This window comes from Haemophilus sputorum CCUG 13788 (genome assembly GCF_000238795.1).
Classification (GTDB): domain Bacteria; phylum Pseudomonadota; class Gammaproteobacteria; order Enterobacterales; family Pasteurellaceae; genus Haemophilus_A; species Haemophilus_A sputorum.
This window is the reverse complement of sequence record NZ_AFNK01000031.1, coordinates 1-57,671: the sequence shown is the minus strand read 5'-3', so window position 1 is coordinate 57,671 and position 57,671 is coordinate 1. Positions and strand designations below refer to the sequence as shown.

General features: G+C 39.6%; 56 protein-coding genes (1 of these 56 running past the window's edge). 37 read left to right on the top strand and 19 right to left on the bottom strand.

What is annotated here, in order from left to right; genetic code table 11:
- The 6 genes from yiaK to HSP_RS0103670 all read left to right on the top strand — a co-directional run.
- On the top strand, positions 1–257 hold the 3' end of the coding sequence (gene yiaK / locus HSP_RS0103695) for a 3-dehydro-L-gulonate 2-dehydrogenase (protein WP_029495134.1). The gene continues 742 nt to the left of window position 1, outside the view; the window shows 257 of its 999 coding nt (coding positions 743–999); its start codon lies beyond the left edge, outside the window; its stop codon occupies positions 255–257.
- 48 nt (positions 258–305) lie between these two features.
- Entirely contained in the window at positions 306–776 is a 471-nt protein-coding gene (locus HSP_RS0103690; protein ID WP_010128925.1) for a NanQ anomerase/TabA/YiaL family protein, read from the top strand.
- Positions 776–1,258, top strand: coding sequence for a TRAP transporter small permease (locus HSP_RS0103685; RefSeq protein WP_010128924.1), 483 nt, complete (start codon positions 776–778; stop codon positions 1,256–1,258). The genes HSP_RS0103690 and HSP_RS0103685 overlap by 1 nt, the downstream gene beginning before the upstream one ends.
- Complete coding sequence (locus HSP_RS0103680) at positions 1,255–2,532, top strand: TRAP transporter large permease subunit (RefSeq protein WP_010128923.1); 1,278 nt, start codon at positions 1,255–1,257, stop codon at positions 2,530–2,532. The genes HSP_RS0103685 and HSP_RS0103680 overlap by 4 nt, the downstream gene beginning before the upstream one ends.
- Positions 2,533–2,560: 28 nt before the next feature.
- A complete protein-coding gene (locus HSP_RS0103675; RefSeq protein ID WP_007526225.1) occupies positions 2,561–3,547 on the top strand; it encodes a TRAP transporter substrate-binding protein in 987 nt (328 codons plus the stop codon).
- Positions 3,548–3,617: 70 nt separating this feature from the next.
- Positions 3,618–5,081: an FGGY-family carbohydrate kinase gene (locus HSP_RS0103670; RefSeq protein WP_007526221.1), complete on the top strand. Its 1,464-nt coding sequence runs from the start codon at positions 3,618–3,620 to the stop codon at positions 5,079–5,081.
- Positions 5,082–5,131: 50 nt separating this feature from the next.
- Here HSP_RS0103670 and aqpZ read toward each other — a convergent pair whose 3' ends face one another.
- The 3 genes from aqpZ to tsaA all read right to left on the bottom strand — a co-directional run bounded on the left by aqpZ (position 5,132) and on the right by tsaA (position 7,501).
- The gene (aqpZ, locus tag HSP_RS0103665) at positions 5,132–5,818 is read right to left on the bottom strand and encodes an aquaporin Z (RefSeq protein ID WP_010128922.1); all 687 of its coding nucleotides are present in this window, start codon (positions 5,816–5,818) and stop codon (positions 5,132–5,134) included.
- 112 nt (positions 5,819–5,930) lie between these two features.
- Positions 5,931–6,710, bottom strand: coding sequence for an SIMPL domain-containing protein (locus HSP_RS0103660; RefSeq protein WP_010128921.1), 780 nt, complete (start codon positions 6,708–6,710; stop codon positions 5,931–5,933).
- A 53-nt stretch (positions 6,711–6,763) separates the two neighbouring features.
- A complete protein-coding gene (tsaA, locus tag HSP_RS0103655; protein WP_010128918.1) occupies positions 6,764–7,501 on the bottom strand; it encodes a tRNA (N6-threonylcarbamoyladenosine(37)-N6)-methyltransferase TrmO in 738 nt (245 codons plus the stop codon).
- Positions 7,502–7,562: 61 nt separating this feature from the next.
- Here tsaA and HSP_RS0103650 point away from each other — a divergent pair, with 61 nt between their 5' ends.
- From HSP_RS0103650 to ilvA, 3 genes are all read left to right on the top strand, one after another.
- Complete coding sequence (locus tag HSP_RS0103650; protein WP_010128917.1) at positions 7,563–8,471, top strand: 1,4-dihydroxy-2-naphthoate polyprenyltransferase; 909 nt, start codon at positions 7,563–7,565, stop codon at positions 8,469–8,471.
- 99 nt (positions 8,472–8,570) lie between these two features.
- Positions 8,571–9,176: a peptidylprolyl isomerase gene (gene slyD, locus HSP_RS0103645; protein ID WP_010128916.1), complete on the top strand. Its 606-nt coding sequence runs from the start codon at positions 8,571–8,573 to the stop codon at positions 9,174–9,176.
- Positions 9,177–9,279: 103 nt separating this feature from the next.
- The gene (gene ilvA / locus HSP_RS0103640; RefSeq protein ID WP_010128915.1) at positions 9,280–10,803 is read left to right on the top strand and encodes a threonine ammonia-lyase, biosynthetic; all 1,524 of its coding nucleotides are present in this window, start codon (positions 9,280–9,282) and stop codon (positions 10,801–10,803) included.
- A 49-nt stretch (positions 10,804–10,852) separates the two neighbouring features.
- Here the strand turns inward: ilvA and pdxH are convergent, their stop codons facing one another.
- Positions 10,853–11,482 (bottom strand): pyridoxamine 5'-phosphate oxidase, encoded by a 630-nt coding sequence (pdxH, locus tag HSP_RS0103635; RefSeq protein WP_007526198.1) that lies wholly within the window; start codon positions 11,480–11,482, stop codon positions 10,853–10,855.
- Between the two features lie 578 nt (positions 11,483–12,060).
- On the opposite strand from pdxH, the gene HSP_RS0103630 reads away from it, so the two are divergent.
- The 5 genes from HSP_RS0103630 to HSP_RS11495 all read left to right on the top strand — a co-directional run bounded on the left by HSP_RS0103630 (position 12,061) and on the right by HSP_RS11495 (position 17,438).
- Positions 12,061–13,827 (top strand): KAP family P-loop NTPase fold protein, encoded by a 1,767-nt coding sequence (locus HSP_RS0103630; protein ID WP_007526536.1) that lies wholly within the window; start codon positions 12,061–12,063, stop codon positions 13,825–13,827.
- A gap of 3 nt (positions 13,828–13,830) precedes the next feature.
- Positions 13,831–14,571 carry a hypothetical protein gene (locus tag HSP_RS0103625; protein ID WP_007526534.1) on the top strand — a complete coding sequence of 247 codons (741 nt, stop codon included), beginning with the start codon at positions 13,831–13,833 and terminating at the stop codon, positions 14,569–14,571.
- Positions 14,571–15,887: a Qat anti-phage system QueC-like protein QatC gene (gene qatC, locus HSP_RS0103620; RefSeq protein ID WP_010128913.1), complete on the top strand. Its 1,317-nt coding sequence runs from the start codon at positions 14,571–14,573 to the stop codon at positions 15,885–15,887. The genes HSP_RS0103625 and qatC overlap by 1 nt, the downstream gene beginning before the upstream one ends.
- Positions 15,884–16,615, top strand: coding sequence for a Qat anti-phage system TatD family nuclease QatD (gene qatD / locus HSP_RS0103615; protein WP_007526504.1), 732 nt, complete (start codon positions 15,884–15,886; stop codon positions 16,613–16,615). The genes qatC and qatD overlap by 4 nt, the downstream gene beginning before the upstream one ends.
- A gap of 484 nt (positions 16,616–17,099) precedes the next feature.
- A complete protein-coding gene (locus HSP_RS11495) occupies positions 17,100–17,438 on the top strand; it encodes a hypothetical protein (protein WP_231287870.1) in 339 nt (112 codons plus the stop codon).
- A 130-nt stretch (positions 17,439–17,568) separates the two neighbouring features.
- Here the strand turns inward: HSP_RS11495 and srmB are convergent, their stop codons facing one another.
- The 4 genes from srmB to HSP_RS0103590 form a co-directional block, all read right to left on the bottom strand.
- Positions 17,569–18,906 (bottom strand): ATP-dependent RNA helicase SrmB, encoded by a 1,338-nt coding sequence (gene srmB / locus HSP_RS0103605; protein ID WP_007526508.1) that lies wholly within the window; start codon positions 18,904–18,906, stop codon positions 17,569–17,571.
- A 127-nt stretch (positions 18,907–19,033) separates the two neighbouring features.
- On the bottom strand, positions 19,034–19,534 hold the full coding sequence (crr, locus tag HSP_RS0103600) for a PTS glucose transporter subunit IIA (RefSeq protein WP_007526497.1): 501 nt from the start codon (positions 19,532–19,534) through the stop codon (positions 19,034–19,036).
- 79 nt (positions 19,535–19,613) lie between these two features.
- The gene (ptsI, locus tag HSP_RS0103595) at positions 19,614–21,335 is read right to left on the bottom strand and encodes a phosphoenolpyruvate-protein phosphotransferase PtsI (protein ID WP_007526523.1); all 1,722 of its coding nucleotides are present in this window, start codon (positions 21,333–21,335) and stop codon (positions 19,614–19,616) included.
- Positions 21,336–21,401: 66 nt separating this feature from the next.
- Positions 21,402–21,662, bottom strand: coding sequence for an HPr family phosphocarrier protein (locus HSP_RS0103590; RefSeq protein ID WP_007526498.1), 261 nt, complete (start codon positions 21,660–21,662; stop codon positions 21,402–21,404).
- 277 nt (positions 21,663–21,939) lie between these two features.
- On the opposite strand from HSP_RS0103590, the gene thiP reads away from it, so the two are divergent.
- The 4 genes from thiP to map all read left to right on the top strand — a co-directional run bounded on the left by thiP (position 21,940) and on the right by map (position 26,599).
- Positions 21,940–23,520 (top strand): thiamine/thiamine pyrophosphate ABC transporter permease, encoded by a 1,581-nt coding sequence (gene thiP, locus HSP_RS0103585; RefSeq protein ID WP_007526528.1) that lies wholly within the window; start codon positions 21,940–21,942, stop codon positions 23,518–23,520.
- The gene (thiQ, locus tag HSP_RS0103580) at positions 23,517–24,155 is read left to right on the top strand and encodes a thiamine ABC transporter ATP-binding protein (RefSeq protein ID WP_007526555.1); all 639 of its coding nucleotides are present in this window, start codon (positions 23,517–23,519) and stop codon (positions 24,153–24,155) included. Before thiP ends, thiQ begins: the two co-directional genes overlap by 4 nt.
- A 134-nt stretch (positions 24,156–24,289) precedes the next feature.
- The gene (locus tag HSP_RS0103575; protein ID WP_010128912.1) at positions 24,290–25,714 is read left to right on the top strand and encodes a sucrose-specific PTS transporter subunit IIBC; all 1,425 of its coding nucleotides are present in this window, start codon (positions 24,290–24,292) and stop codon (positions 25,712–25,714) included.
- A 78-nt stretch (positions 25,715–25,792) separates the two neighbouring features.
- On the top strand, positions 25,793–26,599 hold the full coding sequence (gene map, locus HSP_RS0103570) for a type I methionyl aminopeptidase (protein ID WP_010128911.1): 807 nt from the start codon (positions 25,793–25,795) through the stop codon (positions 26,597–26,599).
- Between the two features lie 72 nt (positions 26,600–26,671).
- On the opposite strand, the gene HSP_RS0103565 is transcribed toward map, so the two are convergent.
- Positions 26,672–27,424: an MlaA family lipoprotein gene (locus HSP_RS0103565; RefSeq protein WP_010128910.1), complete on the bottom strand. Its 753-nt coding sequence runs from the start codon at positions 27,422–27,424 to the stop codon at positions 26,672–26,674.
- Between the two features lie 141 nt (positions 27,425–27,565).
- Here HSP_RS0103565 and metJ point away from each other — a divergent pair, with 141 nt between their 5' ends.
- From metJ to panF, 3 genes are read left to right on the top strand one after another with little or no spacing between them, the layout of a single operon-like run.
- The gene (gene metJ / locus HSP_RS0103560) at positions 27,566–27,883 is read left to right on the top strand and encodes a met regulon transcriptional regulator MetJ (RefSeq protein WP_010128909.1); all 318 of its coding nucleotides are present in this window, start codon (positions 27,566–27,568) and stop codon (positions 27,881–27,883) included.
- A gap of 35 nt (positions 27,884–27,918) precedes the next feature.
- Positions 27,919–28,152 carry a YhdT family protein gene (locus HSP_RS0103555; RefSeq protein ID WP_007526521.1) on the top strand — a complete coding sequence of 78 codons (234 nt, stop codon included), beginning with the start codon at positions 27,919–27,921 and terminating at the stop codon, positions 28,150–28,152.
- Positions 28,142–29,575 (top strand): sodium/pantothenate symporter, encoded by a 1,434-nt coding sequence (gene panF / locus HSP_RS0103550; protein ID WP_010128908.1) that lies wholly within the window; start codon positions 28,142–28,144, stop codon positions 29,573–29,575. Before HSP_RS0103555 ends, panF begins: the two co-directional genes overlap by 11 nt.
- 46 nt (positions 29,576–29,621) lie before the next feature.
- Here the strand turns inward: panF and arcC are convergent, their stop codons facing one another.
- Complete coding sequence (arcC, locus tag HSP_RS0103545; protein WP_010128906.1) at positions 29,622–30,569, bottom strand: carbamate kinase; 948 nt, start codon at positions 30,567–30,569, stop codon at positions 29,622–29,624.
- 104 nt (positions 30,570–30,673) lie between these two features.
- The gene (locus tag HSP_RS0103540) at positions 30,674–31,678 is read right to left on the bottom strand and encodes an ornithine carbamoyltransferase (protein ID WP_010128904.1); all 1,005 of its coding nucleotides are present in this window, start codon (positions 31,676–31,678) and stop codon (positions 30,674–30,676) included.
- Positions 31,679–32,177: 499 nt separating this feature from the next.
- Here HSP_RS0103540 and ccmE point away from each other — a divergent pair, with 499 nt between their 5' ends.
- Together ccmE and HSP_RS0103530 are read left to right on the top strand one after the other, a co-directional pair.
- Positions 32,178–32,699 (top strand): cytochrome c maturation protein CcmE, encoded by a 522-nt coding sequence (gene ccmE / locus HSP_RS0103535; RefSeq protein ID WP_007526495.1) that lies wholly within the window; start codon positions 32,178–32,180, stop codon positions 32,697–32,699.
- Positions 32,696–34,633, top strand: a complete 1,938-nt coding sequence (locus HSP_RS0103530; protein ID WP_010128903.1) for a heme lyase CcmF/NrfE family subunit — start codon at positions 32,696–32,698, stop codon at positions 34,631–34,633. The genes ccmE and HSP_RS0103530 overlap by 4 nt, the downstream gene beginning before the upstream one ends.
- Before the next feature lie 121 nt (positions 34,634–34,754).
- On the opposite strand, the gene HSP_RS0103525 is transcribed toward HSP_RS0103530, so the two are convergent.
- The 3 genes from HSP_RS0103525 to HSP_RS0103515 form a co-directional block, all read right to left on the bottom strand.
- A complete protein-coding gene (locus HSP_RS0103525; protein WP_007526563.1) occupies positions 34,755–36,413 on the bottom strand; it encodes an ABC transporter ATP-binding protein in 1,659 nt (552 codons plus the stop codon).
- Entirely contained in the window at positions 36,406–38,151 is a 1,746-nt protein-coding gene (locus tag HSP_RS0103520) for an ABC transporter ATP-binding protein/permease (RefSeq protein WP_007526542.1), read from the bottom strand. The genes HSP_RS0103525 and HSP_RS0103520 overlap by 8 nt, the downstream gene beginning before the upstream one ends.
- A 298-nt stretch (positions 38,152–38,449) precedes the next feature.
- Positions 38,450–38,815 (bottom strand): ComEA family DNA-binding protein, encoded by a 366-nt coding sequence (locus HSP_RS0103515; protein WP_007526568.1) that lies wholly within the window; start codon positions 38,813–38,815, stop codon positions 38,450–38,452.
- A gap of 264 nt (positions 38,816–39,079) precedes the next feature.
- On the opposite strand from HSP_RS0103515, the gene HSP_RS0103510 reads away from it, so the two are divergent.
- The 10 genes from HSP_RS0103510 (at position 39,080) to tuf (ending at position 49,249) form a co-directional block, all read left to right on the top strand.
- Positions 39,080–40,435 (top strand): LysM-like peptidoglycan-binding domain-containing protein, encoded by a 1,356-nt coding sequence (locus HSP_RS0103510; protein WP_007526565.1) that lies wholly within the window; start codon positions 39,080–39,082, stop codon positions 40,433–40,435.
- A 57-nt stretch (positions 40,436–40,492) separates the two neighbouring features.
- Positions 40,493–40,927, top strand: a complete 435-nt coding sequence (locus tag HSP_RS0103505) for an MliC family protein (protein WP_007526553.1) — start codon at positions 40,493–40,495, stop codon at positions 40,925–40,927.
- A gap of 9 nt (positions 40,928–40,936) precedes the next feature.
- A complete protein-coding gene (gene waaF / locus HSP_RS0103500; protein WP_007526557.1) occupies positions 40,937–41,977 on the top strand; it encodes a lipopolysaccharide heptosyltransferase II in 1,041 nt (346 codons plus the stop codon).
- An 80-nt stretch (positions 41,978–42,057) separates the two neighbouring features.
- Entirely contained in the window at positions 42,058–42,648 is a 591-nt protein-coding gene (locus tag HSP_RS0103495; RefSeq protein ID WP_007526561.1) for a YcxB family protein, read from the top strand.
- On the top strand, positions 42,629–43,585 hold the full coding sequence (gene rfaC / locus HSP_RS0103490; RefSeq protein WP_029495130.1) for a lipopolysaccharide heptosyltransferase RfaC: 957 nt from the start codon (positions 42,629–42,631) through the stop codon (positions 43,583–43,585). The genes HSP_RS0103495 and rfaC overlap by 20 nt, the downstream gene beginning before the upstream one ends.
- A gap of 96 nt (positions 43,586–43,681) precedes the next feature.
- On the top strand, positions 43,682–44,593 hold the full coding sequence (locus HSP_RS0103485; RefSeq protein WP_010128899.1) for a hypothetical protein: 912 nt from the start codon (positions 43,682–43,684) through the stop codon (positions 44,591–44,593).
- A 222-nt stretch (positions 44,594–44,815) separates the two neighbouring features.
- Positions 44,816–45,190, top strand: coding sequence for a 30S ribosomal protein S12 (gene rpsL, locus HSP_RS0103480; protein WP_005543325.1), 375 nt, complete (start codon positions 44,816–44,818; stop codon positions 45,188–45,190).
- A 127-nt stretch (positions 45,191–45,317) separates the two neighbouring features.
- Positions 45,318–45,788: a 30S ribosomal protein S7 gene (gene rpsG / locus HSP_RS0103475; RefSeq protein WP_007526570.1), complete on the top strand. Its 471-nt coding sequence runs from the start codon at positions 45,318–45,320 to the stop codon at positions 45,786–45,788.
- 100 nt (positions 45,789–45,888) lie between these two features.
- The gene (gene fusA, locus HSP_RS0103470; protein ID WP_010128874.1) at positions 45,889–47,994 is read left to right on the top strand and encodes an elongation factor G; all 2,106 of its coding nucleotides are present in this window, start codon (positions 45,889–45,891) and stop codon (positions 47,992–47,994) included.
- 70 nt (positions 47,995–48,064) lie between these two features.
- Positions 48,065–49,249 carry an elongation factor Tu gene (gene tuf, locus HSP_RS0103465; RefSeq protein ID WP_010128873.1) on the top strand — a complete coding sequence of 395 codons (1,185 nt, stop codon included), beginning with the start codon at positions 48,065–48,067 and terminating at the stop codon, positions 49,247–49,249.
- 183 nt (positions 49,250–49,432) lie between these two features.
- Here tuf and crp read toward each other — a convergent pair whose 3' ends face one another.
- The 5 genes from crp to coaBC form a co-directional block, all read right to left on the bottom strand.
- On the bottom strand, positions 49,433–50,107 hold the full coding sequence (gene crp, locus HSP_RS0103460; RefSeq protein WP_007523820.1) for a cAMP-activated global transcriptional regulator CRP: 675 nt from the start codon (positions 50,105–50,107) through the stop codon (positions 49,433–49,435).
- A gap of 64 nt (positions 50,108–50,171) precedes the next feature.
- Positions 50,172–50,396, bottom strand: a complete 225-nt coding sequence (locus HSP_RS0103455) for a YheU family protein (RefSeq protein WP_007523824.1) — start codon at positions 50,394–50,396, stop codon at positions 50,172–50,174.
- Positions 50,397–50,404: 8 nt separating this feature from the next.
- Positions 50,405–51,013, bottom strand: coding sequence for a nucleoid occlusion factor SlmA (slmA, locus tag HSP_RS0103450; protein ID WP_007523773.1), 609 nt, complete (start codon positions 51,011–51,013; stop codon positions 50,405–50,407).
- 11 nt (positions 51,014–51,024) lie between these two features.
- A complete protein-coding gene (dut, locus tag HSP_RS0103445; RefSeq protein ID WP_007523795.1) occupies positions 51,025–51,480 on the bottom strand; it encodes a dUTP diphosphatase in 456 nt (151 codons plus the stop codon).
- A gap of 70 nt (positions 51,481–51,550) precedes the next feature.
- Positions 51,551–52,750, bottom strand: a complete 1,200-nt coding sequence (gene coaBC, locus HSP_RS0103440) for a bifunctional phosphopantothenoylcysteine decarboxylase/phosphopantothenate--cysteine ligase CoaBC (RefSeq protein WP_007523912.1) — start codon at positions 52,748–52,750, stop codon at positions 51,551–51,553.
- Positions 52,751–52,912: 162 nt separating this feature from the next.
- Here coaBC and radC point away from each other — a divergent pair, with 162 nt between their 5' ends.
- The 4 genes from radC to HSP_RS0103415 form a co-directional block, all read left to right on the top strand.
- Positions 52,913–53,590, top strand: a complete 678-nt coding sequence (gene radC, locus HSP_RS0103435; RefSeq protein WP_007523887.1) for a RadC family protein — start codon at positions 52,913–52,915, stop codon at positions 53,588–53,590.
- A gap of 155 nt (positions 53,591–53,745) precedes the next feature.
- Positions 53,746–53,982 carry a 50S ribosomal protein L28 gene (rpmB, locus tag HSP_RS0103430; RefSeq protein ID WP_005599762.1) on the top strand — a complete coding sequence of 79 codons (237 nt, stop codon included), beginning with the start codon at positions 53,746–53,748 and terminating at the stop codon, positions 53,980–53,982.
- Between the two features lie 11 nt (positions 53,983–53,993).
- Complete coding sequence (rpmG, locus tag HSP_RS0103425; protein ID WP_005613503.1) at positions 53,994–54,164, top strand: 50S ribosomal protein L33; 171 nt, start codon at positions 53,994–53,996, stop codon at positions 54,162–54,164.
- Between the two features lie 344 nt (positions 54,165–54,508).
- Positions 54,509–57,671, top strand: a 3,163-nt coding sequence (locus HSP_RS0103415) for a S6 family peptidase (RefSeq protein WP_010128853.1), incomplete at its 3' end; no start/stop codon positions are given.

The window sequence follows — 57,671 nt, the reverse complement described above, 5'->3', positions numbered from 1 at the left end:
CAATTACTGAAGATAAAAGTGATGAATTTGGTATGTCGCAAATTTTTATTGCCATTAAGGTAAATCGTTTAATTGATGGTAAAACCAAAGAAGAAAAATTAAAACGTATTATGGATTATGTAACGTCTGCAGAGCCATCTAATCCAGCACAGCCAGTACGTTTGCCAGGGCATAAACAGATTGCTGTTGAAGCCGACCATCATGCAAATGGCATTCCAGTCGATGAATCAGTTTGGGCAAAATTAAAAGCGTTATAAGCCTAACAAGCGGTCAAATTTAGAGAAAATAATGCAAAGGGGGCGGTCATGTATTTCGGTCATATCGCAAATTATCAACCAGCACATTATCCAAAGGCGATTCAGTTTGCTTTGGATTATCTCAAACAAACAGATTTTGAGAAGATGGAGGCGGGTGTATATGAACTTAAAGGACGGGCAATTTTTGTCCAAGTATTGGATTTAACCACTCAAGCTAAAGTGGCATTTCAGCCTGAAGTCCACCGTAATTATTTGGATGTGCAATATCTGCATAAAGGTAAAGAAATTATGGCGGTTGCGCCTGATTTTGGAAATAACCCAATTGCTCAAGTTTACTCGCCAGAACGTGATATTCAATATTATGCAGAGGTTTCTGGCGAAAACGAATTTCATTGTTTACCAGGTAATTTTGCCGTGTTTTTTCCTGAAGATGCTCATCGCACCGCTATTTTTGATGGTACGGAAAGTATTCGTAAAATCGTAGTGAAAATCGCATTAAGTGAGTTGGAGGCAGAATAATGAAAGCTTTTGCCCAGTTAATTGGCAAGTTGTTAGAAGGTATTTGTGTTGCCATTTTAGCCATTATGTCTATTTTGGTTTTCTTAAATGTTGTGTTGCGCTATGGCTTTAATAGCAGCATTAGTGTCACTGAAGAAGTGTCTCGATATTTGTTTGTTTGGCTAACTTTTTTAGGTGCGGTGTTGGCATTTAATGAAAGACAACATGTTAGTGTAAATGTGTTCGTAGAAAAATTATCTGCTTGTGGGCAGTCAGTATTACGATTATTGACTGATGGTATGATGCTATTTTGTTGCTATCTCATCGTTTCAGGTAGCTGGATTCAGTTTCAACTTAACTTAAATAACTTAGCGCCAATTTCAGGTTTACCACAAGGCATTACTTATTTAGCGAGCGTGGTTGCAGGTGGGCTAATCGGACTCTTGTTGATTGCCAGAATTTTTAGCGGATGCGTGATACTTGCTAAAGGAGAAACAATATGACAGTGGTTATTTTTCTTTCTGTTTTATTAGGTGCAATTCTCCTTGGTGTTCCAGTCGCTTTTGCGTTATTGATTTGCGGTGTTGCGTTAATGCTGCACTTAGATTTATTTGATGCACAAATTTTAGCGCAACAAATTGTTAGCGGAGCAGATAGTTTTTCACTTATGGCGATTCCATTCTTTATTCTTGCTGGTGAGGTCATGAATGAAGGTGGGCTATCCAAACGGATTATTGACTTACCAATGAAACTAGTTGGCCATAAACGTGGCGGATTAGGTTTTGTAGCCATTTTAGCAGCAATGATTATGGCTAGTCTTTCTGGTTCAGCAGTAGCTGATACCGCAGCTGTAGCAGCAATGCTATTACCGATGATGAAAACGACGGGTTATCCACTTGATCGCTCCGCAGGCTTAATTGGTACAGCTGGTATTATTGCCCCAATTATTCCACCTTCTATCCCATTTATTGTCTTTGGTGTGGCAAGTGGTGTTTCGATTACTAAACTTTTCTTGGCGGGTATTTTCCCTGGAATAATGATGGGGCTTTGCTTGGCACTGTTATGGTGGTGGCAGGCTAAACGCTTAAATTTAATGACATTCTCTAAAGTTACCAAACAAGAGCTTTGCATATCATTTAAAAACAGTATTTGGGCATTGTTATTACCGGTAATTATTATCGGTGGTTTCCGCTCAGGTATCTTTACGCCGACTGAAGCAGGGGCAGTAGCAACGGCATATGCACTTATTGTTTCTCTCTTTGTTTATCGTGAGTTAAAAGTTAAAGATCTTTATAAAGTCTTTTTAGCAGCAGCAAAAACAACAGCAGTAGTTATGTTCTTAGTCGCTGCGGCAAATGTAACAGGTTGGCTTATTACTGTCGCAGAATTACCAATCATGTTAACTGAATTGCTTGAGCCGTTAATCGCGCATCCAACAACCTTATTATTAGTGATTATGCTTGCGGTCTTTATTATCGGAATGGTCATGGATTTAACGCCAACAGTGCTAATTCTGACCCCAGTATTGATGCCACTGATTGAAGAAGCAGGAATTGATCCCGTTTATTTCGGCGTCCTCTTTATCTTAAATACATCAATAGGTTTAATTACACCGCCAGTAGGCAACGTGTTGAATGTGATTACTGGAGTATCCAAACTTCCGTTTGATCAAGCAGCAAAAGGTGTTTTCCCTTATTTAATCATGATGATTATGTTGTTACTTGCCTTTGTGTTTGTACCCGAATTAATTTTGGTGCCATTACAATGGATTAGCTAACGTTTCTTAACCCTATGAGGAAATTACGATGAAATTATTCAATTTAAAAACTTTAAGTGCTCTTGTTGCTGGAATGAGTATGATGATCGCAAATGCGAATGCTGAAGTATCATTACGCTTTGGTTATGAAGCACCGCGTACAGATAGCCAACATTTAGCGGCAAAAAAATTCAACGAATTACTCAATGAAAAAACAAAAGGGGAAATTAAACTTAAGCTTTTCCCAGATAGCACTTTGGGTAATGCTCAAACTATGATTAGCGGTGTGCGCGGTGGTACTATTGATTTAGAAATGTCAGGTTCGCCAAACTTTACTGGTTTAGAACCAAAATTAAATGTGATCGATATTCCGTTTATTTTTAAAGATCGCGCACATGTTTACAAAGTACTAGACGGTGAGATTGGTCAAGGTTTATTAAAAGATCTTGAAGCACAAGGCTTAAAAGGCTTAGCATTCTGGGATGTTGGTTTCCGTGCGTTTTCAAACTCTAAACATCCAGTAACAAAACCGGAAGATATTAAAGGCTTAAAAGTACGTACTAACCAAAACCCTATGTACATTGAAGCATTTAAATTATTAGGTGCTAATCCGGTACCAATGCCATTAGCAGAGCTTTATACAGCATTAGAAACTCGAGCAGTAGATGCTCAAGAACATCCAATCGGTATTTTCTGGTCTTCTAAACTTTATGAAGTACAAAAATATTTGAGCTTGACCAACCACGGTTATACCCCGTTAATTGTGGTTATGAACAAAGCGAAGTTTGATGCACTTAGTCCAGAGTTACAAAACGCAATGATAGAGGCTGCAAAAGAAGCAGGACAATATCAGCGTGATTTGAACGTGAAAAATGAAAAAGAAATAATTACGAACTTGCAAAAACAAGGTATTGAAATCATCGAGAAAGTCGATACTCAACCGTTCCAAGCTGTTATTGCAGAGCAAGTGCGTAAAAGTTTCGTAGAAAAACATGGTGATGCCCTACTTAAACAAGTAGATGCATTAGCACAATAAAGTGTTAGCAAGCGGTTGAATTTCGCAAATTTTTTGCAAAATTTCACCGCTTGTTTTTTAGGAGCAAGAAATGAATTACTACCTTGGCATTGATTGTGGCGGCACTTTTATTAAAGCAGCGCTTATTAGTGAGAGCGGCGAAGTAGTAAGTTTAGCGCGAGAAAATGTTTCTGTGCTGAGTGAACAAGCAGGGTATGCTGAACGAGAAATGGAAGCGCTTTGGCAGGTTTGTGCGAAGGTAGTTAAACAGGTGATTGCACAAAGTCATATTGCGGCAACCGCAATTAAGGGCGTTGGCATTTCTGCACAAGGTAAAGGCGCTTTTTTATTAGATAAACAACATAAACCGCTTGGACGAGCAATTACCTCGTCTGATCAACGAGCATTACATATTGTCAAACAATGGCAAGAAGAAGGCATTCCGCAAGCACTTTATCCGATTACCCGCCAAACGCTTTGGACAGGGCATCCTGTTTCAATCCTTCGTTGGCTGAAAGAACATGAGCCTGAGCGTTACAGCAATATTGGCGCAGTGTTGATGTCACATGATTATTTGCGTTTTTGTCTAACAGGCGAGTTATATTGCGAAGAAACGAATATTTCCGAGAGCAATCTTTATAATATGCAAACAGGGAAATATGACGAACAGCTTGCAGAAAAATTAGGTTTGCAAAATATTCTTGAAAAACTACCGCCTGTAATTGCACCGAATCAAGTGGCTGGATTTGTCACAGAGAATGCCGCTAAATTAACAGGGCTAGTTGTTGGAACGCCAGTTGTCGGCGGGCTGTTTGATGTGGTTTCTACAGCCTATTGTGCAGGGCTTACTGATGAAACTAAACTGAATGTTGTGTTAGGGACTTGGTCAGTGGTAAGTGGCATTACTGATCATATCGACGAAAGCCAAACGTTACCATTTGTCTATGGCAAATATGCTAAAGCAGGTCAGTTTATTGTGCATGAGGCAAGTCCAACATCAGCCGGTAATTTGGAATGGTTCTTAAAGCAGTGGGCAAATGTCAGTTATCAACAATTGAATGAGCAAATCGCAGCCCTTCCAGCTGCTGCAAGTTCAGTATTGTTTGTTCCTTTCTTATATGGTTCGAATGCAGGCCTTGGCATGCAAGCCGCTTTTTATGGAATGCAAGCGCATCATACCCAAGCGCATTTATTACAAGCGATTTGTGAAGGGGTGCTGTTTAGTTTGATGACACATTTAGAACGAATGCGTATTCGCTTTCCTCATGCTGATACATTACGGGTAACTGGTGGACCGGCTAAGTCAGCAGTATGGATGCAAATGTTGGCAGATTTAAGCGGTATGCATTTAGAGATTCCTAATGTAGAAGAAACCGGTTGTTTAGGTGCTGCGATAATGGCAATGCAAGGTGTCACAGCGACACAAGATGAGCAAATTTTTGAGAATGATATGAGCATATATGTGCCAAACGCTCAACATTATGCGGCATATCAAGCAAAATACCAACGCTATCAACGCTTGGTAAAAGCATTAAAGCAAGTTGATGAGGTGTAGAAACAAAAAATGCAACCCGAAGGTTGCATTTTTTATATGTACTAGAGAGATTATTTTTCTGTTGCAATGAAACGGTATGCGATTGCACCGATGATTGCGCCAGAAATTGGTGCGGCCCAGAATAACCATAATTGTTCAATTGCCCATGAACCTTGGAATAATGCAACGCCAGTTGAACGAGCTGGGTTTACAGAAGTATTGGTTACAGGGATTGAAATTAAGTGAATTAAAGTTAAACCTAAACCGATAGCAATTGGTGCTAAACCTGCTGGTGCACGTTTATCAGTTGCACCCATGATAATCATTAAGAAGAATGCTGTTAAGACTACTTCAATAATGAATGCTGCAGCAAGAGAATAACCATGTGGTGAGTGTTCACCGTAACCGTTGCTTGCAAAGCCTGCAGTCACATCAAAACCGTTAGCGCCTGAAGCAATCGTATATAATACTGCAGATGCTACGATCGCACCGGCAACTTGTGAAATAATGTATGGAAGTAAGTCTTTTGCATTAAAGCGTCCGCCTACTAATAAACCGATAGAAACTGCTGGGTTGAAGTGACCACCAGAAATGTGGCCTACAGCATATGCCATGGTTAATACGGTTAAACCAAATGCTAATGAAACACCTGCATAACCAATGCCTAATTCAGGGATGCCTGCAGCTAAAACTGCACTACCACAGCCACCGAATACTAACCAAAATGTTCCGAAAAATTCTGCGAAATATTTTTTCATGTAGATTCCTTAAAAATAAAAAATATCGGCACCATCATGTGCCATGGAAGATTGGCTATTTAATAGTTGTTTACCTAAAATAACCTGCTATGAGCAGGTTATTCAGATTCGTTTATTCAAATTGAATTGAGCCGTCTGCGCTCGCTTTAATAATTTGTTTGCCAGGGATGAGAATCATCGGCTCAGATGTCTTATCTCCCGAACTTAGTGCCATTTTAGATAATGCTCGTTCTTCTGCGAAGTAGTAACCATCGGAAAAGCTTGCTCTATCGCTTGGCGTATTTAAGCGAACATTCTGTAACGTGTATTTTTTAGCATTTAAGCCTTTTTGAATCACTTCAGCTTTGTGTTGGAATTGTTGGATGATCTCTAAGGTCATCTCATCTTCCAATGAAGCTAATTTTTCTTTCGATACACTAAATGAAACATTGTCAATGGAAGCATTATCTCCAAGGTTATCTAATACTTTTGCCATTGATTCTAAATCTTTACTTTTTAATACTAATTCGCCTTCTGCAACCCAGTTTTCAATCAGGCGTTTACCATTTTTTTGAGTATAGTAAGTCGGGTAAGTGCGAATACCATTGCTACTGACTTCAATCGATGGATATTGTTTAATTAAATCCATCACTTTGTTGAGTTTTTCGTTAACTTGGGATTTTAATTCTTTAACCGATTTACCTTCTTTCCGACTAGATAGGGATGCTTGCATCGAATCTTGTTCTACTTCACGTGTCACATCAGTACTGAAATGGAACTCGGTTTTGTTGTCATCATTTTTAGCTTGTTCTTCAAAGACATGTCCAATGGTTTGTCCTTCTGCGTGAACCATAAATGGTGTTGCAATAGCTAGTGGTAGAACAGCCCAGTATTTTTTTAGATTTGGTTTCATTATTTTTTCCCTTTAGTTGTGGACAAAACTGGCAAGTTAGAGTTTCTGGTTCTTTAAAAGTTCCCATCTTTAATTTCTATTACAATCGCTTTACAAATAGCATCTTTTTCCATTTGCCAGCGAATGTTTAACCCAGCCAAATTCATGCCATAAATCCGTTCGGAATTTTTGCCTTGCTGATAAGCTGGGCGAGGGTCTTGGGCGATAACCTCTCGAATAAAGTTTAGCGGATCGTCAATGCCGAATTTTGCAAAATGTGGCAGATTTTCGACCGCTTGCTGGGCGGCTTTTGTAAAGGAAACGGAAAGTGGTGTAGGCGGTTTTTCTTGTGCAAAGCCAGAATGCGCATCAGGCTCGCTGTCTGCATAAGCGATATAAGGCTTAATATCTAAAATAGGTGTGCCGTTAACCAAATCGATACTGCCTAAATGTAGATAAACTTCGCTATTAGCAATTTCAATACGTTCTAATTTTACCTTAGAAAGCCCAATGGGATTGGGGCGATGGGTTGCACGGGAGGCAAATACCCCAATACGCTGATTACCCCCTAAGCGAGGAGGGCGTACGGTTGCATGCCAGCCTCGTTCAGGAATTTGATGAAATTGGAAAATAAGCCATAAATGGCTAAAGGCTTCTAACCCACGCACTGCATCGGGTGAATTATAAGGCGGCAGTAGGCGGATAAAGCCTTTTCCTTGTGCAACCAAATTGGGTTGGCGTGGCACGGAGAATTTTTCATCATAAGGGGAATGTACAATCGCAATTGGCTGAAGTGTAAGAGGTTCTAACATCGTATGGGCTTTTCTGTTAAGATACGGTTCATTTTTGACTATTTTAAACCAAAGAGATGAGATGAACAAAAACAGCGCTTTTTCTATCTGGTTCACGACCGCTCGCCCACGCACTTTACCGCTTGCGTTGGCGTCAATCATTATCGGTTCTGCTTTAGCTTATTGGGCAGGAAAATTTGATTTAATTACCACACTATTAGCATTTATCACCACGATTTTATTGCAAGTGTTATCGAATTTTGCCAATGATTATGGCGATCACGTGAAAGGTTCAGACACCGCTGAGCGTATTGGGCCGTTGCGTGCGATTCAACATGGCGCAATTACGGGGGCGCAACTTAAACAAGCGGTCATTTTACTTTCGATTCTTTCCTTTTTATCTGGCGCCTTATTGACGGTTTATGCTTATGAGTCGATTCAAGATTTGATTGTCTTTTTAGCACTTGGTGCGATTTCGATTGTGGCAGCTATTACTTATACCGTAGGTAAAAAAGCCTATGGGTATTTAGGTTTAGGCGATTTGTTTGTGCTGATATTCTTTGGCTTTGTCGCTGTTATTGGCGTGTTTTATTTACAGGCGCATGAAATTAAACCACAAATTTTCTTACCCGCATTGGGGTGTGGTTTGCTTTCAGTTGCTGTATTGAATATCAATAACTTACGCGATATTGAGCAAGACCGAAAAGCTGGCAAAAATACGCTGATTGTGCGTATTGGTTCAGCAAATGGACGAAAATACCATGTGGCGTTATTAGTGGTAGCAATGCTTTCTTATTTAGTTTTTGCTTTAACAGAGCTCCGTCATTGGTATAACTACCTATTCTTATTAGCCACCCCCCTGTTGGCAAAACACGCATTATTTGTTTATCGTCATCAAAATCCTGCAGAACTTCGTCCTATTTTAGGGCAGATGGCAGGTTTGGCGCTGATTACTAATTTATTATTTAGTTTAAGCATTGTGTTGGGTTGATTATTTCAACCATCAAGCGGTCGATTTTGACTGAACGTTTGCAAATCTGCATTAAACCGTTACAATGCGAAAGATTTTAACCCCAATAAAGGATTCAACATGAAAATTGCAAAAAACCTTGTGCCAAGCATTGCTTACCAAGTTCGTACACAAGATGGCGTATTAGTCGATGAAGCGCCAGTAAATCAACCTTTAGAATACTTACACGGTCATAACAACTTAGTGGAAGGTTTAGAAAAAGCATTAGAAGGCAAAGCAGTTGGCGAAACATTCGAAGTGCAAGTGAGCCCAGAAGAAGGCTACGGCGAATACAATGAAAACATGGTACAACGTGTACCAAAAGAAGTTTTCATGGGTGTGGACGATTTAGAAGTAGGCATGCGTTTTATCGCAGATACTGACATTGGCCCATTACCAGTAGTGATTACTGCAGTAGAAGGCGATGAAGTTGTTGTTGATGGCAACCATATGTTAGCAGGTCAATCATTATTATTCTCCGTGGAAGTGGTTGGCATCCGTGAAGCAACAACCGAAGAAATTGCACATGGTCATATTCACTCTGGTCACGAGCATGGCTGCGGCTGTGGTGGTCATGACCACGATGAAGAAGAAGGTCATAGCTGCTGTGGCGGTGGCCATCACCACCATCACCATCACCACGATCATGACCATGGTCATGGCGGTTGTGGCTGCGGCGGTCACTAATTTTTCTCTGTTTGAGGTAAGGGCGTGTTGCACACGCCCTTTTCGTCTTTAGTCTTAACGTCTTCAATTCCTGTCTTCGGGAAGATCATTAAAACCCAATATTATGACACAACAAATCCAATCCAATACGGACTATCTCCGTAGAATCTTGAGTTCAAACATTTATGACTTGGCACAAGTGACACCATTACAAAAGATGGAAAAGCTCTCTGCGCGCTTAAAAAATAACATTTTTATTAAACGAGAAGATCGTCAGCCTGTGCATAGTTTCAAACTACGTGGTGCCTTTGCGATGATTTCTAATCTGTCGAAAGCACAGAAAGAAGCGGGCGTAATTGCAGCTTCTGCTGGGAATCATGCGCAAGGGGTTGCGTTATCTGCAAAACATTTAGGGCTACGTGCACTGATTGTTATGCCACAAAATACACCGTCTATTAAAGTTGATGCAGTGCGTGGTTATGGCGGCGAAGTCTTACTCTTTGGCGCTAATTTTGATGAAGCGAAAGCTAAAGCAATAGAACTTGCGGAAGAGCTCAATATGACTTTCGTGCATCCGTTTGATGCGCCCGATGTGATTGCCGGACAAGGTACGATTGCAATGGAACTCATCCAGCAACGTGGCGATTTAGACCGTATTTTTGTGCCAGTCGGTGGCGGTGGTTTAATTGCTGGGATTGCGGTACTGATTAAACAATTGATACCAGAAATTAAGGTCATTGGTGTTGAATCGAAAGATTCTGCCTGCTTATATGCCGCATTAAAAGCAGGGCAGCCGACAGATTTAGAGCGTGTTGGCTTATTTGCAGATGGGATTGCGGTAAAACGTATTGGCGAGGAGACCTTCCGTCTGTGCCAGCAGTATGTTGATGATGTAGTATTGGTAGATAACGATCAAATTTGTGCAGCATTGAAAGATATTTTTGAAAATGTGCGTGCAGTTGCTGAGCCGTCAGGTGCGGCTTCGTTGGCTGGTTTGAAAAAATATGTGAAAGAACACCAAATCGAAGGCGAGAATTTGGCTTGCATTCTTTCTGGGGCGAATTTGAATTTCCATACCTTACGTTTTGTTTCAGAACGTTGTGAAATTGGCGAAAAACATGAAGCTTTATTAGCAGTTACCATTCCAGAACAGCGTGGAAGTTTTCTGACATTCTGCCAAATTTTAGGTAATCGTGCGGTGACTGAATTTAACTATCGCCATGCAGATGATCGTAACGCTTGCATTTTTGTTGGTGTTCGAATTAACGGCAGTCAAGAGAAGATGGAGATCATTAAAGAACTTCAACAGAACGGCTACAATGTCGAAGATCTTTCAGATGATGATATTGCTAAAACGCATATTCGTTATATGGTTGGCGGGCGTGCGGCTTCAATTAAAAATGAAAAACTCTACCGTTTTGAGTTCCCAGAACAAAAAGGTGCGTTGCTAAAATTCTTGAAAGCACTAACCAACTGGGATATTTCATTATTCCATTACCGTGCGCATGGGGCAGATTATGGCGATATTCTGGCTGCTTTCACGATGGAAACGGGTTCTGAAGCAGAGCTTACTCACCATCTTGAACAACTGGGTTATCGATTCCAAGATGTAACAGACAGTTTGTCTTATCGTTATTTCTTGAAGTAGTGGAATGGAAATGAATGAGGGCGAAGAGGTTAATTCTTCGCCCTGTTTTTTAAGGAGAAAGGCGCACTTTTACCCATTGTGCATCTTGCCATTGATAGCAAATTCTATCGTGTAATCGGCTTGGGCGACCTTGCCAGAATTCAATGCGTTCAGGTTTGACTAAATATCCCCCCCAGTGAGGTGGGCGTGGAACATGAAATGGATGTTGCGCTGCAATAAGCGCTGCTTTGGCAACTAACGTGTTTTTACTTTCTAACTCTTGGCTTTGTGCGCTTGCCCAAGCACCAATACGGCTGGTGTATGGACGCGATTGGAAATAGGTATCTGACTCTTCCTCACTTAATCGACTGACACTGCCTTCAATTCGCACTGAGCGCTCTAATTCTGGCCAAAAGAAGGTCAGTGCAGCATATGGATTTTCGCTAATGGCTTGCCCTTTTCGGCTTTGGTAGTTAGTAAAGAAGACAAAGCCTTGTTCATTGACTTCTTTAAGTAACACCATGCGGGCGGTTGGTTTACCATTTTGCACGGTAGCCACGTTCATAGCAGTTGGTTCATTGGCTTTTGCATGGATAGCTTCATTAAGCCAACGCTCAAATTGTTTAAGCGGGTTTGGGTCGCACTGACTGCGAGAAAGGGTTTGTTTGCTGTATTCATCTCGAATATTGTGTAAATCCATGATGCCTCCAGATTATCGGAAGATAGACAAGCGGTTGTTTTCTTGCAATTTTGAGGGTATGTAGCTGTTGCACAGAATCCAAGCTTAACCGCAATAAAAATGTCTTTAATTTTATGATAGACTAATGGCATTATAATTTAAATAGAGATTAATTGTTAGAACGATTATTTCTATATTATATTAATAATATAAATTATATAATATTTTGAAAGTAATAAATTTAATATTTATCTTTTCAACTTAAAGATATTAAAAATAAAGCAGGAAAAGACCAAATTTCAGATTTTATTTTTTACACAATGTGCTTAGATAGTTAACAGATATCCATATAGTCATCGAACGTATGATAAATTGGTAAATCGCATAGTAGCATAAATTAGCATTGGCCACATTTAACTCTATAAGAAGTATTACTAAGTTTGATTATACAGTTTTTACACTTATTGATTATAGTTTCTTAATCTTCTCATTTTTCCTCTTCTAACTTGCCACGTACTGGAACATCATAAAAATATTTCAAATCTTTATTGAAAGTGTATTAAAATATATGCTTATATTTTATAAATGAGGGTAATTAAATGTGGTCAGATACTGAATCTAAAGAAGACTATCTCAATTTTGGTGAAGTATCCCAAATTGTTACTGAAATCTTAGAAACTGAAGCTATGCTCCCCGTTTCAATAGGTATTTTTGGTAATTGGGGTGCAGGTAAATCTTCTCTATTAAATTTGATTGAGCAACAAATCGAACCTGATGAATGGATTGTGATTAAATTTGATGCTTGGCTTTATCAAGGATTTGATGATGCCAGAACGGCTCTTTTGGAGACGATTGCAAACCATTTGATTCAAGCTGCCAAAGATGAAGAAACCATCTTGAAAAAATCCCAAAATTTATTAGTCAGAATTAATGGTCTACGTTTGGCTGGTTTTCTTGCGGAGGGGGCTGCTTTAGCTGCAGGTTTTCCTACTTTTGGTTTAGTTTCCAAAATATTTGGAACGGCTCAAAATGCCTTGGATGGAATTCAAGATGAAACGGAAAGTAAGCAAGTTATAGAAATAGGAAAAGAAATTGTTGATTCAGGAAGAAAACTTATCAACCCCAAAAAACAGCAAACCCCACCACAACAAATCGATGAGTTTAGAAAAGAATATGGTGAGATATTACAGAGTTTAGGTAAAAAGTTGGTTATTGTGATTGATAACCTTGACCGTTGCCTGCCTGCTAATGCTATTCAAACATTAGAAGCCATTCGTTTATTCTTATTCTTAAATCGTACAGCTTTTATTATCGCAGCTGACGAGGAAATGATCCGCCATTCAGTTGCCGAACATTACAAAGATTTGTCGTATCGTCATCAAATTGATTATTTGGACAAGCTCATTCAGATTCCTATTCGTGTACCTAAAGCAGGTGTTCTTGAAATTCGTGCGTATTTGTATATGCTGTATGCTATTCATCAAAAAGTGCTACCCGAAAAATTAGCAAACTTACGCCAATTTTTAGAAACTCATTTGCAACAATCTTGGCAAGATCAATCCTTAAATCCAGAACAAGTAGCCAAAACTATTGAAGAGCAAGATAATCGAGCTCTCTTGTCAGATTTTGAAAGAGCAAACAGAATAGCTCCTCTATTAGCAAATTCACCTAATATTCACGGTAATCCTAGAATTGTAAAACGTATTTTAAATACTATTAAAATGCGTGCCAAAATCGCAAACAAGCGTCAAATACCGTTAGAGGAAGCGATTATTACCAAATTGGTGATTTTTGAGCGATGTGTGGATTCTGATGTGGTAACAAATTTTTATCAACGTATTAATGAAGAAGAGGGTAAACCTGAATTATTAAAAGAGCTGGAAAATCACAATGAGCAAAATTTATCAAAACTCTCTGAAAATAAGCCCATTCAAACATTTATCAAAGAATGGGCAAAGTTAGAGCCAAAATTATCCAATGTTGATTTGCGCGCGGCGATCTATTTATCCAGAGAAACCATACCGCTAAATACTTATACCGCTCAACTTTCTCAAAAAGCCCAAGATGCTTTAAACATTTTACTTACAACCACATCAAGAACAGGCTCACAAAATACTCAGAACGCTATTCAGGGATTAACAATTGATGAACAAATCTCCGTTATGGAAGCATTGATTGAACAATTAAGAAAACTGGATAATTGGGATAAAAGCCCAGATGGTTTTATGGGGGCTTGTTTGCTAGCGGCAAATTCAGAAGACGGTGCAAAAATTTTAGCTCGCTTTATTGCTGAATTGAAAAATAAAGACATTAACTATCCGTGGTTGAACAAAAGATTAAAAAGTGAAACTTGGTACAAGGAGTAAGCAATGGGCACTTCACAATCTAGCGTAGGGCCAAATGGTCGTTCGCCTCTATTACCCTCTTGGGTTGATGATAGTCAGACATCGTTACAAACACCAGACCCACAGAGATTAAAGGGATTGCGTCAGGCAATCGGTAGGGCTGTACGAAGCGGTGGACGTGATGATGTCCGTAAAGCACTTGGGCATTATGCACGAAAAGCCAGTGGTGGTAAGTATATAGCTGTCCAAAAATTGGGGAAAATTACCCAAGCAGGCTCGGGTTTATTTGGTATTTTTTCAGGCAGCCAGCAGCAACAATATTCGGTTAATTTACATAGTTTAAATGGTCAGCCTTGTGATCTAGTCATCAACCAAATTACTCAACTTTTGTCTGGTCATCACGGTGATTCAGACAAAATTCGTTCTGCAATGAATATTGCTTTATCAGAAGCATTGGAAGGAATGACAACTTTTGATGAAAATAGCATTACCACTGAAGTCATTGGTAAAATGATGATTTGTTATTTAACCGAAAGTATTTTTCTGCAAATTGCACACGATGCCGGTAAGGCTTGGAAGAAAGGCGATGATCCTGTGCAAATTGCCAAAGCGGAAAATGATTTACGGCAACTCATTCGTGAAGTAGTAGATATTAAGCTTGCCCCTAAATTTACGGATGATGTTTGCCAGTTAACAATTGAACAAATGCAAGAAATTCAAAACCAAGCTATTTTGGAAATTTGGGAAGAATGGGAGGATTATTGATGACTCAATTGGTTTTTCATCACGATATCAATCAATTAAATAACCTACAAAATGGAACAATACCTGTTCATTTATATGGAATGGGTAATAAAAATCTACAAATTGCCCATATCGGTAATATGGTTTTAGATAGGGTGAGAAGATTAGGCATTAGACTTAATAACCAAGTAATGGATTTTCTAACCATTGCTATGGCAGTAACGGCGGCAGATACTTTTGTTTTGCGAAAAGATACCGCAAATGGCTGGTGCCGTTCCTTTTCTATTACTTTACCATTGTGCCAGCCAGCTATTTGGCAAGCAAACAAAGTTCATTTAGAACACATTTTACACTTTTTAAGTGGTGATATTTGGCAATTTGATTTTCAAGAAAACGGGCAGAATCCTCCACAACCTTATTCACAAAATGGTAGAACCAAGTTAGTAGATTTAAGAAATAAAGACTGTGTTTGTTTATTTTCAGGTGGTTTGGATTCATCGATTGGGGCAATTGATTTATTGGAACAGGGGCACTCACCTGTTTTGGTTAGTCATTCTTATAAAGGTGATAAATCACGTCAACAAGCGATTATTCAGCAACTTAACCAAAATGGTTATATCAATCAATTTTCTCAATTTAATGCGATTGCACAGCCCCATTTAAATAATGGTAGGGCTACTGAAATCACAATGCGAACCAGAAGTTTGAATTTCTTAGCATTTGCTATTGTATCAGCTTATGCATTACAGGATGTGGTGCAAAAAGAGATTGATATTTTCGTACCTGAAAATGGGGTAATCTCAATCAATGCACCTTTAACAGTACGCAGAGTAGGTACTTTAAGTACCCGTACCACTCACCCTTATTTTATCCAAGAAATACAAAAATTATTCACTGCAGTCAATATTCCTTTCACTTTAAAAAATCCTTATCAATTTAAAACCAAAGGGCAAATGATAGCAGAATGCAAAAATTTACCATTATTACAGCAAATTATCCCTGATACTGTTTCGTGTAGTCATTGGAAACGCAAAAATCAACAATGCGGGGTTTGTGTTCCATGCTTGATTCGCAGAGCGTCATTGCATTATGCTGGTATCACGCATGATGCTGGATATGAATTCAATGATATTCGACAAATTTTGACAAATCGAGATAGGAAAGATGATTTATTTGCTTTAATTAACGCTATTCATCAAAAAAATCATCGTAATATGAATCAATGGGTTTTACAAAGTGGCTCACTACCGACTCAACAATTAAATCAGTTTGCAAATGTTCTTATGAATGGATTGGATGAAGTGGAAAAACTTTTAATGGTGAACCAAATATTATGATGGATATGCATTGCCATTTGGATTTATATACTAATCCACAATACGTTGCAAAACGATGTAAAGATGAAAATATTTATGTCTTATCTGTTACAACTACACCAAAAGCGTGGTACGGAACAAGTTTATTAGCAAAAGACTGCCCTCGTATTCGTACTGCCTTGGGATTGCATCCCCAACTGGCTCACGAACGTTGGCAGGAGTTAGATTTGTTTGATGCATTATTAAACCAAACTCGCTATGTGGGTGAAATTGGTTTGGATGGCGGAAAAGAGTTTAAAACACATTGGGAAACCCAATTAAAGGTTTTTCGCCATATTTTAAGAAGCTCAGCAAAATCTGGAGGAAAAATATTAAGCATACATTCTAGGATGAGTGCACATGCTGTACTAGATGAATTAATCCAAGTAAATGGTAATTTACCAATCCTTCATTGGTTTTCAGGCACAAAACAACAACTAAAACGAGCGATTGAAATAGGCTGCTATTTTTCTGTAGGACCTGCAATGTTAAGCAGTAAAAAGGGGTATGAGTTGACCCAACTTATGCCGATGGAAAAAATATTGGTTGAAACTGATGGACCTTTTGGGAATTTTAAAACACAAGCTTTACTACCCTGGGATGCCAATATTGCCATTGCAATATTGGCAGATATTTGGGGGATGAATATTTCAGAAGCTGAGAATATATTGAAAAAAAATCTCTTTAGCTTAGTTTCAAAATATATATAAAGCACAACTTCTCCTTATATCTTCCATAAAAATTTTCCATTTTCTCAAATAATCTTGATCTTTTATAATATCTTTTATTTTTAAACTTAACCAGAACCATTAGGATATACCATCCCTAATGGTTTAATTTAACAATTAAACATTTTTTGAAAAATCCTAAATTTTATGATCTGTTCCGAAAAGTTGGAAGCTTAGTCCAACAACTTTTTAGGGCAGATCAATTTTTACTTTTTCTAAATAAAAGGTAAGAAAATGTAGCAGAAATAACAAATTGGCATAGTAGACAAAATAGCCACTAAAAAGTGGCTTAAAGCCTTATAATACAAGGTATTAAGCCCTATTTAATTCAATTAATTACTTGTGATGGTAGGGGCGGTCTAATGAAAGAACTATTTGATACTCCAGTGCAGATGTGTCAGTTTCATATGGTCGCGATTGTGATGCGAAAATTAAGGAAAAACATCGGTCACAAGTGGGTTAAGAATTGAAAATAATTGCGAAATCATTGGTAAAAAGTTCAAGAAATGACTTTTATCGTTGTTTGTATCCTTGGTTTATAAAACATGAGAATTTTTTAAAAGAACGAAGTGATAAAGAGAATGAAAAAGGTTATTTTTATTATAAATATAGAAATATAAGAGCGGCTTATGTAAGTTTGAAGTATTATATAAATTATTTATTTACTTTTGAAAAGAATACTGAAATAAATATCGAAAATATGATAAATAGGTTAGAAGGATTATTTAAATATCAAAAGTTTCAATTAAATGAACATAATGGATTAACGAAAAAACGAAAAGTTATATTTATAAAGGTTTTTTAAATAAAAAGAGTTGCTAATATTTTGAAAAATAAACATTAGCAACAGTTTTGTCTACTATGCCAATAAATTAAACCTTTGTACAAATGTTACATAATACCGCAATTTTTTGCAAAAATACGACTGCTTGTCATTAGCTGTTTTGCGCTACTTCTGCCGCAGGTTTACGGCGTTTACCAATGTTTTTGGTATCTTTATGACGCACTTTTACTTTCGCCTTTGAGGCTTCTTTTTTTGCTTCTTTGCGTTTTTTAATGCGCGCTTTTTCTTTTTTGCTGGTGATATTCAGTTCGCCATCTTTCGGTGCTTTAGTGCGTGGCTCTAAACCTTCTACCACGCGTGATTTCAATGCTTCTTCAGTATAGCGTTTGATTTTACCAAGTAGTTTGTAGTCGTGTGCTTCTACTAACGAAATTGCAGAACCCTTTTTCCCAGCACGCGCAGTGCGTCCGATACGGTGTAGGTAAGTATCAGCACTATAAGGTAGGTCGAAGTTAATCACATAATCAACATCGTCAATATCAATGCCTCGAGCGGCAACGTCGGTTGCGACCAATACGTTAACCACACCTTCTTTTAAGCGGTTAATTGCTTGGTTTCGCTGGGTTTGCGCCATATCGCCTTCTAAATAGGTTGAGCGTAACCCTCTTTTGCGTAGTGTTTCACTAAGCTCACGGACATCTTCACGGCGGCGAACAAAAACAATCACTTTTTCCATCTCTAAACTAGGAATCAAACGCGCCAGTAATTTGGTTTTATGTTCTAGATTATCGGCATGATAATACCATTGATGGATTTTTTTGCGCTCACGGCGACTTGGTTCTGCTTCAATTTGTACAGGATCTTGTAATAGACGCTCAGCAAAATCAGTCAATAATTCACCTTCAAGCGTAGCAGAGAATAACCAAGTATGTTTGCGCCAACGGGTTTCTGCAGCAATTTTTTCCGCATCTTGCCCAAAGCCCATTTGCAGCATACGGTCTGCTTCATCAAAAATCAGAATTTCTACCGCACGGCAATCAAAGTTTTCTTCTTTGATATATTGCATTAAACGCCCTGGTGTTGCGACAACGATGTCTTGGTTGCTGTTAAATACTTCGCCGTGGTTTTGGTAAGCCACACCACCTGTAATCGTCGCAATGCTTAGTTTGGTAAATTGGGCGAAAGATTGGGCTTCTTCCGCAACTTGCATAGCGAGTTCACGGGTTGGGGTTAGGATTAAAATACGGGGTGCACCGGGTTTACGGCGCGGGTAGTCAAGCAAGTGTTGAATTGCCGGTAGTAAAAATGCTGCGGTTTTTCCTGTTCCTGTAGGCGCGGAGCCTAATAAATCTCTGCCATCTAGGGCGTAAGGAATAGTTTGCTCTTGCACAGAAGTGGGGCGTTTGTAGCCTTTTTGTGCCAAAGCTTTTAATAATTGGGGAGAGAGGTCGAGTTCTTCAAAAGTAAGAATCGCATTTTCTGAGGTCATATAATTCCTGATGCTACGCTACAAGCGGTTTAATTTTATTACGGTTTTGCAAATTATAGCATAATCAAAGAACCGCCCAAATAAGAAAGGCTAAGTCGATGCTTAGCCTTTCTTTCTCGTTTATGTATTATTTATTTAAAGTTAATACTACGCTTTCACCAGCAACAACTTCGCCAGTTTTTTTGTTAAGGTTGCTAATTTCGTCCATGTTTGAAATCACAACCGGCGTTAATACAGATTTTGCTTTTGCTCTTAAGGTTTCTAAGTCAAATTTGATAACTGGGTCACCAACTTTAACACTTTGACCTTCTTCAGCGATACGCGTAAAACCTTCGCCTTTTAATTCAACGGTATCAATACCGAAGTGAACGAATAATTCTACACCGTCTTCTGATTCGATAGAGAATGCGTGATTGGTCTCGAAAATTTTACCGATGGTACCATTTACTGGTGCAACGATAGTATCGCCATTTGGGTTAATAGCCACGCCATCACCCACAATCTTCTCAGAGAAAACCACATCAGGCACATCTTCAATGTTTACAATTTCACCTGAAAGTGGTGAAAAGATTTGAATTTCTTTTGATTCTTTTTGTTTTGAACCAAAGATTTTGCTTAAAAAGCCCATAAAATTCTCCGTTTGTAAGAACAAAATTCCCTTCTATTTTATACGAGAATTCTGTTTTTGTATGCTAAATTATCAATAATTAGCTAAGTTTTGCGTAAAAATCATTAACTAAACGTTCAATATCTGCTGCAGTTGGTTGTGCTAAGGCTTCATCTGCTAAAGCTTTTGCGTCTGCATAGCTGATTGAACGAGCGAGTTTTTTTACGTGTGGTACAGAAATTGCACTCATACTGAATTCATCTAAGCCCATACCCAGTAGCAATGCGGTAGCGCGGACATCACCGGCTAATTCACCACACATACCAGTCCATTTACCTTCAGCGTGAGAAGCATCAATAACTTGTTTGATTAAATTCAACACAGATGGGGTTAATGGATTATATAAGTGAGCAATGATTTCATTGCCACGGTCAACGGCAAGGGTATATTGCGTTAAGTCGTTGGTACCGATACTAAAGAAATCAACTTCTTTAGCAAGATGACGCGCATTCACTGCCGCTGATGGGGTTTCAACCATTACACCTAATTGTAAGTTTTCATCAAAGGCATGACCTTCTGCGCGAAGTTGTGCTTTTAATTCGGCTACGATAGATTTTAATTCACGAATTTCTTCTACTGAGATAATCATCGGGAACATTACCGCTAATTTACCAAAAGCAGAAGCACGAAGTACTGCACGTAATTGTGTGTCTAAAATTTCACGGCGAGTTAAACCAATACGCACTGCACGCCAGCCTAAGAATGGGTTCATCTCTTTTGGTAAATCAAGGTATGGTAATTCTTTATCCCCACCAATATCCATGGTACGAAGAACAACTTGTTTGCCTTCCATCGCTTCAACGATTTCTTTATAAGCTTCAAATTGTTCTTCTTCACCTGGTAATGAAGCGCGATCCATAAAGAGGAATTCAGTACGGTATAAGCCGACAGATTCACCACCATTGCGTAACACGCCATCGACATCACGAATAGTCCCGATGTTACCGGCCACTTCAATACGGTGTCCATCTAAGGTTTCAGCAGGCAGCTCTTTTAATTTTGCTAATTCTGCTTTTTCTGCTGCTAATTTTTCTTGCTGTGCTTTGAAAGCTGCAATTTCAGTTTCAGACGGATTGATATGAATTTGGTTGCTAATGGCATCTAAAATGACTAAGTCACCTGTTTTGACATGAGTTGTGATATCGTTAGTCCCCACAATTGCCGGTAGTTCTAATGAACGCGCCATAATTGAGGTATGCGAAGTACGTCCACCAATATCAGTAATAAAACCTAATACTTTGTCTAAGTTTAATTGTGCGGTTTCAGATGGAGTTAGATCATAAGCAACAAGAATAGACTCTTCTTGAATATCGCCTAAATCAACGATATGCATGCCTAAAATGTTGCGTAATAAACGGTTACCGATATCGCGAATATCACCAGCACGCTCTTTTAAGTATTCATCATCAATTTCAGATAATACGGCAACTTGTTGGTCGATAATCTTGTTTGTTGCAACATCAGCAGTAACAAGGTTTTCTTTAAGATAAGCGAGAATTTCTTCTTCTAACTCTTCGTCTTCTAAGATCATTAGATGACCTTCAAAGATAGCGGCTTTTTCAGCGCCTAGCGTACGTAGCGCTTTTTCATGAATAGAATTGAGTTGTGCTGCGGTTTTTTCACGACCAGCATAGAATTTAGCAACTTCAGCATCAATTTGGTCAGCTGAAATTTTTTGGGTGTTAAGGACGATAGGCTCTTCTTTTAAAACTAATGCTTTACCGAAAACTACCCCTGGGGAAGCTGCGATACCTGTAACCATAATAAGATCCTTTTGTTGTTGGAATGAAAAACTATGGCAAGCCGAAACTTGCCATAGAAAATTCGATTATTCTAATGTAGGGATTAAATCTACTAAGAAATCAACCGCTTTTTGCTCATCTTCGCCTTCAGCAGTAATGGTAATATTTGTACCTTGTGTTAGGCCTAATGTTTGCAGTTTGAATAAACTTTTCGCACTCGCACTTTTACCGCCAGAAGTGACTGTAATGTCCGAAGCAAATTGTTTTGCTGCTTTTACAAATTCAGCTGCTGGACGAGTATGTAAGCCACTTGGTGCGGTAATAACAACATCTTTAGCGTATGACATAGGATTTCCCCTTATTGTGTAAAGTTAAAACTGGAAAGAGTTAGCCTCTAACACCTAATCTTTTTCACTTTACTACAAAATGGATATAAATTCACGAATAAAAATAAAAGAACGGTATAAATAATGATCTAAATCAGGTTGTTTTAAGAACATTTATGGATAAAACCGAAAATTTAACAAAACCTACTGTATAAAATTTACAATTTTGTAAACTCTGTAAATGAGTAAATTTGCAAAAAAATGCTAAAATCAGACCGCTTATTATTTTGAGGAATTTATGCGTCGATTTTTTGTTTCAGCTCCCGCTTGGGGATGCTATTTAGGCTTAGTTTTTTTATATAGCTTCAGCTTCTGGCAACTTATCTTGCACCGCCGAGACGAAACCTTTTGGTCTTGGACGGATGCATTTACCATTCTGAAATATAGCATCTTACAAGCTGGATTATCCGCACTTCTTTCTACCATTTTCGGATTGTGTTTAGGGCGTGCATTTTTCTATTTAAACTTTAAAGGTAAATATTTTTTACTTAAAACTTTTTCCTTCATTTGGACACTTCCATCGCTCATTGTTATTTTTGCCGTGATTGGTGTCTGGGGAAATTCAGGTTGGCTTGCACAAATTTTCAGCTTTTTAGGCTTAGAGTGGCAGTTTTCGCTTTATGGTTTAGTGGGGATCTTACTCGCACATTGCTTTTTTAATATCCCATATGGGATGTTATATAGTTATGCTCTTTTAAAGCTGATACCTAATAGCCAACATAAATTAGCAGCGCAACTGAACATCACAGGCTGGCAACGTTTTAAATTGGTAGAATGGCCAATCTTGAAAAAGAGAATACCTTTTGGCTTTATGACGATTTTTCTAATCTGCTTTACCAGTTTTCCAATAGTGTTAATGTTGGGCGGTGGGCCTAAATATAGCACATTTGAAGTTGCCATTTTCCAAGCGGTCAATTTTGAATTTGATTTTGCAAAAGCAGTGATGTTAATTGCAGTTCAAGTTGTTGTAGCGGTAGTTTTGAAAATATTGCTCAATATGGTAACGCCAAAACAAGAAAAAATCGTTTTAACACCAGATGTTGAAAGTTGGATACCGCAGTTATCTAATTTAGAAAAACGTGGTTTACAAATCATACTTTGGACGTTTGGTTTTGCTTTACTTGTTCCGCTATGCAGCGTCATTTGGGAAGGCATTAGTGTTTCGCATTTAATGGAACGTTTACAAAATCCAATGTTATGGCAGGCAACGGCTTATTCTTTAATGCTTGGATTTATTGCTGCTATTGTTGCTGTTTGTGTTGCTTATTCTGTCGCGTTAGCCGCTCGTCATTTTTATTATCAAAAGCAATTTATTCGCCATGCATTTCTAGCGAGTACAGTCGTCTATCCACTTATTTTTCCGATTTTTTTGCTTTCGGTTGGGCTTTATTTCTTCTTTCAAAATAGCGAACTTTCGACGTTTCAGCTATTGTTACTAGTTGGTGTGTGTAATGGTATTGTTACGCTACCTTATATTTACAGTATGATTTTTGATGCACTTTGGCAAACGCTGACTCGCCAAGATAAATTAGCGAAAAGTCTCGGTTTAAGTGGTTTCCGACGTTGGTGGATTGTTGAGAAAAATTATCTTGTTCGTCCATTGTTGAATGCTTTTGCATTGGCAATGTCTTCAAGTCTTGGCAGTTTTGCGGTTATCGCTTTTTTTGGTAGTCCAGATTTTAGTTCGCTGCCTTACTTGCTTTATCAACAACTTGGCAGTTATCGAATGGAAGATGCAGCAGTCACAGCAGTTGTGTTAATGGCCATTTCTGCACTTCCGTTCTGGGTACTAATGAAAAATAAAAAAGGTTATATATGATTGATTTAGATCTGATTTTTAACTATGAAAATAGCCCGATGCACTTTGTTCTTCAAGTTGAACAAGGGGAAAGGCTAGCAATTATTGGTGAAAGTGGGGCAGGGAAAAGTACGTTATTAAATTTGATCGCGGGCTTTGAAACGCCTGCAAGCGGTCAGATTTTGCTAAATGATTGCGATCATACGCAAACTCAACCTGCTGATCGACCCGTTTCAATGTTGTTTCAAGATAATAACCTTTTTCCTCATTTAACGGTGGCGCAAAACATTGGTTTAGCGCTAGCGCCAAGCTTATCGCTAAATGCTACCCAACAGCAACAAGTAAGAGAAATTGCTGAAAAAATGGGTATTGAGCCATTGCTCAGTCGTCGTGCCGATCAGCTTTCTGGCGGGCAGAAACAACGTGTTGCTTTGGCAAGAACGTTGCTACGCGATAAACCTATTTTACTCTTAGATGAACCTTTTTCTGCGCTTGATCCTATTCGCCGTCATGAATTACAACAGTTTATTTTAGAGATTTGTATTGAGCGAAACCTAACACTTTTAATGGTAACTCACCAATTAGAAGAAACGAAAAACTTGTTTACACGGGTAGTGGAAATTCGAGAAGGACAAGTTTTTCCGTTATCTGATTAGAAAATGTGATCTATATCACAAAATTCATAAAACAGTTGAATTTCAGGTTTTTTTTACTTTGTTTGCTAAACCGTTTTAGTTAGAATGGCGCCATTACTTTTTATCATTTATGTAATCCTTTATAGAGGTGATTTATGAACTTCCCAAAAATTGCGGAACAAACCATTGCAAAGTTAGGTGGTAAAGAAAATATTACTACCCTTGCTCACTGCGCCACCCGTTTACGTTTAACCTTAGCTGATGAATCGAAAGTGGATAAAGAAGCCATCGAAAATATCGAAGGCGTAAAAGGTCAATTCTCAACGAGTGGCCAATACCAAATTATTTTTGGTTCAGGCACGGTAAACAAAGTCCATGCTGAGATGCAAAAACAGATGGGTATTGGTGATATGAGTACAGCGGAAGTAGCGGCTGCTGGCGCTGCAAATCAACCTCTTTTACAACGCATTGTGAAAGGGCTTGCAGATATTTTCGTTCCAATTATTCCTGCAATCGTTGCAGGAGGTTTGCTGATGGGTATTCACTCAATGTTGACCTCCATCGGCTTTTTCTGGGAAGGGCATTCAGTTGTTACCAAATATCCGGGCGTTTCTGATTTAGTTGATTTTATTAACACAATTGCTAACGCACCGTTCGTATTCTTACCAGTGTTGCTTGGCTTCTCAGCTACTCGGAAATTTGGTGGAAACCCATTCTTAGGTGCGGCATTAGGGATGCTTTTAGTTCACACTGACTTAACAGATGGTTGGAACTATGCGAAAACCTTAATGGAAGGCAAAATTACCTATTGGAACGTATTTGGTTTAGAAATTGAAAAAGTAGGCTACCAAGGCACCGTGATTCCAGCAATTGTGTCTGCATGGGTACTCGCTACACTTGAAAAAGGTTTCCGTAAATTTGTACCGTCTTATTTAGATAACCTTGTTACGCCAATGTTCTCATTGCTCATTGCGGGTTTCTTAGCCTTTACCGTGATTGGCCCAGTTGGTCGTGAGGCGGGTAGCTTAATTTCTCAAGGATTAACTTGGTTATATGACACATTCGGCTTTATTGGTGGTGGTATCTTCGGGGCATTCTATGCGCCAATCGTTATTACTGGTATGCACCAAACCTTTATTGCCGTTGAAACCCAATTATTAGTAGATGTAGCGAATACGGGCGGTACCTTCATCTTCCCAATTGCTGCAATGTCTAATATTGCACAAGGTGCAGCCTGTTTAGGTGTGGCATTTACGATGAAAGATGCCAAAGTTCGCGGTTTAGCAATTCCATCTGGTATCTCTGCATTATTAGGGATTACTGAACCAGCTATGTTCGGGGTGAACTTACGTTATCGTCATGCATTTATTGCCGCGATGATTGGTTCAGGTTTAGCGAGTGCTTTCATTGCAGCATTTAACGTAAAAGCAATTGCATTAGGCGCAGCAGGTTTCTTAGGTATTCCATCTATCAAACCAGATAGTTTAGCGATGTACGCTATTGGCATGGTGATTTCATTTGCCGTGGCGTTCTCTGTGTCTGTTGTATTAGGCAAACGTGCACAAGCAAAACAAAAATAATTAACTTTTGAATCAGTTTGGGGATTATGCCGAAAAAAGGTATAATCCCCTTTATTTTTTAAAGTTTAAGAGCGTGTTATGAGCCAAATTCCATTAAGAAACGAACAAGAAATTGAGAAAATCCGCGAAGCCTGTAAATTGGCTTCTGATGTATTAGTGATGATTACCCCTTATGTGAAAGAGGGCGTTAGCACAGGGGAATTAGATAAAATTTGCCATGATTATATGGTTAATGAGCAAAAAGTGATTCCAGCGTGCTTGGGTTATCACGGCTTTCCGAATGCGACTTGTATTTCGGTCAATGAAGTGGTTTGCCACGGTATTCCAAGTATGGACAAAATACTTAAAAATGGCGATATCTTGAATATTGATGTGACCGTCATTAAAGATGGTTATTTCGGTGATAACTCAATGATGTATGTGGTTGGTGAAACGAATATTCGTAGCCAGCGTTTAGTGGATGTCACGCTAGAATCACTGTATATCGGCTTACGCACGGTAAAACCGGGTATTCGCTTAAAAGAGATTGGAAAAGCCATTCAAAAATATGTCGAAAAAGAGGGTTTTTCAGTAGTTCGTGAATATTGCGGACATGGCATTGGCACTGAATTCCACTGTGATCCACAGGTGCTACACTATAATTCAGATGATGGCGGTGTTGTGCTAAAAGAAGGCATGGTCTTTACGATTGAGCCAATGGTGAATGCGGGTAAAAAAGAGATTCGTAATATGCCAGATGGTTGGACAGTAAAAACCAAAGACCGCAGCCATTCAGCACAATTTGAGCACCAAATTGTCGTGACGAAAGAGGGCTGTGAGGTTATGACAATTAGAGATGAAGAAATTGCTTCAGGACGTATTAGTCGCTTTATGAAAAATAGCTAGTTTGGCTTGATAAATAACAAGCGGTTTAATTTGCAAAAAATATTGCGAATTAAACCGCTTGTAGCATTAAAATTAGTCGATATTTTTTAATTCTTCTTCAGATAGTGTTTCTTTTCCGTCATTCGGTTCAGTGACTTTACCATCATTGACTTTAAACTCTAGGTTTTGGAAGTAGGCTTCTCTAAACATCGTATAAGAGTCAGAAGATTGTTGCAGTAATGCATCTTGATCTAACAAGTTCGCACGCGTATCGACACCTTGCACGGCAAATTTTGCAATCGCCCATGGTGTAGTAAGCAGTGATAAGACTGGATAAGAAGAGTCCACCACTTTACCCACCGCTTGGCGTGGGGTCGTTGAACCATAGCCCGGTACAACCACATAAGCCCCTGTACCAACACCATATTTACCCATAGTATCGCCAAATTCACGCTCGCCGTTTTCTAATTTTAAATCTGGTGTTTTGCTTGCCCAGTCAATTAAACCGCCTAAACCGAAAACGGAGTTAATCCAGAAACGGTTTAAATGCACCATCGCTTTTTGGCCTTCGCCTTCTAATAAACGGTTTACGAAACTCGCTGGCTCATCTAAGTTATTTGCAACATTGACTAGACCTGTTTTGATAGGGCTTGGCACATAATCACGCCAGCCTGTTGCGACAGGTTTTAAGACATAAGGATCGATATACTCGTAGTTTACTTTCCACATTGCGCGGTTAAAGCCTTCAAGTGGATCTTTACGCTGACCCGTTGCAGGATCGATAGATGAAGAACACGCACTCAAACCCATTACACTTGTGGCTAATAAAATAGCTTTTAATTTCATAGAAGATTCCTTAAATAAATTTGCTGCCATTCTAGCTAACAATCGACAAATTACAAGTAAACAATGGTAAAGAGAAATCTAGACGTCTAGATTGCTTTTGATTAAAATAGGCGCATTTTTTGTATGCATTAGGATTCAAATATGACTGATTGGAACGGTGAATATGTCAGCCCGTACGCGGAACATGGCAAAAAAAGCGAACAAGTGAAAAAGATTACGGTCTCTATTCCGATTAAAGTATTAGAGATCTTAACCAACGAGCGCACTCGCCGTCAGATCAAAAACCTTCGTCATGCAACGAATAGTGAGTTGCTATGCGAAGCCTTTCTCCATGCCTTTACGGGCCAACCGTTACCCTCCGATGAAGATTTACTCAAAGAGCGCAGTAATGAGATTCCTGAAGAGGCAAAACTAAAAATGCGAGAGTTAGGGATAGATCCCGATAACTGGGAATACTAACTTTCGATTTTCTTTTCATGTCGAGGCAATTAATTATGCACTATCAATTAAATCGTGAAGCCCGTTGGGCATTCATTTTATCGCTTATTTATCTGTTAGGCTGGGTCGGCTTTGCTTATTTTTCCCCAAAAGGGAAGGGGGTATTCGGCTTTCCTATTTGGTTTGAGCTCTCCTGTTTATTCTTGCCACTGATTTTTACCCTTTTGGTTTATCTAGTGGTCAAAAACATTTATCAAGAGATTGATTTGGAGCAGTCAGATGAAAAATAGTGAAATGTTAATACCGCTGATTGCGTACCTATTTTTTGTTTTTGGTGTGGCGTATTACGCTTATCGTCAACGAGCAAGCGGTAGCTTTTTATCAGAGTATTTCGTTGGTAATCGCTCGATGTCTGGCTTTGTGCTAGCAATGACCACAGCAGCCACTTACTTAAGTGCAAGCTCTTTTATTGGCGGACCGGGGGCTGCTTATAAATATGGTTTAGGTTGGGTACTGCTTGCGATGATTCAAGTGCCAGCAGTACTACTGGCATTAGGTGGCTTAGGTAAAAAATTTGCTTTGTTAGCGCGTCGTTATCAGGCAGTCACGGTTAATGATTTATTATTTGCTCGTTACCAAAATAAATGGATTGTTTGGTTTGCCAGCCTTGCGTTGATTCTCTCTTTCTTTGCGATGATGACCGTACAATTTATCGGTGCGGGTCGACTGTTTGAAACCACGTTTGGGATTTCTTACCAGAGCGCAATTTTAATTTTCGCGCTTACTGTGGGGATTTATACCTTCATTGGTGGTTTCCGTGCCGTTGTATTAACCGACACCATTCAAGGCATGGTGATGGTAATTGGAACGCTCTTGCTATTGGGGGGGGTTATCTATGCATTAGATGGCATCACACCTGCCATGGAAACTTTAGAGAAAATCAATCCACAGCTGCTTGAGCCTTACGGGATTGATGAGCGCCCATTAGATTTTACTTACATGACGTCATTTTGGGTGTTGGTTTGTTTTGCATTGGTTGGTTTACCGCAATTAGCTGTGCGTGGCATGGCTTATAAAAACAGCCGCTCACTACATCAAGCTTTAGTGATTGGTACTGTTGCGGTATTTATCTTAGTGTTAGGCATGCACCTTGCAGGCGTATTAGGGCGTGCTGTTGTGCCAGATTTAAAAGTGCCAGATCAAGTGATTCCAACCTTGATGTTACAAGTGCTTCCGCCAATGGCCGCGGGTATCTTCTTAGCTGCACCGATTGCCGCGATTATGTCGAGCATTGACTCTTTATTGATTCAATCTTCTTCTACGCTCATTAAAGATTTATATTTGGCTTGGAAGCCAGAAGCGGTGCATGAGGAAGCAAAATTAAAACGTTTTTCAACTATCACCACGTTACTGATTACCGTATTGCTTGTGGTCGCGGCATTTGATCCGCCAGACATGCTGATTTGGCTGAACTTGCTTTCATTAGGCGGTTTAGAATCGACTTTCTTGTGGGTAATTGTACTAGGCGTTTATTGGAAAAAGGCAAATGCAACAGGTGCGTTAAGCTCTATGGTGGTGGGATTAGGCAGCTATATCATCATTCACACGTTTAAACTTAGTCCGTTTGGTTTCCATGCGATTGTACCAGCGGTATTATTAAGTTTAATTGCCTTTTTAATTGGTAATTTGTTTGGTAAAAACGACCGCTTGTAAAGCAAAAAAAGTGCGTAGATTTAAATCCACGCACTTTTTTATTCATTTATTCGTAAAAGACTACTTCATTTGCTGATAAGCTCACTCGCGTTCCCGCGTTTCCAGCCACAATGTCTTCAATATCTGCTAGTGAACCAATCGCAGCATCTTTACCTGTCGCTTTCACAAAGTTAATCACAGCTTGTACTTTCGGCCCCATAGAACCAGGTGCGAATTCCGCACTCAATGCTTCAAGGGCAGCAGGATTGGCTTTAGCAATTTTGCGTTCCCCTTCTTTTTGGAAGTTTACACAAGCGGCATTCACATCGGTGGCGATAATAAATAAATCGGCATCAAGATGATTAGCAATGACGGCCGTTGCAAGATCTTTATCTACTACCGCTTCTACACCGGTTAATTGCCCTTGCGCATTTTTCACACAAGGTACACCGCCACCGCCCCCGCAAATGACAATGTGATCTTGAGCTAATAATGCTTTCACGGCATTTATCCCTGTTACATCTTGCGGTTTCGGGCTTGGCACGGCACGACGATAATATTGCCCATCTGGCATTACCGTCCAGCCTTTTTCTGCGGCTAATTTTTCAGCTTCTGCTTGAGTATAAACTTGCCCAATCGGTTTACTTGGTTTGGAAAAGGCTGGGTCATGTTCATCAACAATAACTTGGGTAACTAATGTTTGAGTCGGGGTCGCTGGAAGCAAGTTGGTAAGCTCTTGTTGTAACATATAGCCAATCATGCCGACAGTTTGTGAAACGAGCACATCTAATGGATAGGGTTCGATTTTGTTATCTTGTGCATAATAAGCTGCGTGTTGAAGCGCTAATAATCCAACTTGTGGGCCGTTGCCATGAGAGATAATCAGTTCGTTCTTGGGTTTGACTTTTGCCAGCTGTTCTGCGGCTAAACGAATATTGGCAGATTGATTCTGGGCGGTCATTGGCTCGCCCCGTTTTAGTAGTGCGTTTCCACCTAGTGCAACGACGATTCTCATTTTGGCTCCTTAATGCTTATCTCTGGTTTTTATTGAAAAGTCCGCGCACGCAAGCGGTCAGATTTTGCGAAAGTTTTGCGTACGCGACAACAATGTCATGGCGGTTAAGCAAGGCTTGCAACCATAACTGCTTTAATGGTGTGCATACGGTTTTCGGCTTGCTCGAATGCCACATTCATTGGTGATTCAAACACATCTTCAGTCACTTCAATCCCATTTGCTAGGGCAGGATAGAGGGCGGCAATTTCTTTCCCGACTTTCGTTTCGCTATTGTGGAAAGCAGGTAAACAGTGCATGAATTTCACTTTTGGGTTACCAGTGCGTTTCATCAATTCAGGTGTCACTTGATATGGCATGAGCAGATCGATTCGCTTGCCCCAAGCTTCTAGTGGCTCGCCCATTGACACCCAAACATCGGTATGCACGAAATCTACACCTTTGACGGCGGTATCAATATCTTCAGTAACGGTAATGCGTGCCCCAGACTCTTCTGCAAATTTTTGACACATTGCCACTAATGATTCTTCAGGTAAGAGTGCTTTGGGTGCGCAGATACGCACATCCATGCCTAATTTTGCGCCAATAAGCAGAAGGGAATTCCCCATATTGTTACGCGCATCCCCAATGTAAACGTAGCTAATTTGACTTAATGGTTTCTCGCTGTTTTCCATCATAGTTAAAACGTCTGCTAACATTTGTGTTGGGTGGAATTCGTCTGTTAAGCCATTAAAAACGGGCACGCCAGCGTATTCAGCTAATTCGTTTACGACAGATTGTTTAAAACCACGGTATTGGATGGCATCGTACATTCTGCCTAATACGCGAGCGGTGTCTTTCATTGATTCTTTATGCCCGATTTGTGATGAAGTTGGATCAATATAAGTCACATGCGCGCCTTGATCGTAAGCAGCCACTTCAAAAGCACAACGGGTACGGGTTGAGGTCTTCTCAAAAATTAAAGCAATATTTTTGCCTTTTAATAATGGCTGTTCCGTGCCGGTGTATTTGGCGCGTTTCAGATCGCTTGCAAGGTCTAATAAGAATTTGATTTCACGTTCAGTATGATTAACAAGACTCAATAAATGTCTGTTTTTTAAATTGAATGCCATGATTTAACTCCTGAGAAGCATTGGTAAAAGAAGCAGAAAAGTAAACCGCTTGTGATGAGTAAAAGAAAAGGGGAAGAGAAAGAAAATGTTTGTGAGATAAATGAAAATAGAAAGGGAAAAGGTACCGAACAATAGGGAGGTATAATCAGAAAGAGATTGGGTTCAGTGAGCATTTTCAGCCTATCTAAAATAATGAAATTTATCTTAGACGCGCATTTTAACAAGATTTATGCGGTTGTCAATGGCGCAATCGGTTGCTTTTGCAATCTTATTCTGCTTTTGTGCATTTTTATGCGTTTAGGCTGCATAAAAATCGCTAGAAAAGATAAAATAATTTGAATGGTTATACCTCTTTAGGATTATCTGATTTGCGAAAAAGCAAAGTTGGTTCTAACTATTAAACAAATTGAAGTATGTTGGCCGATTTTTTGCTATGCTAAGCACCGTTTTTAGATTTAGTTTTTTCAATTTTAACTATTCATTGTTGATGGGGTAAGAGATGAATCCAAGACGCAAATCTCGATTAAAAGTGGTGGTTGTGATCTTATTTGGATTAGCGGTAGCAGTTGGGCTAACGCTTTACGCATTAAGTCAAAATATTGACTTATTCTACACACCTTCTGAAGTCGTTCAGGGTAAAAATAATGACCCGAACCAAAAACCAAGTGTAGGTCAGCGTATTCGTGTTGGTGGTATGGTGGTTGAAGGCTCGGTAAAACGTGATGAGAAGACTTTAAAAGTAGAGTTTGAAGTTGATGACATTGGGCCTGCGATTTCTGTCGAATACGAAGGTATTTTACCGGATCTCTTCCGTGAAGGTCAGGGCATTGTGGCACAAGGGGTGTTGATCGAACCAACTCGCTTACGTGCAACAGAAGTGCTGGCAAAACATGATGAAAACTATATGCCACCTGAGTTAGGTGATAAATTAAAATCACAACATAACCAAATGGGTGTTTCTGATGCTGATATGAAAGGGGAATCTGCACGCGATAAAGCAGTGCAAGGAGAACAAAAATGATTGCAGAACTTGGCAATTACGCCTTGGCATTGGCGCTAGCTTTATCTGTTTTCCTAGCAGTCCTTCCATTGATTGGTGCTGAAAAAGCAAATGTGAAATTGATGGCGTTAGCCCGTCCACTGACTTGGTCAATGTTTTTAGCATTGAGCCTCTCGTTCGGTGCGCTATTTTACTTGTTCGCCGTTAATGATTTCAGCGTGCAATATGTCGTGAATAACTCCAATTCACTATTGCCGTTGCAATATCGTTTATCAGCCGTGTGGGGTTCGCACGAAGGTTCATTATTGCTATGGATCTGGTTGCTTTCACTCTGGGCAGTTGGTGTGGCGACTTTCACCCGTAAGATGCCAGAAGAAGCGGTGGCTCGCGTATTAAGCGTAATGGGCTTAGTGAGCATTGGCTTTTTAGTCTTTATTATTTTTAGCTCAAACCCATTTGGTCGTACTTTCCCAGATTTCCCTGCAGATGGGCGTGAGTTGAATCCAATGTTGCAAGACGTTGGCTTAATTTTCCACCCACCGTTGCTCTATATGGGTTATGTAGGTTTCTCGGTGGCGTTTGCTTTTGCCATTGCATCATTGATGAGTGGCAGATTAGATACCGCTTGGGCAAGATGGTCTCGTCCATGGACAATGGCTGCATGGGTTTTCTTAACGCTCGGTATTATTTTAGGTTCATGGTGGGCATATTATGAATTAGGCTGGGGTGGCTGGTGGTTCTGGGACCCAGTTGAAAATGCATCTCTAATGCCATGGTTAGCGGGTACAGCACTGATTCACTCGCTTTCTGTTACTGAAAAACGCAGTACGTTCAAGGCGTGGACAGTATTATTAGCTATTCTTGCTTTCTCATTGTGTTTACTTGGGACTTTCTTAGTCCGTTCAGGCATTTTGGTTTCTGTACATGCCTTTGCTTCTGACCCAACACGTGGTTTGTATATTTTGGCTTATTTAGTGTTGGTTATTGGTGGCTCACTACTGCTCTATGCCTTCCAAGGAAACAAAATTAAAAGCCTAGATAACTATCAACGTTATTCGCGTGAAAGCTTGTTATTACTTAATAACATCATGTTAATGGCGTTTTTATCGGTCGTCTTTTTAGGCACGATTTTACCGTTAATTCATAAACAAATTGGTTTAGGCAGCATTTCTATTGGTGCACCGTTTTTTGACCAAATGTTCTTAATTTTAATGGTGCCGTTCTCACTTTTATTAGGAATTGGCCCGTTAGTAAAATGGCGCAGAGATCAAGTTTCTGCAATTCGCACGCCAGTCATTATTTCACTGATTATGATGGTGGCACTAGGTTTTGGTTTACCATATCTTGTTGGTGATCGCTTAACTGTAACTGCAGTATTAGGTGTCATGATGGCGGCAATCATTGTGATTTTAAGCCTTTATGAAATGCATACGCGTGCGACACATCGTCATTCATTTTTAACTGGTGTATTTAAACTTTCGCGTTCACATTGGGGCATGACTTTAGCCCACTTAGGTGTCGCAATGACGGTTTTCGGTATTGCAATGAGCCAAAACTTCAGTATTGAAAAAGATGTCAGAATGCGTGAAGGCGACAGCGTACAGATTTTGGATTACCAATTTACGTTTAAAGGCTTGAAAATCACAGATGGTGCAAACTATCAAGGTGGGACGGCAGATATTGCGATTACTAAAAATGGCAAACCAGAAGCCACGCTTCATGCAGAAAAACGTTTCTACAATGTCAGCAAAATGGGAATGACCGAAGCGGCTATTGATTGGGGCTTCTCTCGTGACCTTTACGCAGCACTTGGCGAACAGCTTGAAGATGGCTCATGGGGCTTACGCCTTTACTACAAACCATTTATTCGTTGGATTTGGTTTGGTGGTTTATTTATGGCAATTGGTGGTTTACTCTGTATGCTAGATAAACGTTACCGGATTCGAGTGAAATAAAAGCGAATCTCAAATTGACAGTATTATTGCAAGCGGTGAAATTTTTCGCATTATTTGCAAATTAAAATCAAAAGGCTAATGTTAGGTTGTTTAACATTAGCCTTTCTTTATCTCTTATCTCTTACGACATCCTTCCATTCTCAATACCAATCACCTGATCACAAATAGCCATAGTCGATTGGCGATGACTCACGAGAATAATCAATTTTTCTGCTTTCACGTTCAACAATGATTTCAAAATCATCGCTTCGTTTAAACTATCTAAATTGCTAGTCGGTTCATCAAGCAAAATAATCGGCGCATTGTGTAAGAAGGCACGAGCAATACCGATACGTTGTTTTTCTCCATCAGAAAGGTTACCGCCCAATTCCGTCATTTTTGTTTGATAACCTTCTGGCAAGCTTAAAATGAAATCATGAATTGATGCTTTCTTCGCGGCTTCCATAATTTCATCTAACGTTGCGTCACGGCGGGCAAGGCGAATATTTTCCTCGATAGTTTCGTTGAAAATATAGGTTTGCTGAGTAATGTACGCCATATTGTCTCGCAAACTACGGGTGTTGATATTCGGTAAAGTTTCACCGTTAATTTTAATGCTACCCGATTTAGGATCGTAAAAACGCATCAGCAGTTTTAACAGGGTACTTTTACCGCTACCACTTCTGCCATGAATGCCTAAGATTTCTCCTTTTTTCACAGATAAGCTAACATCCGATAAAATTTGTTCTTCACCGTAGGCAAAGTTTAAGTTCTCAACATCAATGCGAGAAACCTCTTTCAAATCGACCGCACTTTCTACGTCTTTTAATTCGGGTTCTTCTGCTAGCAAGCTCAATACACGCTCACCTGAAGCCAAGGTTTGTAACAAGTTGCTTGAAAGGTTACTTAATGCAATAACCGGGCCATAGCTCGACATCAATAAAATCACGCCAATTAAAAAGGCAGAAAAATCAATCTTATCTAGACTAAACAAAATTAAGCCCGTGAATAACATAATGATGTTAAACGCTGATACCGCCACTTCAGTGTAAACGCGCACTTTCGCTTCTTGGTCTTTAATGCGCTCAAAGGCTGTATCGATTTTTTGGCTGCGTTGTTGAATTTCATTTAAACGTTGTTTCGCATAGCCGAAAAGTTGGATTTCTTTCATGCCTCGTACGCTATCAAGGAAGAAATCATTCATTTCGCCTACTAATTCACGATAGCGTCGGCCATCTTCACGCGCCAATTTGGTGGTGATAATGGGTAAAATCACGCCCACCGTTAAATAAGCGGCTAATGCCACAAGCACAAACCAACCTGAAAGATGCCCAAAGACTAATAATAAAATCGCAGAAGTAAAAAACGCGATCATAATCGGTGCAATGGTGTGCGCATAGAATACTTCGAGCAATTCGATATCATTAGTCACCAAGGACACTAATTGCCCCGCTTGCTTGTCTTGCAACTTCACAAAAGCCAAGCGGCGTAAAGAAGAAAACACTTTATCACGCAATAAGGCCAATAATTTAAAAGCAATGTAGTGCCCTGACATTTGCTCTAAATAACGCAACGCGCCACGAGCCACCGCTAACACGATAAGTGCGGTCAAAATTCCAGAAAAACTTAAATGGGTGTCAAAGTTTAATAAATTTACTAAACCCATCGCTCCAAGCACCATGATAAAGATAGCGGCAAGGAAACCGAGCGTTCCCATCGTGATGGTAAACGCCATGATATGCGCCAATGGAGTCACTAATTTCAATAAATGCCCCATCACAACAAAACCATTTTTACGCATTTGCCACCTCTCTAATTTGTTCTAAATCTTTTTGTTGTTGGAACATTTCAGCGTACGCACCTTGTTTTGCCATGAGGTCTTTATGCGTGCCTTGCTCAATCAATTTGCCTTGTTCAAGCACGTTAATGCAGTCTGCATTCACGGCATTGGCCAAGCGGTGAGAAATCATTACAATGGTTTTTTGTTGTTTAAATTGCTGAATGAACTGCAAAATAATTTCTTCGCTTTCTACATCAATGTTACTGGTCGCTTCATCAAAAATATAAAGCTTGGCATTGTGTAATAAAGCACGCGCTAAGGCTAAACGTTGGATTTGACCGCCAGATAAATTCGCGCCACGGCTTAATAACTGCATCTCTAATCCACCATTATCTCGAACGAATTGCGCCAAATTAACTTGTTCTAAACACGCATAAATTTGCTCATCTGTGGCATCAACTTTCGCCATCTTCATGTTTTCACGTAGCGTACCTTTAAACACATAACTGCTATGGCTCACCAAAGAGACTTTTTCATAAAACGAATGACGATCAATGGATTGAATTTCTTGACCATTGAATAGAATTTTGCCTTGTTGTGCTTTATTAAAGCCCATTAGCAATGAAACCAAAGTGGATTTACCACAACCACTTTTACCCACAAATACCGTAAGCTGATTTGGTAAGATGCTTAAATCCAAGCCAACAATCGCAGGCTTCTCTTCGCTGTAAGCAAAATGCAGATCTTGAATATCCACTTGAATAGCATTTTTCGCTGCAAAATCGACCGCTTGTGTTTGAGTTTCCACGGGCGTATCTAACAATGTGAAAATCTTATCTGATGCCGCTTTACCATTCATCGCTACATGGAAGAAAGAACCCAATAAACGAAGCGGAATAAAGAATTCAGAAGAAAGCAGAATAAATAAAATGACGCCTAATACGGTTAATTGATTGTCTTGGAATTGCAACAACGCCGTTAAAATCCCAATTGCCGCACCACCGTAAGCCAGTAAATCCATCAGCGATACTGAGTTAAGCTGCATGGTAAGCACTTTCATGGTAATTTTGCGGAAATGTTCTGCTTCTTCATCCATTGCTTTTGCTTTATAAGCATCATCTTGATAGATTTTCAGCGTAATTAAACCCTGTAGGTTATCTAAGAAACTGCTGCCTAATCCCACATAAATGGACCAATATTTTGCCAAGAGTTTTTTCGCAATTTTGTTCACTGCAATGATCGACATCGGAATCAACGGCACACAAATCAGCAAAATTACGGCTGTTTTAAAGCTGAAAAAGATCAGGAAAGCAAAGAGTGTGAGTGGAGCAAGCAAGCTATAAAAAAGCTGAGGCAAATAACGCCCGAAGTAGATTTCAAGCTGCTCCACACCTTCTGAGGCCACTTGGATAATGCTTGAAGTAGATTGTTGATTCACTTGGTTAAGCGGCATTGAAGCCAATTTGCGATAGATGAGGCTACGCAGCTCATGTTTGACTTTCGTACTGGCAAAATAAGAGGCCTGCACCGATTTTTTACCTGCAAAGGCACGCAACGCCAAAGCAGCAATTAAAACGATACCCAAAATGACCGCACTTATAGGGCCCAGTTCATTAAAATAAGCCGCCTGTAAAATATAAGAAAACACGACGGCACTAATAATCCCACCAATTAACGCCACCCAATTCCATAACACCGTGATGCCAATCCATTTTTTACTGTCGGCCACCGTGTTAATTAGGCGTTTATCTATCATCATAATGATTGCTCCTAACACTTTGATTTGCAGATATAGGTGATAAACCTATTAAGATCCATCTACGGGAAATAGATAAATTTCACAGAAAATTCTATCAAATAAGTTAGCGCTTATAAATAATGAGAATGATTTTTAATACTTAAGTGGTATTTAAAGCGATTTACATCAAGAAAAGAGCTTTAATGTATGTCTTTTGAGCTCTTGTCTATTGTACTTTTTGGAGGTATTGGAAAACAAAATCTTCATAAGATTGGCACTTATGAAGATTTTGGTGTTAATAGGAAAAATGGTATGGGCATTATTGTAAAACAATGCGATCACGATTTTTTTCAAGTGTGGCGTTTCCAATACCAGAAACTTCTTTGAGTTGTTCAACACTTTGAAATGCACCATGTTTGGTGCGATATTCTATAATGGCTTGCGCTTTTTTGGCGCCAATGCCAACTAGTTTATCTTGGATTTCTGCTGCACTGGCTGTATTGATGTTTAGTTGATTTGGATTAGCAGCAACAGTGCTAGGCGCTGTAGCAGGCTGCGTTACAGTTTGTGTAACAGGTGCGGTGTTTGGCATGGTTGCAGGGATGATTTGTTCCGCAAAAGCATGACTAGACATAATTAGCCCACTAAGTAAGCAAGTTTTGATAAAGTGTTGTGGTTTTTTCATGAGATTTCCTTCTGTGTTGAAAATGGCAACACAATACAAAGGGCAATATTTTTGCTCAAGCAGCAAAATTGGAATTTTCGAGCGAGATCGCAAAAATAGGCAAACAGGAGCCTTTTAAGGCTGAATTGGCAGAAATAAAGCGTTTTTGTCACAAATCAGAAAAAACAGACCGCTTGCAAATATAAATTTTCGTAAAAATCGTGCCGAAAAGGCGGAAATAATTTAGAATAAAGGTAATTTTTTTATCTTCTATCGGATCAAATTATGTCTCAGAATAATTTTCGTAAAGAGCCAACTTTTGGCGAACCTTCAAACAATACACAAACTCCAAACGTTTCAGCCGAAGCAGAAAATGTAAAACCTATTGCGCCTTCACTTCGTACGAACACTAGCCCAGGTCATACTTTTGTGCCACCGCTTAAACGTCCAGAAAACAACACAGAAGCGCCAAAAGCTGAAGAAGTAAAAAAAGCTGAAACCGCAAAACCAACAGGATTTACTTTCGAGCCTGTGGCAGAAAAAGCAGAGAAAACAGCTGGTGCAGCTGCACAAGCGGTTAAAAATGCTGAAGAATCTGCAAAAAGTGCGGTGCAAGAAGTGGCAAAAGCTGCAACAGCAGCGGCAGAGCGAGTGATTCCAAATGTTAATGCAGGTCAAAGTGCTCAAAAACCAGCTGCGACTCCATCAAAAGGTCGCCGTTTAGGTTTAGTTGCATTATTAGCCGCGATTCTTGGTGCAGTATTCTTCTGGTTAAAACCAAGCACGCCAGAAACGGTGGAAGAGTTGCAGCAACAACAAGGTGGCAACTTACCAATTGAATTCCGTCCAGTGGATGAAGCGGAAGCTCAACGTGCTGAGGCTCAAGCTAAAGCAGAACGTGAAGCAGCTGAGAAAGCACAACAACAAGCGCAACAACCTGCTCAAAGTGAAACGACAGCTGCGACTCAACCAACTGAGCAAGTTCAAACGCAAGCAACGCCACCGGCAACAATTGGTCAAACACCAGCTGTGGAAACGCCGATTCAGCCAACAACACCAAATGCGGTAAACACTACTACTGAGCCAACGCAAACAGCGGCAAATACTGGATTACCAACACCACCAGTTAAGGTAGAAACACAAAAACCAAAAACACAAGGTAGTGTAATTCATCAATCTGAGCATAAAGCAACGCAAAAACAACCGCCTGTAAAAGCCATGACAGCGGCTGAATTTAATGAGAAAAAAGCGAAAAATGCACAGATGGATCAGTTAGTGAAGAATGTAGAATCAGGTAAACCTGTTCCAAAAACAGCTACTGCACCAGCAACACAAAAACATGCAGAGAAAGCTGCAACAACAGCTGCATCTGCACCAGTGGCTTCAACCAATAATGCGGCAGTTTCTAGCAAAACGATGACGGTACCGAAAAGTACTTCTTTAATGCAGGTATTCCGCGATAATAAACTGAACATCTCTGATGTGAATGCGATGAGCAAAGCAAATGGCATCGTGAGCAAATTAAAAGAGAATGAAAAAGTCACGGTTCGTTTAGATAAAAACAATCGTGTTGTAGAAATGAGTATTGGCTCAGGCGGTAAATTTACTCGTCAAGCTGATGGTTCTTACACCTTTAAATAATCCTTTTTGCTAAACGCAACGCCATGCGCGTTGCGTTTTTTTATCCTAGGAGTGTATATGACATTTATTGCCAAAAAGCCCCTTCAAATTATGATGCTTTCTTTAAGCATTGGTTTAGTTTCTGCATGTGCAAAGATTGAGCCATCTCCAGTTGAGCAAGTCCAAAAAGCCAACAAAGTCAAAGCTAAAAATAGCGCACAAGCTACAAAAGTCAGTAAAGCTAAAGCACAAACGGAAAGCCGTTTTGTTTGCCAGAATGATCGGCAAGTGCGCGTAGCGTATTTGAAAAAACAAAATGGTCGTAACGTTAAAAGCAATCGTGTAACCGTAAGTTACAACGGTATTTCTCACACACTTTCTCAAACAGTGACGAAAAATGGCAAGAAATATAGCAATATGCGCTGGACATGGTGGGAACCTCGCAATGGTAAAGCAACATTGATTGAGAATCCGCAAAAACCGTTGGCAGAAAATTGTACTAAAAAGAAATAGAATTAAAGCATGAATATTCTAGTGATTAGCCCTTCTTGGGTGGGCGATATGATGATGTCTAACGCCCTTTATCAGCAACTCAAAACAAATTATCCTGATTGCGAAATTGATGTGATGGCACCTGATTGGTGCCGTCCATTATTAGCAAGAATGCCACAGGTAAGAAATGCTATTTCCATGCCAATTGGGCATGGTGCTTTTCGTCTTGCTGAACGTTATCGATTAGGGAAGGCGTTACGCAATCAATACGACTTGGCAATCGTGTTACCCAATTCGTTAAAATCCGCGCTGATTCCTTTTTTTGCGAAAATTCCAAAGCGCCGTGGTTGGAAAGGCGAAAGTCGTTATGGCTTATTAAATGATTTGCGCACCAATAAAAATGACTATCCAATGATGGTGCAACGCTACGTTGCCTTAGCTTTTGAAAAAGGGCAAGTGCCGAGCGCTGAGAATTTGCAGATTGCTTTTCCTTATTTGCAAACGCAAGCGGTCGAAATTGCGGCAACCAAAGCAAAATTTGAAACGGCGCTTAAACAAACCGAAAACCGCGCAGTAATTGGTTTCTGTCCTGGTGCAGAATTTGGCCCTGCAAAGCGCTGGCCGCATTATCATTATGCAAAATTAGCAGAAATGTTAATTGAAAAAGGTTATGCAATTTATCTATTTGGATCGAAAAAAGACCAAGAAGTTGGAGAGCAAATTCGTCAAAGCATGCCGGAATCATTACAACCCTATTGCTTGAATTTGGCGGGGCTAACTGATTTAAACCAAGCGGTTGATTTAATTGCAGAGTGCACCGCAGTAGTTAGCAATGATAGCGGATTGATGCATATTGCCGCAGCGCTGAATAAACCTTTGGTTGCTTTATATGGCCCAACTAGCCCAACTTATACGCCACCGCTTTCATCAAATGCTCAAGTCATTCGTCTAATTGAAGGTGGCTTAATTAAAATCCGAAAAGGTGAAGGTGCGGAAGGTTATCATCAAAGCATGATAGACATTACGCCGGATAGCGTGTTAGCTGCGCTTAAAAATTTTGGCATCAATTAAATTTGGGTATATAGACTCGAGTCAAGCGGTTAAATTTTGCAAATTTTTTACAGATTTAGCCCGCTTGTTGGAGCGGAAATATGCAAAAAATAATGGAAGTCAGCTTTTTAGCAAATAAACAAAACGAGTATCGACTTTATAGAAAAATTGTAAAAGGCAATTTGTGGAAACGCCCTGAATACCGCATATTTATCATTTTTGAGTTTTGTGTGGCGTTCATTACTGGCCTGTTTTTGGGCTTTGCCTATTTATATTTTAAAAATGTCTATTGTTTCCTTGATCATTATGGGTTTGATGAACTTCAAGATTTTGAAATTGCCATTTGGTTGACGATGATTGGGTTGATTATGCATGCAGTATATACAAACCGCATTCGTCCATACCTTAGTAATCGTGCTTGGTTTCGGATTTCATTTCAAGCTGATAAGGAACATCGTTACACTTGTGCCCTTTTAGAAAAGGGTATTTTGCTTCAGTTTGATGAAGAAAATTATTCAATCACGAGTTATTCTCAGCTTAATAAAGTGATAAGCATGAGTGAACACTTGATTATTATCACAAATTCCTTCAAAATGTTTATTATTCCTAATCATGCATTTGAATCAGTAGAGCAATGTCAGCGTTTTCAAGATTATTTAACCAATAAAGTGAATGAAAGTACTCATAGTTAAAACCTCTTCCATGGGGGATATTATTCATACTTTGCCAGCTTTAACTGATGCACAAAAGGTAATTCCTCATATTCAGTTTGATTGGGTTGTAGAAGAAAATTTTACAGAAATTCCACATTGGCATTCAGCGGTAAACAAGGTTATCCCTGTTGCAATTCGCCGTTGGCGGAAGAATCTTTTCTCATGGCAAACATGGCGAGAGTGGCAGGCATATTTAACCTTATTGCGGGCGGAAAAATACGATGCGGTGATTGATGCACAAGGCTTGATTAAAAGTGCGGTGTTAGTCACAAAGCAAGCAAACGGTGTGAAGTATGGTTACGATAAATATTCTGCACGAGAAGGCTTGAGCAGTTGGTTTTACGATAAAACATTCAATATTTCTTATCAACAACATGCCGTCGCGCGGATTCGTCAGCTTTTTGCCAAGGCGCTAGATTATACCTTGCCTGAAGAAATAGGCGATTATGGCATCGTCCAACATTTTGCAAAAAATAGAGAAAATTCGACCGCTTATGTGGTGATGATTCATGCTACTACGCGTGCTGATAAGCATTGGCCTGAAACACATTGGGCGGATTTAATTCGGTCAACAACCGCGTTAGGTTTGCGGGTGCATTTACCTTGGGGAAATGAGCAAGAAAAGGCGAGAGCAGAACGCTTGGCAAAATTATCTGCAGATGTTGTGGTGTTGCCGAAAATGTCGTTGACTGAGTTGGCGTTGGAAATTGCAAATGCAAAAGCAGTCGTATCAGTTGATACAGGATTAAGTCATTTAACCGCAGCATTGGATAAACCGAATATTATTTTATACGGCGCAACTGACCCGAAACTAATAGGGGCGTATGGTAAGAATCAGCATTATTTAACCGGAAATAATATGGAAAGCATTTTACCGTATCGCGTTTGGCAAGGTTTGGAAGCTTTATTTGAATAAAATAAAAATGGGGATATTTGTTGATGACTTGCAAAACATTAATCTCTTTTTCCCTTCTTGAGTAAATCACACTTAAAATTATAAGGAAATCGTTTTATGAAAAAACTATCGCTAATTGCTGTTCTTAGCCTTTCTCTAACCGCCTGTGCAAAACTCGCAATGCCAACTTTAACCAATACTGCAAGCCCTATTGCTCAAGTTTCTGCGAATTTGAGTGATAAAGAATTCGGTGAGCATATTCTAAAAGAAGTTTACCCTAATGCAGTCTATGATAAAAAAGAGGGTTTATGGAAAGTTGTTTCAGGGGATATTGAGCATTATGTTGATTATGATTTGAAAGATATTCAAACTAGCAACGGCGAAAAACGTTATTTAGCGCTGAACTATAGCTTAAGTTTATCGAGAATTTTTAATGAAGAATTGCGTTTATATACTTTCAAAAAATCATTAAATGGTTGGGAGTTAGAAAATCAAGAGTATATTGATGGCGATGTTGATGCATTAAATAAACACCCATTATTTAAAGATGAAGACAAGTATCTTGGTAACGCGAAGGTGGTTCAGCTCGGAAAAGAAGCACTAGGTTTCCAATTATATTTTGCTGATGGTGGCAGTGGCGGTATGAATAGCGATATCCGTTGGATCTACGTTGTTGACAATAAAATGAAAGCCATTACGGGTTGCTATTCGGAAGAATGGCGTTGGAATCCAATGTCTGTTGAGTGTAAACCGAAAATTCGTTCAAATCTTAAATCGATAGATGGTTTTTATCCAATAGAACTCAATTATAAGATTACAAAACATACTGTTGGCGATAATAGTTTAAGTGGTGCTGAACAATGGAATGCTAGAAAAAAAATAGGGGCTCATAGTGGTGTAGTACGAGTAGATTTTAATCACCAAACACAAACCTATGAATTACCTACTGATTTTAAAGAGATTAGTTATGATCACGATAAACTATGGCAGTACTTTAATAGCGCAACCACCTCTAAAAAAAGTAAGTAATCATCAATAGATAAGAGAAATTTATGATAAAGAGGGAAATCTTTTGTCTAGGCTATCAGCTATTCAGATAGATATTATGGTGGACTGAAGGTAAGTGATAGTCATGAACAAGCTGCGCTATGCTTGACATTTGATCGTAATCCCTCTAGAATTTAGCGTCCTTTCAAATTCGAAAGGACGTTTTTTAATTTTATTTTTAATAATTTTAACTGGAGCTTTTAAATGGCAACTATCAACCAATTAGTACGCAAACCGCGTGTGAAAAAGGTTGTAAAAAGCAACGTTCCTGCATTAGAGGCTTGCCCGCAGAAACGTGGCGTGTGTACTCGTGTATACACTACTACACCTAAAAAACCAAACTCTGCATTACGTAAAGTTTGCCGTATTCGTTTAACTAACGGTTTTGAAGTAACTTCATACATCGGTGGTGAAGGTCACAACCTTCAAGAGCACAGTGTTGTGTTAATCCGTGGTGGTCGTGTTAAAGACTTACCGGGTGTGCGTTACCACACTGTACGCGGCGCATTAGACTGTGCAGGCGTTAAAGACCGTAAACAAGGTCGTTCTAAATACGGCGTTAAACGTCCTAAAGCTTAATGGAACTCCGTTAAGTAAGGCCAAACGTCTAAATTTTTAAATTTATACCATAAACTCCAGTCAATCGTGCTTAGCACCATAGATGAGTTTTGGAATATCCTGAATATATATAAACGGAGTATTTACAATGCCACGTCGTCGTCGTATTGAACCTCGCAAAATTCTTCCAGATCCAAAGTTCGGTTCTGAATTACTTGCAAAATTCATCAACGTTTTAATGGTTGATGGTAAAAAATCTACAGCAGAAGCTATCGTTTACGGTGCTTTAGAAACCTTATCACAACGTACAGGCAAAGATGCTTTAGAAGCTTTTGATGCTGCACTTGAAAATGTACGTCCAACTGTTGAAGTTAAATCACGCCGTGTGGGTGGTTCAACTTACCAAGTGCCAGTTGAAGTACGTCCAACTCGTCGTAATGCATTAGCAATGCGTTGGGTTATCGAAGCAGCTCGTAAACGTGGTGATAAATCAATGGCATTACGTTTAGCAAACGAATTAACTGACGCAGCTGACAACAAAGGTTCAGCAGTGAAAAAACGTGAAGACGTTCACCGTATGGCTGAAGCGAACAAAGCATTCGCACACTTCCGTTGGTAATCGTTGCTTTAAAGCAAAATTATTAGGCTTCATCTCTGATTTTTTAGGTGAAGCCTTCCCCATATTAAGAATTTAAACCCAAACAAGGTAATAAGTAAAAATGGCTCGTGTAACTCCTATTGAGCGCTATCGTAATATCGGTATCAGTGCTCATATCGACGCAGGTAAAACAACTACCTCTGAGCGTATTCTTTTCTATACAGGTGTAAGTCACAAAATCGGTGAAGTTCACGATGGTGCTGCAACCATGGACTGGATGGAACAAGAACAAGAACGTGGTATTACCATCACCTCTGCTGCAACAACAGCATTCTGGTCTGGTATGTCACAACAATATCCACAACATCGTATCAACGTTATCGATACTCCGGGACACGTTGACTTCACAATCGAAGTTGAACGTTCAATGCGTGTTCTTGATGGTGCGGTAATGGTTTACTGTGCAGTAGGTGGTGTTCAACCTCAATCAGAAACTGTGTGGCGTCAAGCAAACAAATATCAAGTTCCACGTATTGCATTTGTAAACAAAATGGACCGTACTGGTGCGAACTTCTTACGTGTTGTTGAACAAATCAAAACTCGTTTAGGTGGTAACTCAGTTCCTCTTCAACTTCCAATTGGTTCAGAAGAAAACTTCAAAGGTGTGGTTGACTTAATCAAAATGAAAGCAATCAACTGGAACGAAGCTGACCAAGGTATGACATTCACATACGAAGATATCCCAGCAGATATGTTAGAAGCGTGTGAAGAATGGCGTAATAACCTTGTTGAAGCAGCAGCTGAAGCATCTGAAGAGTTAATGGACAAATTCTTCTCTGGTGAAGAGTTAACTGAAGAAGAAATCAAAACAGCGTTACGTCAACGTGTATTAGCAGGTGAAGTAATTCCAGTTTGCTGTGGTTCTGCATTTAAAAACAAAGGTGTTCAAGCAATGCTTGATGCGGTAATTGATTACTTACCAGCACCAACAGATATCCCAGCAATTAAAGGTATCAATGAAGATGACACTGAAGGTGAGCGTCACGCAAGCGATGATGAGCCATTTGCTTCATTAGCATTCAAAATTGCAACTGACCCATTCGTAGGTAATTTAACCTTCTTCCGTGTGTATTCAGGTGTAATTAACTCTGGTGATACTGTTTACAACTCAGTTAAACAAAAACGTGAACGTTTTGGTCGTATCGTACAGATGCACGCTAACAAACGTGAAGAAATCAAAGAAGTTCGTGCGGGCGATATCGCTGCAGCAATCGGCTTAAAAGATGTAGGTACTGGTGACACATTATGTGCATTAGACGCACCAATCATTCTTGAGCGTATGGAATTCCCAGAGCCAGTAATCTCTGTTGCGGTAGAACCAAAAACTAAAGCTGACCAAGAAAAAATGGGCTTAGCATTAGGTCGTTTAGCACAAGAAGACCCTTCATTCCGTGTTCACACTGATGAAGAATCTGGCGAAACTATCATCTCTGGTATGGGTGAGTTACACTTAGACATCATCGTTGACCGTATGAAACGTGAGTTCAAAGTGGAAGCAAATATCGGTAAACCACAAGTATCTTACCGTGAAACTATCCGTACTCGCGTTAACGATGTGGAAGGTAAACACGCAAAACAATCTGGTGGTCGCGGTCAATATGGTCACGTTGTGATTGACTTATACCCATTAGATCCAGAAGGTCCTGGTTACGAATTCGTGAACGAAATCAAAGGTGGTGTAATCCCTGGCGAATACATCCCTGCGGTTGATAAAGGTATCCAAGAACAACTTAAATCTGGTCCATTAGCGGGTTACCCAGTAGAAGACATCGGTGTACGTTTACACTTCGGTTCATACCACGATGTGGACTCATCTGAGTTAGCATTTAAACTTGCAGCGTCATTAGCATTTAAAGCAGCGTTTGCAAAAGCAAACCCAGTATTACTTGAGCCAATCATGAAAGTTGAAGTGGAAACTCCACCAGACTACGTGGGTGATGTAATCGGTGACTTAAGCCGTCGTCGTGCAATGGTAAATGGTCAAGAAGCAACAGAATTCGTTGTTAAGATCAATGCTGAAGTTCCATTATCAGAAATGTTTGGTTATGCAACAGACCTTCGTTCACAAACTCAAGGTCGTGCATCATACTCAATGGAACCATTAAAATATGCTGAAGCTCCGAAAAACGTTGCTGATGCAATCATTGAAGCACGTAAATCTAAATAATTAGATAAATCGTTATTTCAACCCGAGCCATAGCATAAGGTTATGGCTCATATTTTAGGAAACTATCAAAGTGTCTAAAGAAAAATTTGAACGTACAAAACCCCATGTAAACGTGGGTACAATCGGTCACGTTGACCATGGTAAAACAACTTTAACAGCTGCAATCACAACTGTATTAGCGAAACACTTCGGTGGTGCAGCTCGTGCATTCGACCAAATCGATAACGCTCCAGAAGAAAAAGCACGTGGTATCACCATCAATACTTCACACGTTGAGTATGATACAGCAACTCGTCACTACGCACACGTTGACTGTCCAGGACACGCGGACTACGTTAAAAACATGATCACTGGTGCGGCACAAATGGACGGTGCTATCTTAGTAGTGGCAGCAACAGACGGTCCTATGCCACAAACTCGTGAGCACATCTTATTAGGTCGCCAAGTAGGTGTTCCATACATCATCGTATTCTTAAACAAATGCGATATGGTTGATGATGAAGAATTATTAGAATTAGTGGAAATGGAAGTTCGTGAACTTCTTTCACAATACGACTTCCCAGGTGATGATACGCCAGTAGTACGTGGTTCAGCGTTACAAGCGTTAAACGGCGTAGCAGAGTGGGAAGAAAAAATTCTTGAATTAGCAAACCACTTAGATACATACATCCCAGAGCCAGAGCGTGCGATTGATAAACCATTCTTATTACCAATCGAAGACGTATTCTCAATCTCAGGTCGTGGTACAGTAGTAACAGGTCGTGTTGAGCGTGGTATCATCCGTACTGGTGATGAAGTTGAAATCGTAGGTATCAAAGATACAGCGAAAACAACAGTAACTGGTGTAGAGATGTTCCGTAAATTATTAGACGAAGGTCGTGCGGGAGAGAACGTTGGTGCATTATTACGTGGTACTAAACGTGAAGAAATCGAGCGTGGTCAAGTATTAGCGAAACCGGGTTCAATCACTCCACACACAGACTTCGAATCAGAAGTTTACGTATTATCAAAAGAAGAAGGTGGTCGTCATACTCCATTCTTCAAAGGTTACCGTCCACAGTTCTACTTCCGTACAACTGACGTAACAGGTACAATCGAGTTACCGGAAGGCGTAGAGATGGTAATGCCAGGCGATAACATCAAAATGACAGTATCATTAATCCACCCAATCGCGATGGATGAAGGTTTACGTTTTGCGATTCGTGAAGGTGGCCGTACAGTAGGTGCTGGTGTTGTTGCGAAAATCATCAAATAATTAAGTTTAAGCTTAATTAGAGATAGCAATATCCGAGAAGGGCATATCGTAAGATATGCCCTTTTTGTATCTAAAAATTGGATGTCTTTTGTGATATTTAAAAATAAAAACAAGCGGTTAATTTTTATCTAACTTTTGCAAAAGTTTAGTAGAAATTAACCGCTTGTTGAATAAAGAAATCGTTTAGCGAGCGCGATACACTACGATGGTTTTACCATGCGCAGAAATGAGACCGTCATCTTCTAGCATTTTTAAGATTCTGCCAACCGTTTCACGGGAGCAACCAACCATCTGTCCGATTTCTTGACGGGTAATGCGAATTTGCATACCTTCAGGATGGGTCATTGCATCGGGTTGCTTTGTCAAATTCATTAAGGTTTGTGCAATTCTGCCAGCCACATCTAAGAATGCTAGGTTGCTCACTTGGCGAGAGGTTTGTCTGAGACGGCGCGCCATTTGGGCAGAAAGATACATTAAAATATCCGGATTCATATGGATAATTTGTTTGAACTTTTTATAAGAAATCTCTGCAATTTCACAGGTTTCTTTGGTTTTTACCCAAGCTGTGCGAGGTTGAGTTTTCTCTTCAAACAAGCTAATTTCGCCTAGAAATTCTCCTTGCCCTAAGTTGGTTAACAGCATCTCTTTGTGTTCATCATCTTTGACAAACACAGAAACTGAACCGTTTACGATGTAGTAAAGTGAATCGGCATCATCGCCTTCTTGAATAAGTGTATATTTTGCTGGATAGCGATGAACATGACACTGAGTTAAAAACCACTCGACTACAGGATCGTGGATCGAGGGTGATGGAGTTAAATTATCAATAGGTGCCGTGCTAAGCGTCATATCTTGCATAAAAATTCCTGTTTCCGCTTCTTTTGATGATTTAGAGGTAGTTCGGGGTATCTTAGCATAGAAATTAGTGAGAACCTAAAAAGGATTTTTTATCCTTAATATCTAGGCTTTCATGTAATTCAGACCAAACAATTACCACTTTTTCTGCCTTTAATTGCGCTAGCAGACGCGCTCTTTTTTCTTCAAGCGATAATTCTTGTCTGCCGTAGTCTGTCCCTTCTCGAAGAATGAAAGAGTCCAACACGTTATAAAGCGTACTTTCTTCTAGCTCTTCCCATGGAATGATCATAGATTCTCCTAGTCAAACAGAGGTCTTATCATGCTCCACTGTTTTTCAAAATTTTGATGTTGATTGGAGGTGAAATTTGAGCGAATCAAACGTAGAAATTGTCCTTCACAATAACTTACCAAATAGCCAGCTAAAAGGCGCTCATCTTCAAACCGTCTTCCCGGTTCCAATTTACGCATTTGCAGAATATTAGTTAGCTGTAACTCTAATCCATCAAAGAATTTAGCAATACGAGCTTTGAGCAACTGATCTTCAAACATAAGTGCATGGCCGGTTAGAATACGAGTTACCCCAGGGTTTTTGCGTGCAAATTCAATAATGGTATAAAGAATCGCTTTGATGACTGTCGCGGTTGTTTGTTCTTTGCGTTTGCAAGTGTAAATATAACGGGTAAGCGTTTGTTCAATACGTTCAATCAATGCCTCAAACATTTTGGACTTGCTTGGGAAGTAGCGATAAAGCGCACCTTCAGACACACCAACCGCTTGTGCTAAGCGTTCCGTGGTGACACGTTGCATTCCATCTTCTGAATTCAATAATCCAATGAGCACTTCCAATACTTGTTCTTGGCGCTCTTTAATGGATTTTTTGGGCATTTTGATTTTTGGTTCTGTCATAGTTTCTCGAATTATTGCTTGCCTGAGTGACCAAAACCGCCTTCACCACGTTCTGTTTGTTGGAAGTCGGTTACAATGTTAAAACTTGCCTGTACAACAGGAACAAAAACTAATTGTGCAATGCGGTCGCCTACTTCGATAGTAAATGGTTTATCGCTACGATTCCATAAAGAAACCATTAATGGCCCTTGATAGTCTGAATCGATTAAGCCAACTAAATTGCCCAGCACAATCCCATTTTTGTGACCTAAACCCGAGCGAGGAAGAATGACTGCTGCGAGATTTGGATCTGCAATATAGATTGAAATACCCGTTGGGATTAACACGGTTTGTCCGGCTTCAACGGTCATTGGTGCTTCAATTAAAGCGCGTAAGTCTAGGCCGGCTGAACCTTCAGTTGCATAAGTTGGCAGCGGGAATTCGGTGCCAATACGGCTATCTAGGATTTTTAAATCAATTTGTTTCATGGTCATTTTTACCTTTAAAGAAATGGGTTATGTTAATTTGGTTGAACGAATCATTTGTTATTTGAATGTGTTATTTACGATAACGTTCAACAATTTCATTAACCAATAATTCTGCTAATTTGCCTTTTTCAGCAAGCGGTAAGATTTTCTCGCCATTTTGCCAAAATAGATGGAGTGCATTTTGGTCTTGTCCAAAAACTTGCCCTCCAGAAACATCATTGGCGCAAATCATATCTAAATTTTTACGTTGAAGTTTGCTTTTGGCATATTCTGCCACGTTTTGCGTTTCTGCTGCAAAGCCGACCACAAATGGACGATTTTCCGTTAAATGGGCAACACTTGCGATAATATCGGGGTTTTTGACCAATTTCAGCGTAAGTTCATCGTTATCGTTAGTTTTCTTGATTTTCTGGGTAGCAATTTCCGCAACACGATAATCAGCGACAGCAGCGCAACCAATAAAAATTGCAGATTGTTGTGCAAATTTGACCGCTTGTTCTGCCATTTGCTCGGCTGAAACTACATCAATTCGTTTAACTTTAGCCGGTGTTGCTAAATTAACTGGGCCACTAATGAGTGTGGCTTTTGCGCCTCGTTTTGCAAAAGCCTCAGCAATCGCAAAGCCCATTTTTCCTGAACTATGATTAGAAATATATCGTACTGGATCAATAGCTTCTTGAGTTGGGCCAGCAGTAATAACAACACTGATATCAGCGAGATTTGGTAGCAGATTAAATGAATCGCTTACTGCTTGGAAAATCTCCATAGGTTCAGACATTCTGCCTTTGCCTACATCACCACATGCCTGAAAACCACTATTCGGACCAATAAAGGTGATGCCACGCTGAGCTAAAATTGCTAAATTCTCTTGTACAGCTGCTTGTTTGAACATTTGTTGGTTCATGGCTGGTGCCAATAAGATTGGTGCGCTTGTTGCCAAACAAAGGGTAGAGAGTAAGTCATTTCCCATGCCTAAGCGAAGGCGCGCAATAAAATCTGCTGAAGCAGGCGCAATCACAATACGATCTGCCCATTTTGCCAGCTCAATGTGCCCCATTGCTAATTCTGCTTGTGGATCTAACAGAGAAGTAGAGACCGCATTGCCTGAAATGGCTTGTAAAGTAAGCGGGGTAACAAAAGCTTCTGCAGCTGGTGTTAGTACAACGCGCACCTCTGCACCTGCATTTTTGAAATGGCGAATGAGCTCAATGGTTTTGTAAGCAGCAATACCGCCAGTGATACCAACGAGAATTTTTTTATTTGTGAGCATGGCTTTCAATAAATGTGAAAATAGTTCCAGTATTTTAACGAAACAAGCAAATGCTCACAACCAAAAATTTTTGCGATGTGACTCGAAAAATTTAGGATGAGTTTTTGCAGGACGAGCTTTGCTATTTTATGCTAAGCCTATTTAAAAAGAGCATGAGCAAAAATGGAACAATCAGAAATTGAGTTGATGCCGCGAGAAAAATTATTGCAATACGGGGCGCAATCATTAACAGATGAAGAGTTGTTAGCAATTTTTCTTCGCACCGGCATAAAAGGAATCCCCGTCATGAATTTAGCGGAAAGTGTGTTGATTGCTTTTGGCTCGTTGCGCGGTTTGTTAAGTGCTAGTCAAGAAACGTTCTGCCAAATAAAAGGATTAGGCTTAGCACAATATGTACAATTACAGGCGACTAAAGAAATGACCAAGCGCTACCTTTCTCAAGAAATGGAAGCCAAAGCGAGTATCACAGATCCATTATTGGCGATTATGTACTTTCAGGCTGAATTGGAAGATTATGAACGAGAAGTGTTTATGGTATTATTTTTAGATAACCAACATCGTTTAATTCATACCGAAAAAATGTTTTTCGGCACTATCAATCAAACTAGTGTTTACCCAAGAGAAGTGATAAAAGTCGCATTAAAACACAATGCTGCAGCAATTATTGTGGCGCATAATCATCCTTCAGGCAGCTGTGTGCCAAGTGAGTCAGATAGACAATTAACCCAAAAAATGGAGCAGGCGTGTGATCTTGTTGATATTCGGTTTGTGGATCATATTATTGTTGGAAAAGGTGACTATTTTTCTTTTACCGAAGAGAAAGTCCAAGCGAAAATGTAATAACACTTGAATTTGGACTCTGAGATGCGTATAATCGCAAGTCTTTAAATATGACTTTGGTCGGGTGGATACCTGACGAGGTAGTGGGTATGCTGTGTTGAGTCAGCCCCCATAGCCCGAACCATATAACTTACTTAAGTAATTGGAGAATTAAAATGTCAAGAGTTTGCCAAGTAACCGGCAAGCGTCCAGCAGTTGGTAACAACCGCTCACACGCATTAAACGCGACTCGTCGTCGTTTTTTACCAAACCTTCACACTCACCGTTTCTGGGTTGAAAGTGAAAACCGTTTCGTAACTTTACGCTTAACTGCGAAAGGTATGCGCATTATTGATAAAAAAGGCATTGATGCAGTTTTAGCTGAAATCCGTGCTCGTGGCGAAAAAATCTAAGGAGCTAACAAATGGCAGCTAAAGGTGCTCGTGAGAAAATCCGTTTAGTTTCTACAGCAGAAACAGGTCACTTCTACACAACTGACAAAAACAAACGTAATATGCCTGAAAAAATGGAAATCAAAAAATTTGATCCAGTAGTGCGTAAACACGTTATCTATAAAGAAGCTAAAATCAAATAATTTTAGTCAAATTTCAAAAACCCAAGCAAGGCTTGGGTTTTTTTATGAGCAATTACAAGCGGTTTAATTTTGCCAATTTTTTGCAAAATTAAGCTGCTTAATTTTCATCATAATTTGACATTTTTTAACCTTTATTAGCTGGCTACTTTCAAGTATAATCGCCGAAAAATATATTTTAAAAATCCTAATGGCTTAAAATTTACGTTTTAAGCCATTATTTATAGCATAAATCCTGCCTTTATATTCTCCAGTGCCTTTTAATGGTTTGATTAAAATCCCTTCAGAAAATAACCGCACTTTTATGTTTCATTATTTTAATTATGAGGTCTTTTTAGGTAATTTTTATGAAAAAAATTGCATTTCGTCTTAACTTTTTAACCGCTTGCGTTTCATTAGGGATAGCCTCGCAAGCATCGGCAGGACATACTTATTTTGGGATTAATTACCAATATTATCGTGATTTTGCTGAGAATAAAGGGAAGTTCACAGTCGGTGCTCAAGATATTGATATCTACAATAAAAAAGGAGAAATGATAGGTACGATGATGAAAGGTGTACCTATGCCTGATTTATCTTCCCTAGCAAAAGGTGGATATGCGACGTTGGTTGGTGATCAAACGTTAATCAGTGTTGCGCATAATGTAGGTTATCAAGATGTTGATTTTGGGATGACAGGACATAATCCCGATCAGCACAATTTCAAATATAAAGTCGTCAAACGTTATAACTATAAAAATGATAGTACGCACCGTTATATGACAGACTATCAACATCCAAGACTTGCTAAATTTGTCACTGAAGTTGCGCCTATTGAAATGGTTTCTCGCATGAATGGGAAGGTTTATACCGATTTGAAAAAATACCCAATGCGTGTTCGTGTCGGTAGTGGTCATCAATATTGGAAAGATGATAACAATAATACAAACGCAGACTTGGCCTATGGCGGTGCTTGGCTTACTGGTGGTAATACCTTTATGGATGGCGGCACGGGAGATGGTCATCTCTATTTAAATGGCAGAGTGCAAACCCCTAATGAATATGGTCCATTGCCAATTGCAGGCGCTCAAGGTGATAGTGGCTCTCCTTTCTTTATTTATGATAAGGAACAGGGAAAATGGCTATTAAACGGTGTGTTACGTGAAGGGCATCCTTATGCTGCGGTGGGCAATGGATATCAAATTGCACGCCAAGATTATCTTGAAGAGGTTCTAGAGCAAGATCTTGCTGCCAGATTCTTTTTAAATAACGCAAATTACACATTAAAAACAACTCAAGATGGAAATGGCACCATTACGCAAAATGGCAGACGTTCCCAAACCATTGGTTTGTATAATAGCGCTTTACCATTTGATTCTCGTGGCGGAAATAATGGTGATGAAGCTCCAACTTATAAAGGGCCGAATCCATGGTCGCCAGCATTACATCATGGTAAAAATATCTACTTAGGGGATATGGGAAAAGGTACACTGACTATCGAAAATACGGTAAATCAGGGAGCTGGTGGCTTATATTTTGAAGGGGATTTTGCCGTTAAACCAAGTGATAACACCGTGACTTGGCAAGGCGCTGGTGTCTCTGTTGGAGAAGAAAGTACGGTTGAATGGCAAGTACATAATCCGGAAGGCGATCGCTTATCCAAAATTGGGCTGGGAACCTTACTTGTTAATGGTAAAGGGAAAAACTTAGGAAGCCTGAGTGTGGGTAATGGTCTTGTTGTATTAGATCAACAAGCAGATGATGCGGGTCAAAAGCAAGCCTTTAAAGAAGTCGGGATCGTTAGCGGGAGAGCAACAGTTAAACTGAATAGCGAAAACCAAGTGGATCCGAACAACATTTATTTTGGTTTCCGTGGTGGGCGTTTAGATCTTAACGGTCATTCATTAACCTTCGAGCGTATTCAAAATATCGATGAAGGTGCGATGTTGGTTAACCGTAATGAAACTCAGGCAGCCAATATTACCATTACAGGAAATGCCACTGTTAATAGTGATGCAAAACAATTAACCAATAAAAAATATATCGCATTTAACGGTTGGTTTGGTGAGCAAGATAAAGCCAAAACAAATGGTCGTTTAAATGTGAATTATCAACCAGTTAATGCAGAAAATCATTTGTTGCTTTCTGGGGGGACAAATTTAAACGGCAATATCACGCAAAATGGCGGTACGTTAGTTTTTAGCGGTCGTCCAACGCCTCATGCTTACAATCATTTAAATCAAAATCATGCCAAAATGGAAGGTTCAACCCGAGGAGAGGTGATCATTGATGATGATTGGATTAACCGCACTTTTACAGCTGAGAATTTCCAAATTCAGAACGGACAAGCGGTCGTTTCTCGCAATGTTTCTGCAATTAATGGTAATTGGCAATTAAGCAATAATGCTAAAGCCACTTTTGGTGTGACACCAAATCAAGAGAATTTGGTGTGTATCCGTTCAGATTGGACTGGCTTAACAGAATGTAAATCAGAAAATCTAACAGAACAGAAAACAATCGACTCATTACCAAGAACAAAAGTCAATGGTAACGTGCATCTAATGAGCTCAGCAAGTGCGGTGGCATCTGGCTTAGTTGATTTAATCGGTAACGTGAGTTTAGCACAGAATAGTCAATTTACATTAAGCCATAATGCAACCCAAACCGGTTTGTTAAACCTTGTTAATCAGGCGAATGCTACTGTGAATAATGCACGGTTAATGGGAAATGTAACATTATCAGATTCTGCTCAGTTTAATTTAGCGAATAGTCGTTTTTCACATCAAATTAGCGGGACAGAAAGCACAACGGTTAATTTAGAAAACGCAAATTGGACAATGCCTGCAAGTACTACTTTAGGTAGTTTGGCACTCAATAATAGTGAAATTACGCTGAATCCAGATTTTGTTACTCAAGCGAACAATAGCCAATTTAATACGTTAACGATCAGCGGCAATTTAAATGGTAACGGTATTTTTAATTATCGTACTTATCTAAACCAATATTTAGGAGATAAGTTACAAGTTAATGGCCAAGCGCAAGGTGATTTTAAATTAAAAGTGCATAATACAGGTGCAGAACCAACCGCTTTAGAACACCTGACTCTGATGACGCTTCAGCAAATGCCATCTTCTGGGCTTAATGTTACTCTCGTAGATAATTATGTGGATGCGGGGACATGGCGTTATGAATTGGTTAAAGATGGTAATCAATACCGCCTTTATAGCCCAATGAAAGAGGCTGAACTACAAGCAGAAGAAGCAAAACGCCTTGCTGAAGAGCAACGTAAAGTGGAAGAAGCGAAACGTTTAGCAGAAGAACAACGCAAAGAGGAAGAAGCAAAACGCTTGGCGGAAGAACAACGTAAAGCAGAAGAAGCAAAACGTTTAGCCGAAGAGCAACGTAAAGCGGAAGAAGCCAAACGTCTTGCTGAAGAGCAACGTAAAGCGGAAGAAGCGAAACGCTTAGCCGAAGAGCAACGCAAAGCTGAAGAAGCTCGCAAAGCTGAAGAGGCACGCAAAGCTGAAGAGG

What these genes read in the sequence shown, in the direction of transcription:
- HSP_RS0103675 (WP_007526225.1), top strand. Translation starts at nt 2,561, where the DNA reads ATGAAATTATTCAATTTAAAAACTTTAAGTGCTCTTGTTGCTGGAATG.
- radC (WP_007523887.1), top strand. Translation starts at nt 52,913, where the DNA reads ATGGAACAATCAGAAATTGAGTTGATGCCGCGAGAAAAATTATTGCAA.
- aqpZ (WP_010128922.1), bottom strand. Translation starts at nt 5,818, where the DNA reads ATGAAAAAATATTTCGCAGAATTTTTCGGAACATTTTGGTTAGTATTC.
- rpmB (WP_005599762.1), top strand. Translation starts at nt 53,746, where the DNA reads ATGTCAAGAGTTTGCCAAGTAACCGGCAAGCGTCCAGCAGTTGGTAAC.
- HSP_RS0103650 (WP_010128917.1), top strand. Translation starts at nt 7,563, where the DNA reads ATGAACAAAAACAGCGCTTTTTCTATCTGGTTCACGACCGCTCGCCCA.
- arcC (WP_010128906.1), bottom strand. Translation starts at nt 30,569, where the DNA reads ATGAGAATCGTCGTTGCACTAGGTGGAAACGCACTACTAAAACGGGGC.
- HSP_RS0103590 (WP_007526498.1), bottom strand. Translation starts at nt 21,662, where the DNA reads ATGTCATACGCTAAAGATGTTGTTATTACCGCACCAAGTGGCTTACAT.
- HSP_RS0103565 (WP_010128910.1), bottom strand. Translation starts at nt 27,424, where the DNA reads ATGAAATTAAAAGCTATTTTATTAGCCACAAGTGTAATGGGTTTGAGT.
- HSP_RS0103630 (WP_007526536.1), top strand. Translation starts at nt 12,061, where the DNA reads ATGTGGTCAGATACTGAATCTAAAGAAGACTATCTCAATTTTGGTGAA.
- HSP_RS0103685 (WP_010128924.1), top strand. Translation starts at nt 776, where the DNA reads ATGAAAGCTTTTGCCCAGTTAATTGGCAAGTTGTTAGAAGGTATTTGT.
- HSP_RS0103485 (WP_010128899.1), top strand. Translation starts at nt 43,682, where the DNA reads ATGAAAAAACTATCGCTAATTGCTGTTCTTAGCCTTTCTCTAACCGCC.
- HSP_RS0103530 (WP_010128903.1), top strand. Translation starts at nt 32,696, where the DNA reads ATGATTGCAGAACTTGGCAATTACGCCTTGGCATTGGCGCTAGCTTTA.
- HSP_RS0103540 (WP_010128904.1), bottom strand. Translation starts at nt 31,678, where the DNA reads ATGGCATTCAATTTAAAAAACAGACATTTATTGAGTCTTGTTAATCAT.
- panF (WP_010128908.1), top strand. Translation starts at nt 28,142, where the DNA reads ATGAAAAATAGTGAAATGTTAATACCGCTGATTGCGTACCTATTTTTT.
- slmA (WP_007523773.1), bottom strand. Translation starts at nt 51,013, where the DNA reads ATGACAGAACCAAAAATCAAAATGCCCAAAAAATCCATTAAAGAGCGC.
- rpmG (WP_005613503.1), top strand. Translation starts at nt 53,994, where the DNA reads ATGGCAGCTAAAGGTGCTCGTGAGAAAATCCGTTTAGTTTCTACAGCA.
- qatD (WP_007526504.1), top strand. Translation starts at nt 15,884, where the DNA reads ATGATGGATATGCATTGCCATTTGGATTTATATACTAATCCACAATAC.
- tsaA (WP_010128918.1), bottom strand. Translation starts at nt 7,501, where the DNA reads ATGTTAGAACCTCTTACACTTCAGCCAATTGCGATTGTACATTCCCCT.
- srmB (WP_007526508.1), bottom strand. Translation starts at nt 18,906, where the DNA reads ATGACCTCAGAAAATGCGATTCTTACTTTTGAAGAACTCGACCTCTCT.
- HSP_RS0103690 (WP_010128925.1), top strand. Translation starts at nt 306, where the DNA reads ATGTATTTCGGTCATATCGCAAATTATCAACCAGCACATTATCCAAAG.
- HSP_RS0103520 (WP_007526542.1), bottom strand. Translation starts at nt 38,151, where the DNA reads ATGATGATAGATAAACGCCTAATTAACACGGTGGCCGACAGTAAAAAA.
- pdxH (WP_007526198.1), bottom strand. Translation starts at nt 11,482, where the DNA reads ATGGATTTACACAATATTCGAGATGAATACAGCAAACAAACCCTTTCT.
- HSP_RS0103495 (WP_007526561.1), top strand. Translation starts at nt 42,058, where the DNA reads ATGCAAAAAATAATGGAAGTCAGCTTTTTAGCAAATAAACAAAACGAG.
- rpsG (WP_007526570.1), top strand. Translation starts at nt 45,318, where the DNA reads ATGCCACGTCGTCGTCGTATTGAACCTCGCAAAATTCTTCCAGATCCA.
- thiP (WP_007526528.1), top strand. Translation starts at nt 21,940, where the DNA reads ATGCGTCGATTTTTTGTTTCAGCTCCCGCTTGGGGATGCTATTTAGGC.
- HSP_RS0103575 (WP_010128912.1), top strand. Translation starts at nt 24,290, where the DNA reads ATGAACTTCCCAAAAATTGCGGAACAAACCATTGCAAAGTTAGGTGGT.
- HSP_RS0103555 (WP_007526521.1), top strand. Translation starts at nt 27,919, where the DNA reads ATGCACTATCAATTAAATCGTGAAGCCCGTTGGGCATTCATTTTATCG.
- fusA (WP_010128874.1), top strand. Translation starts at nt 45,889, where the DNA reads ATGGCTCGTGTAACTCCTATTGAGCGCTATCGTAATATCGGTATCAGT.
- coaBC (WP_007523912.1), bottom strand. Translation starts at nt 52,750, where the DNA reads ATGCTCACAAATAAAAAAATTCTCGTTGGTATCACTGGCGGTATTGCT.
- HSP_RS0103670 (WP_007526221.1), top strand. Translation starts at nt 3,618, where the DNA reads ATGAATTACTACCTTGGCATTGATTGTGGCGGCACTTTTATTAAAGCA.
- waaF (WP_007526557.1), top strand. Translation starts at nt 40,937, where the DNA reads ATGAATATTCTAGTGATTAGCCCTTCTTGGGTGGGCGATATGATGATG.
- HSP_RS0103515 (WP_007526568.1), bottom strand. Translation starts at nt 38,815, where the DNA reads ATGAAAAAACCACAACACTTTATCAAAACTTGCTTACTTAGTGGGCTA.
- HSP_RS0103680 (WP_010128923.1), top strand. Translation starts at nt 1,255, where the DNA reads ATGACAGTGGTTATTTTTCTTTCTGTTTTATTAGGTGCAATTCTCCTT.
- HSP_RS0103660 (WP_010128921.1), bottom strand. Translation starts at nt 6,710, where the DNA reads ATGAAACCAAATCTAAAAAAATACTGGGCTGTTCTACCACTAGCTATT.
- ptsI (WP_007526523.1), bottom strand. Translation starts at nt 21,335, where the DNA reads ATGGTTACAGGTATCGCAGCTTCCCCAGGGGTAGTTTTCGGTAAAGCA.
- metJ (WP_010128909.1), top strand. Translation starts at nt 27,566, where the DNA reads ATGACTGATTGGAACGGTGAATATGTCAGCCCGTACGCGGAACATGGC.
- rfaC (WP_029495130.1), top strand. Translation starts at nt 42,629, where the DNA reads ATGAAAGTACTCATAGTTAAAACCTCTTCCATGGGGGATATTATTCAT.
- rpsL (WP_005543325.1), top strand. Translation starts at nt 44,816, where the DNA reads ATGGCAACTATCAACCAATTAGTACGCAAACCGCGTGTGAAAAAGGTT.
- HSP_RS0103625 (WP_007526534.1), top strand. Translation starts at nt 13,831, where the DNA reads ATGGGCACTTCACAATCTAGCGTAGGGCCAAATGGTCGTTCGCCTCTA.
- HSP_RS0103525 (WP_007526563.1), bottom strand. Translation starts at nt 36,413, where the DNA reads ATGCGTAAAAATGGTTTTGTTGTGATGGGGCATTTATTGAAATTAGTG.
- HSP_RS0103510 (WP_007526565.1), top strand. Translation starts at nt 39,080, where the DNA reads ATGTCTCAGAATAATTTTCGTAAAGAGCCAACTTTTGGCGAACCTTCA.
- thiQ (WP_007526555.1), top strand. Translation starts at nt 23,517, where the DNA reads ATGATTGATTTAGATCTGATTTTTAACTATGAAAATAGCCCGATGCAC.
- dut (WP_007523795.1), bottom strand. Translation starts at nt 51,480, where the DNA reads ATGAAACAAATTGATTTAAAAATCCTAGATAGCCGTATTGGCACCGAA.
- crr (WP_007526497.1), bottom strand. Translation starts at nt 19,534, where the DNA reads ATGGGCTTTTTAAGCAAAATCTTTGGTTCAAAACAAAAAGAATCAAAA.
- map (WP_010128911.1), top strand. Translation starts at nt 25,793, where the DNA reads ATGAGCCAAATTCCATTAAGAAACGAACAAGAAATTGAGAAAATCCGC.
- qatC (WP_010128913.1), top strand. Translation starts at nt 14,571, where the DNA reads ATGACTCAATTGGTTTTTCATCACGATATCAATCAATTAAATAACCTA.
- crp (WP_007523820.1), bottom strand. Translation starts at nt 50,107, where the DNA reads ATGCAAGATATGACGCTTAGCACGGCACCTATTGATAATTTAACTCCA.
- HSP_RS0103505 (WP_007526553.1), top strand. Translation starts at nt 40,493, where the DNA reads ATGACATTTATTGCCAAAAAGCCCCTTCAAATTATGATGCTTTCTTTA.
- HSP_RS0103455 (WP_007523824.1), bottom strand. Translation starts at nt 50,396, where the DNA reads ATGATCATTCCATGGGAAGAGCTAGAAGAAAGTACGCTTTATAACGTG.
- ccmE (WP_007526495.1), top strand. Translation starts at nt 32,178, where the DNA reads ATGAATCCAAGACGCAAATCTCGATTAAAAGTGGTGGTTGTGATCTTA.
- slyD (WP_010128916.1), top strand. Translation starts at nt 8,571, where the DNA reads ATGAAAATTGCAAAAAACCTTGTGCCAAGCATTGCTTACCAAGTTCGT.
- ilvA (WP_010128915.1), top strand. Translation starts at nt 9,280, where the DNA reads ATGACACAACAAATCCAATCCAATACGGACTATCTCCGTAGAATCTTG.